Annotated in this window: 39 protein-coding genes and 1 pseudogene; 26 read left to right on the top strand and 14 right to left on the bottom strand. The window is 73.1% G+C overall.

The annotated features are described in order from the left end of the window. The first annotated feature begins 19 nt into the window (after window positions 1–19). On the top strand, window positions 20–517 hold the full coding sequence (mug, locus tag ACFCY7_RS19675) for a G/U mismatch-specific DNA glycosylase (RefSeq protein WP_376486739.1): 498 nt from the start codon (window positions 20–22) through the stop codon (window positions 515–517). 105 nt (window positions 518–622) lie between these two features. Further along, the gene (locus ACFCY7_RS19670) at window positions 623–1,105 is read left to right on the top strand and encodes a hypothetical protein (RefSeq protein ID WP_376486736.1); all 483 of its coding nucleotides are present in this window, start codon (window positions 623–625) and stop codon (window positions 1,103–1,105) included. On the opposite strand, the gene ACFCY7_RS19665 is transcribed toward ACFCY7_RS19670, so the two are convergent. Then, entirely contained in the window at window positions 1,096–1,539 is a 444-nt protein-coding gene (locus ACFCY7_RS19665) for a hypothetical protein (RefSeq protein ID WP_376486733.1), read from the bottom strand. The genes ACFCY7_RS19670 and ACFCY7_RS19665 overlap by 10 nt on opposite strands. A 139-nt stretch (window positions 1,540–1,678) precedes the next feature. Between ACFCY7_RS19665 and ACFCY7_RS19660 the strand changes: the two genes are divergently transcribed. Next, window positions 1,679–2,836, top strand: coding sequence for an ROK family transcriptional regulator (locus tag ACFCY7_RS19660; RefSeq protein ID WP_362559010.1), 1,158 nt, complete (start codon window positions 1,679–1,681; stop codon window positions 2,834–2,836). 69 nt (window positions 2,837–2,905) lie between these two features. Here the strand turns inward: ACFCY7_RS19660 and ACFCY7_RS19655 are convergent, their stop codons facing one another. Both ACFCY7_RS19655 and ACFCY7_RS19650 read right to left on the bottom strand, forming a co-directional pair. Further along, a complete protein-coding gene (locus ACFCY7_RS19655; protein WP_376486731.1) occupies window positions 2,906–3,646 on the bottom strand; it encodes a GntR family transcriptional regulator in 741 nt (246 codons plus the stop codon). Window positions 3,647–3,891: 245 nt separating this feature from the next. Then, window positions 3,892–4,788, bottom strand: a complete 897-nt coding sequence (locus ACFCY7_RS19650) for an RNA polymerase sigma-70 factor (protein WP_376486728.1) — start codon at window positions 4,786–4,788, stop codon at window positions 3,892–3,894. A gap of 139 nt (window positions 4,789–4,927) precedes the next feature. Between ACFCY7_RS19650 and ACFCY7_RS19645 the strand changes: the two genes are divergently transcribed. Continuing rightward, a complete protein-coding gene (locus ACFCY7_RS19645; RefSeq protein WP_376486725.1) occupies window positions 4,928–5,758 on the top strand; it encodes an alpha/beta fold hydrolase in 831 nt (276 codons plus the stop codon). 48 nt (window positions 5,759–5,806) lie between these two features. Here the strand turns inward: ACFCY7_RS19645 and ACFCY7_RS19640 are convergent. Further along, window positions 5,807–6,643 (bottom strand): annotated as a pseudogene (locus ACFCY7_RS19640) (EamA family transporter); the annotation flags it as partial. Window positions 6,644–6,731: 88 nt separating this feature from the next. Further along, window positions 6,732–7,793, bottom strand: coding sequence for a PucR family transcriptional regulator (locus ACFCY7_RS19635; RefSeq protein ID WP_376486723.1), 1,062 nt, complete (start codon window positions 7,791–7,793; stop codon window positions 6,732–6,734). A 234-nt stretch (window positions 7,794–8,027) separates the two neighbouring features. Here ACFCY7_RS19635 and ACFCY7_RS19630 point away from each other — a divergent pair, with 234 nt between their 5' ends. The 5 genes from ACFCY7_RS19630 (at window position 8,028) to ACFCY7_RS19610 (ending at window position 17,133) form a co-directional block, all read left to right on the top strand. Beyond that, complete coding sequence (locus ACFCY7_RS19630) at window positions 8,028–9,467, top strand: PLP-dependent aminotransferase family protein (protein WP_376486721.1); 1,440 nt, start codon at window positions 8,028–8,030, stop codon at window positions 9,465–9,467. Between the two features lie 248 nt (window positions 9,468–9,715). After that, complete coding sequence (locus ACFCY7_RS19625) at window positions 9,716–11,305, top strand: alkaline phosphatase D family protein (RefSeq protein ID WP_376486719.1); 1,590 nt, start codon at window positions 9,716–9,718, stop codon at window positions 11,303–11,305. Window positions 11,306–11,367: 62 nt separating this feature from the next. After that, entirely contained in the window at window positions 11,368–12,762 is a 1,395-nt protein-coding gene (locus ACFCY7_RS19620; RefSeq protein WP_376486717.1) for an SWIM zinc finger family protein, read from the top strand. Between the two features lie 44 nt (window positions 12,763–12,806). Continuing rightward, a complete protein-coding gene (locus ACFCY7_RS19615) occupies window positions 12,807–15,590 on the top strand; it encodes a DUF6493 family protein (protein WP_376486714.1) in 2,784 nt (927 codons plus the stop codon). Window positions 15,591–15,666: 76 nt separating this feature from the next. Next, entirely contained in the window at window positions 15,667–17,133 is a 1,467-nt protein-coding gene (locus ACFCY7_RS19610) for a GNAT family N-acetyltransferase (protein WP_376486711.1), read from the top strand. Here the strand turns inward: ACFCY7_RS19610 and ACFCY7_RS19605 are convergent. Beyond that, the gene (locus ACFCY7_RS19605; RefSeq protein WP_376486710.1) at window positions 17,051–18,277 is read right to left on the bottom strand and encodes a trans-sulfuration enzyme family protein; all 1,227 of its coding nucleotides are present in this window, start codon (window positions 18,275–18,277) and stop codon (window positions 17,051–17,053) included. The two genes, ACFCY7_RS19610 and ACFCY7_RS19605, sit on opposite strands and share 83 nt — an antisense overlap. Before the next feature lie 59 nt (window positions 18,278–18,336). Between ACFCY7_RS19605 and ACFCY7_RS19600 the strand changes: the two genes are divergently transcribed. The 3 genes from ACFCY7_RS19600 to ACFCY7_RS19590 all read left to right on the top strand — a co-directional run bounded on the left by ACFCY7_RS19600 (window position 18,337) and on the right by ACFCY7_RS19590 (window position 21,136). Further along, window positions 18,337–18,834: an Lrp/AsnC family transcriptional regulator gene (locus ACFCY7_RS19600; RefSeq protein WP_376486709.1), complete on the top strand. Its 498-nt coding sequence runs from the start codon at window positions 18,337–18,339 to the stop codon at window positions 18,832–18,834. 49 nt (window positions 18,835–18,883) lie between these two features. Next, window positions 18,884–20,587: a DUF885 domain-containing protein gene (locus ACFCY7_RS19595; protein WP_376486706.1), complete on the top strand. Its 1,704-nt coding sequence runs from the start codon at window positions 18,884–18,886 to the stop codon at window positions 20,585–20,587. Window positions 20,588–20,686: 99 nt separating this feature from the next. Further along, a complete protein-coding gene (locus tag ACFCY7_RS19590; RefSeq protein WP_376486704.1) occupies window positions 20,687–21,136 on the top strand; it encodes an Lrp/AsnC family transcriptional regulator in 450 nt (149 codons plus the stop codon). Here ACFCY7_RS19590 and ACFCY7_RS19585 read toward each other — a convergent pair. The 3 genes from ACFCY7_RS19585 to ACFCY7_RS19575 form a co-directional block, all read right to left on the bottom strand. Continuing rightward, entirely contained in the window at window positions 21,126–24,206 is a 3,081-nt protein-coding gene (locus ACFCY7_RS19585) for an AAA family ATPase (RefSeq protein ID WP_376486701.1), read from the bottom strand. The genes ACFCY7_RS19590 and ACFCY7_RS19585 overlap by 11 nt on opposite strands. Then, window positions 24,203–25,372 (bottom strand): exonuclease SbcCD subunit D, encoded by a 1,170-nt coding sequence (locus ACFCY7_RS19580; protein WP_376486699.1) that lies wholly within the window; start codon window positions 25,370–25,372, stop codon window positions 24,203–24,205. Before ACFCY7_RS19580 ends, ACFCY7_RS19585 begins: the two co-directional genes overlap by 4 nt. Window positions 25,373–25,746: 374 nt before the next feature. After that, window positions 25,747–26,595, bottom strand: coding sequence for a caspase family protein (locus tag ACFCY7_RS19575; RefSeq protein WP_376486697.1), 849 nt, complete (start codon window positions 26,593–26,595; stop codon window positions 25,747–25,749). Window positions 26,596–26,821: 226 nt separating this feature from the next. Between ACFCY7_RS19575 and ACFCY7_RS19570 the strand changes: the two genes are divergently transcribed. The 3 genes from ACFCY7_RS19570 to ACFCY7_RS19560 all read left to right on the top strand — a co-directional run bounded on the left by ACFCY7_RS19570 (window position 26,822) and on the right by ACFCY7_RS19560 (window position 33,472). Beyond that, window positions 26,822–27,685 (top strand): DNA/RNA non-specific endonuclease, encoded by an 864-nt coding sequence (locus tag ACFCY7_RS19570; RefSeq protein WP_376486694.1) that lies wholly within the window; start codon window positions 26,822–26,824, stop codon window positions 27,683–27,685. 306 nt (window positions 27,686–27,991) lie between these two features. Continuing rightward, on the top strand, window positions 27,992–32,323 hold the full coding sequence (locus tag ACFCY7_RS19565; protein ID WP_376486691.1) for an AAA family ATPase: 4,332 nt from the start codon (window positions 27,992–27,994) through the stop codon (window positions 32,321–32,323). A 6-nt stretch (window positions 32,324–32,329) separates the two neighbouring features. Continuing rightward, the gene (locus ACFCY7_RS19560) at window positions 32,330–33,472 is read left to right on the top strand and encodes a trypsin-like peptidase domain-containing protein (protein WP_376486688.1); all 1,143 of its coding nucleotides are present in this window, start codon (window positions 32,330–32,332) and stop codon (window positions 33,470–33,472) included. Between the two features lie 87 nt (window positions 33,473–33,559). On the opposite strand, the gene ACFCY7_RS19555 is transcribed toward ACFCY7_RS19560, so the two are convergent. Both ACFCY7_RS19555 and ACFCY7_RS19550 read right to left on the bottom strand, forming a co-directional pair. Beyond that, window positions 33,560–34,186: a YigZ family protein gene (locus tag ACFCY7_RS19555; RefSeq protein ID WP_376486685.1), complete on the bottom strand. Its 627-nt coding sequence runs from the start codon at window positions 34,184–34,186 to the stop codon at window positions 33,560–33,562. A 9-nt stretch (window positions 34,187–34,195) separates the two neighbouring features. After that, window positions 34,196–35,554, bottom strand: a complete 1,359-nt coding sequence (locus tag ACFCY7_RS19550) for a PucR family transcriptional regulator (RefSeq protein WP_376486683.1) — start codon at window positions 35,552–35,554, stop codon at window positions 34,196–34,198. 224 nt (window positions 35,555–35,778) lie between these two features. Here ACFCY7_RS19550 and ACFCY7_RS19545 point away from each other — a divergent pair, with 224 nt between their 5' ends. The 3 genes from ACFCY7_RS19545 (at window position 35,779) to ACFCY7_RS19535 (ending at window position 39,331) form a co-directional block, all read left to right on the top strand. Then, window positions 35,779–37,302, top strand: a complete 1,524-nt coding sequence (locus tag ACFCY7_RS19545) for a long-chain fatty acid--CoA ligase (protein ID WP_376486681.1) — start codon at window positions 35,779–35,781, stop codon at window positions 37,300–37,302. A gap of 15 nt (window positions 37,303–37,317) precedes the next feature. Then, entirely contained in the window at window positions 37,318–38,802 is a 1,485-nt protein-coding gene (locus ACFCY7_RS19540; RefSeq protein ID WP_376486679.1) for a carboxylesterase/lipase family protein, read from the top strand. Window positions 38,803–38,881: 79 nt separating this feature from the next. Beyond that, on the top strand, window positions 38,882–39,331 hold the full coding sequence (locus ACFCY7_RS19535; RefSeq protein WP_376486677.1) for a CoA-binding protein: 450 nt from the start codon (window positions 38,882–38,884) through the stop codon (window positions 39,329–39,331). A 44-nt stretch (window positions 39,332–39,375) separates the two neighbouring features. Here ACFCY7_RS19535 and ACFCY7_RS19530 read toward each other — a convergent pair whose 3' ends face one another. Next, window positions 39,376–39,939: a YbaK/EbsC family protein gene (locus tag ACFCY7_RS19530; RefSeq protein WP_376486674.1), complete on the bottom strand. Its 564-nt coding sequence runs from the start codon at window positions 39,937–39,939 to the stop codon at window positions 39,376–39,378. Window positions 39,940–39,983: 44 nt separating this feature from the next. Beyond that, window positions 39,984–40,556 carry a helix-turn-helix domain-containing protein gene (locus tag ACFCY7_RS19525; protein ID WP_376486672.1) on the bottom strand — a complete coding sequence of 191 codons (573 nt, stop codon included), beginning with the start codon at window positions 40,554–40,556 and terminating at the stop codon, window positions 39,984–39,986. Window positions 40,557–40,667: 111 nt separating this feature from the next. Here ACFCY7_RS19525 and ACFCY7_RS19520 point away from each other — a divergent pair, with 111 nt between their 5' ends. The 7 genes from ACFCY7_RS19520 (at window position 40,668) to ACFCY7_RS19490 (ending at window position 49,359) form a co-directional block, all read left to right on the top strand. After that, the gene (locus ACFCY7_RS19520) at window positions 40,668–41,531 is read left to right on the top strand and encodes an EamA family transporter (protein WP_376486670.1); all 864 of its coding nucleotides are present in this window, start codon (window positions 40,668–40,670) and stop codon (window positions 41,529–41,531) included. Between the two features lie 438 nt (window positions 41,532–41,969). Then, complete coding sequence (locus tag ACFCY7_RS19515) at window positions 41,970–44,444, top strand: glycoside hydrolase domain-containing protein (RefSeq protein ID WP_376486667.1); 2,475 nt, start codon at window positions 41,970–41,972, stop codon at window positions 44,442–44,444. 64 nt (window positions 44,445–44,508) lie between these two features. Continuing rightward, complete coding sequence (locus ACFCY7_RS19510; protein WP_376486665.1) at window positions 44,509–44,928, top strand: hypothetical protein; 420 nt, start codon at window positions 44,509–44,511, stop codon at window positions 44,926–44,928. Next, window positions 44,925–45,611 (top strand): hypothetical protein, encoded by a 687-nt coding sequence (locus tag ACFCY7_RS19505; protein ID WP_376486663.1) that lies wholly within the window; start codon window positions 44,925–44,927, stop codon window positions 45,609–45,611. The genes ACFCY7_RS19510 and ACFCY7_RS19505 overlap by 4 nt, the downstream gene beginning before the upstream one ends. A 195-nt stretch (window positions 45,612–45,806) precedes the next feature. Continuing rightward, window positions 45,807–48,230, top strand: a complete 2,424-nt coding sequence (locus ACFCY7_RS19500) for a glycoside hydrolase domain-containing protein (RefSeq protein ID WP_376486661.1) — start codon at window positions 45,807–45,809, stop codon at window positions 48,228–48,230. Window positions 48,231–48,250: 20 nt separating this feature from the next. After that, window positions 48,251–48,700 (top strand): hypothetical protein, encoded by a 450-nt coding sequence (locus ACFCY7_RS19495; RefSeq protein WP_376486659.1) that lies wholly within the window; start codon window positions 48,251–48,253, stop codon window positions 48,698–48,700. Continuing rightward, complete coding sequence (locus ACFCY7_RS19490) at window positions 48,697–49,359, top strand: hypothetical protein (protein ID WP_376486657.1); 663 nt, start codon at window positions 48,697–48,699, stop codon at window positions 49,357–49,359. The genes ACFCY7_RS19495 and ACFCY7_RS19490 overlap by 4 nt, the downstream gene beginning before the upstream one ends. A gap of 145 nt (window positions 49,360–49,504) precedes the next feature. Here ACFCY7_RS19490 and ACFCY7_RS19485 read toward each other — a convergent pair whose 3' ends face one another. Then, window positions 49,505–50,281: an acyltransferase gene (locus ACFCY7_RS19485; protein WP_376486654.1), complete on the bottom strand. Its 777-nt coding sequence runs from the start codon at window positions 50,279–50,281 to the stop codon at window positions 49,505–49,507. A gap of 132 nt (window positions 50,282–50,413) precedes the next feature. Between ACFCY7_RS19485 and ACFCY7_RS19480 the strand changes: the two genes are divergently transcribed. After that, window positions 50,414–50,941: a gamma carbonic anhydrase family protein gene (locus ACFCY7_RS19480; protein ID WP_376486652.1), complete on the top strand. Its 528-nt coding sequence runs from the start codon at window positions 50,414–50,416 to the stop codon at window positions 50,939–50,941. The last annotated feature ends 35 nt before the right edge of the window (window positions 50,942–50,976 follow it).

The raw sequence follows: 50,976 nt of genomic DNA, 5'->3' as shown, positions 1-50,976 counted from the left end.
CCACAACGTCGTTCCCGACGTGGTGGCGAGCGGCCTTTCCGTGCTGTTCTGCGGGATCAACCCGGGTCTGATGACGGCGGCGACGGGCCACCACTTCGCCCGGCCGGGCAACAGGTTCTGGCCGGTGCTGCATCTGTCCGGGTTCACGCCGAGGCAGTTGCGGCCGGACGAGCAGGAGGAGCTCCTGGCGTACGGCCTCGGGATCACGAACGTGGTGGCGCGGGCGACCGCGCGGGCCGACGAGCTGAGCCGGGAGGAGTTCGTCGAGGGCGGGCGGATCCTGACGGGGAAGGTGGAGCGGCTCGCTCCGCGCTGGCTCGCGGTGGTCGGTGTCACCGCGTACCGCACCGCGTTCGGCGAGCCGAAGGCCGCGATCGGGCCGCAGCGGCGCATGATCGGATCCACCCGGGTCTGGGCACTGCCCAATCCGAGCGGCCTGAACGCGCACTGGACCGCGGCGACGATGGCCGAGGAGTACGCCCGTCTCCGGGAGGCCTCCGAGGCACCCGGCACCTAGGGCCGGGCGTCGCGGGGCAGACGGGAATGTGACGGCAGGACCTGGGGAGGAGCCCTCGTGGAGTGGGGTGACTACCGGCCGTTCCAGCCGTTGGAAGACGGGCCGATGGGTGACTTGCCCCCGGTGGCCGCGCGCCGGGAGTACGAGCACCGGATGGCGACGAAGGACGAGCGGCTCGCGGTCCTGGCCGCGCTGGTCGGAGGGAACGGGCTGCGGCTCGGTACGTCGGACGGAGATCTCGACGCGCTGGAGGGGTGGTACCTCGCGGAGGTCGAGCCGGACGCGGAGGCGGCGGCCCGGCCGCGCCCGCTGTGGATCGCCGTCGCCTACGACCTGGGGCTCCACGTCGGGGACACGATCGTCGCACGGGCCCCGGGGCTCTCCTGGACCTTCTACCGGTCCCGGATGGGGGCGCGGGACGTCTCCCACCAGCAGCCGGTGATCATGGGGTTCACGCGGCTCCGGAACAAGCGCTACAACGTGGACCCGTTCCTGTTCACGGTCGGGACGGGCGGCAGCCGGCTCGCGGGCCGGGACGCGCACGGCAGCTTCCGCGCCTTCGTCGACTCGGCGGTCGGTTACGCCTGAGTGCGGTCGCCCGGGGCCGTCCGCACGGGCGGGTCGACGGTCGTGGCGACGGCGAGGAGCTGGAACGGCAGCTCCCTGTCCCCCTGTGAGACGCCCAGGCCGATCCGGGCGCCGTCGGCCGTCCACGGGGAGAGGTCGGGGGTGTGGCAGCTGAGCGTGGACCACGGCTGCGGTATCGGCTCGCCCTCCATGGACCGCTCCAGGACGGGCCCGAGGACGAGCCGTCCGGGCGGGCCCCAGCGCCGGGTGAGCAGGACGGCGGGCCCGTCCCGTTCCGCTTCGTACTGCTCCTCGACGGCCTCCCGGCGCGTGCCGTCGTCCTCCCGGAACTCCTCGCCGGTCGCCGGTTCGGCCAGGTGGAAGCCCGGACTCCCGTCGAAGCCGCGGGCGCGGAGCAAGTCGATCGTCGCCAGGTGGCGCGCCGTGGTGGTCATGGAGCCAGTAAAGCCCGCGGCACTGACAGTTGGTGTCGCGTCAGGTGCCCGGAGGGCCGGCGCCGGGGGCGGCGCTCGCCGCGGGCGGGCCCATTGAGTACCATCCGCCGAAGAGCTGTACGAGCTGGGAGGACACACTGTGGGGCGGCTGACCGGCGGAGATCCGTCTCTGCTGAGGCGGATCAACTCCGCGGTGGTACTCCATGCGCTGCGCGGCGCGGACGCGCCCACGCTCACGGATCTGACCCGGATCACGGGCCTGTCGCGGCCCACGGTCGAGGGGGTCGTCGAGGGGCTCATGGAGGGCGGTCTCGTCGTCGAGTCGGCGCCCGAGGAGGGCGAGGCCAGGCGGCAGGGGCGTCCGGCCCGGAGGTTCCGCTTCCGCGCGGAGGCCGGCCATCTGCTCGGCATCGAGATCGGACCGCACCGGGTGGCCGCGCTGCTCTCCGGTCTGGACGGTCGGATCATCGGCGCCGGGTCCCGCGAGGTGTCGGAGACGGCGCCGGAGGACGAGCGCCTGGACAAGGTGCGTACGGTCGTGGCCGACGTGCTGCGCAGGGCCGGGGTCGCCCGGTCCAACTTGCGGGCCGTCGGCGTGGGCACCCCGGGCATCGTGGAGGCCGACGGAACGGTGCGCCTCGGCACGGCGCTGCCGGGCTGGACGGGTCTCGCGCTCGGCGAGCGGCTGCGGCGTTCCTTCCGCTGCCCGGTGATCGTGGAGAACGACGCGAACGCGGCGGCCGTCGCCGAGCACTGGAAGGGTGCGGCGACCGACTCCGACGACATCGTCTTCGTGCTCGCCGGGTTGAGCCCGGGCGCCGGGTCGCTGATCGGCGGCCGGCTGCACCGCGGTTACGGCGGGGCGGCCGGGGAGATCGGCGCCCTGCACCTGCTGGGCCGCGGGGTGACGCCGGAGCACCTGCTCTCGACCACCGACGAGCCGTTGCACCCGTTGGACGAGCAGGCGGTCGCCGAGGTGTTCGCGCTGGCCCGCAAGGGCGACGCGCGCGCGGAGGCGGCGGTGGAGCGGTTCATCCAGCGCCTGGTGCACGACGTGGCGGCGCTGGTCCTGGCGATCGACCCCGAGCTGGTCGTGGTCGGGGGCTGGGCGGCCGGGCTCGACGGCGTGCTCCCGCCGCTCCGTGAGGAGCTGGCCCGGTTCTGTCTGCGGCCGCCGCGGGTGGTGCTGTCCCTGCTGGGCGAGGCCGCGGTGGGCACGGGTGCGCTGCGTCTCGCGCTCGACCACGTCGAGGAACAGCTCTTCGCGGTCGAGGGAACGGTGACGGCCCGCCGCTGAACCGCCGGTGGGCGGTCCCTCGGCGGGCCGGTGCGCGCTGCTGCGGGGTTCTCGCGGTGGGGCCGGTCGTTACGAGGCCATGACCAGGTCGCCGGAGTCGCCGAAGGTGAGGCGGCAGGTGTCGGCGCGGTAGGTGGCCACGGAGACGGCCGCGGTGCGTCCTCCGGAGAGGTAGCGGGTCGTCACGACGAGGACGGGGGCGCCGGGCAGCCGGTCGAGCTCCTTGGCGTCGTCGGCGCGGGCGGAACCGAGTTCCACGGCGCGGTCCTGGCCGTCGAGGGCGAGGTGCTGGAGCTCGCGGAGGACGGCGCGGGCGCGGGCCGGTCCGGCGGGCGCGTCGATGGCGCTGAGGCCGGGGACGGAGTCCGCGGGCACGTAGAGGAGTTCGGCGGCGACCGGCTGGCCCTGGGAGATGCGGAGGCGGCGGACGACGTGCACCCGGTCCTCCGCGCCGGTCTCCAGGACGCGCGCGACGGCGGCGGGGGCCACGTCGGAGGCGGAGTCCAGGGACTGCCAGGCGTCGTCGCCGACGCCGGGCCAGGTGTGCTGGGTGGTGGAGACGTCCACGCCGACGCGCGGCGGGGCGACCGTGGTGCCGACGCCGCGGCGGCGCTGGAGCCTGCCTTCGAGCTCCAGCTGCTCCAGTGCCTGGCGCAGGGTCGCGCGGGCGACGCCGAAGCGTGCCGCGAGCTCGCGCTCGTTGGGAAGGATCTCCCCGACGGCGAAGTCCGTGTCGAGCGCTTCGCCGATCACCGTCTTGAGGTGCTGGTACTTCGGTTCCGGCACCGATGCCAGCTGCGTGGTCCCCACCCTGATCCTCCGCAATTCGCCGTGTCCCGCGGCGTTTTTCCGCGCCCTTGTTTATTAAAGGTTCTTGCACTAACTCTGCGACCATAAGGCGAGCCAACCCCTTGGTCAAGACCAATCCTCCGTCGAACGCCCCCGAATGTGACCCTCTGACCTAGATCGTTCACAGGACGTTCGCGCGCGCGTGTGCCGCGCGCAGCACTGTGCCCCGCCTCCCGGGGGCGGGAGGCGGGGCACGGGCGGTGCGGTCAGAGGGCGGCGAGGCCCTGGAGCTTGTCGGGGTTGCGGAGGATGTAGACGCACTGGACGCGTCCGTCGCGCACCTCGACCTGGAAGACGGAGTCGGGACGTCCGTCGACGAGGGAGATCAGGGCGGGGCCGCCGTTGAGCTCGGCGAAGCGGAACTCGTACAGCTCCTCCGCGCCCTCGGCCACGGCGGCGAGGAAGCGGCCGACCTTGTCGGCGCCGTCCATGATCCGCAGCGGCGCCTTGGACTTGCCGCCGCTGTCGCCGACGAGGCGCACGTCCGGGGCGAGCAGGGCGAGGAGCTCGCCGAGGTCGCCGCCGGCCGCGGCGGCGAGGAAGCGTTCGGTGAGGTCGCGGCGTTCGGCGGGGTCGACGTCGTAGCGGGGCCTGCCCTCGTCGACGTGGCGGCGGGCCCGTCCGGCGAGCTGGCGCACGGCGGCCTCGGAGCGGTCGAGGGCGTCGGCGATCTCGCCGTACGGGAAGCCGAAGGCCTCGCGCAGCACGAAGACGGCCCGCTCCAGGGGCGAGAGGGATTCGAGGACGACGAGGACGGCGAAGGAGACGGTGTCGGCGAGCAGGGCGCGCTCGGCGGTGTCGGGAGCGGCCGGGCCGAAGTCGGTGACGACGGGTTCGGGCAGCCAGGGGCCGACGTAGGACTCGCGGCGGCTCTGGACGTGGCGGAGCCGGTCGATGGCGAGCCGGGTGGTGATCCGGACGAGGAAGGCGCGGGGCTCGCGGACGACCGCCCGGTCCTCGGCGACCCAGCGCAGCCAGGCCTCCTGGACGACGTCCTCGGCGTCGGCCGCGCGGCCGAGCATCCGGTAGGCGACGCCGAGGAGCGTCGGGCGGTGCTCCTCGAAGAGATCGGTCAGGGTGTCGATCGGGGTATCGGTGGGCACGCGGCCATCCCAGCCGACGTCCACCCTCCTGTCCAGTTTCGGGATCGGTCTTGAACTCCTGGCTACCGAACGGTAATGCTCTTGCTGACAAGCCGTCTAAGGGACCTCGCACGCCAGGTGTTCAGGACAGGGAGCCGGTATGCCCGCACGGATCGCGTTCACGATCGAGACCCCCACGGGTCCCCGCACGACGTCGATGGCGTACGAGCGGAGGGGCGCGGGGGAACCGCTGCTGCTGCTCCACGGCATCGGGCACCACTGGCAGGCGTGGGAGCCCGTGCTCGACGTGCTGGCCGCCGAACGGGACGTGATCGCCGTCGACCTGCCGGGATTCGGCGCGTCGGACGCGCTGCCGGGCGGTGCTCCGTACGACCTGTCCACCGTCGTCCCGGTACTGGGCGCCTTCTGCGAGGCCGTCGGCGCCGAGCGCCCGCACGTGGCGGGGAACTCGCTCGGCGGGCTGCTCGCCCTGGAACTCGGCCGGGAGAAGCGGGTGCGCTCGGTGACCGCCCTCTCCCCCGCCGGCTTCTGGTCCGAGGGCGAGCGGCGGTACGCCTTCGGAACGCTGCGGGCCATGCGCGGCGCGGCCAGGTCGCTGCCGGTGCCGGTGATCGAGCGCCTCTCCCGTACGCCCGCCGGGCGCACCGCGCTCACCAGCACCATCTACGCGCGCCCCGGCCGCCGGTCACCCGAGGCGGTCGTCGCCGAGACGCTCGCGCTGCGTGAGGCCACCGGCTTCCACCAGACCCTGGCCGCGGGCCGGACCGTGCTCTTCCGCGACGACGTGCCCGCGGTGCCCGTGACGGTCGCGTGGGGCACCCGCGACCGGCTGCTCCTGCGCCGCCAGGGCGTCCGTGCCAAGCACACCCTGCCGGGCGCCCGGCTCGTCCGGCTGCCCGGCTGCGGACACGTGCCGATGAACGACGACCCGGCGCTCGTCGCGCGCGTGATCCTGGACGGCAGCCGCTGACTCCGGCCCGGCCTTCCGCGTGAACAGGCCGGTGCCCAGGGCGGCACCGGCCCCCACGAGCAGGCCGCCGGCCGCCTGCGGGAGGCCGAAGGAGGCGTGCCCGACGAGGGCGGCGCTCAGCGCGGCGGCGACCGGGATCGCACCCGTGTAGAGAGTGGCCCTCTCCATGCCGACCCGCTGGACACCCATGTAGAAGAGGACGAACCCGACGACCGTGGCCAGCGCCGCCTGCCAGACCAGGGCGCCCACCTCCACGCCGGTCGGGATCCGGACGAATCCGGCCCCGTCCACGACGAGGCCGACCAGCGCCGCCTCCACCGCGCCCACCCCGCACACGGCCGCCGTCAGCAGCTTCGGACCGAGCAGCCGCAGGACCGGCACGGCGAGCACCGTGAAGCCGACCTCGCCGGCGAGCGCCGCCACCGACCAGCCGATCCCGCCCAGGTCCGTCCGGCCCCAGCCCTGCACGGTGAAGGCCCCCGCCGCCACGAGGAGCGCCCCGTACAGCACGGCGGGGGCGGGCCTGCGTCCCTCGGTCAGCGGGACCAGGACGGCGACGACGACGGGGGCGCAGCCCACCAGGACACCGGGGACGGCCGGTTCGGCGGTCCGCTCGGCCGCGAGGACCGCGAGGTTGAAGCCCACCATGCCGACGGCCGCGAGGGCGGCGAGGCGCAGCCAGTGACGTGCGGTGAGGAGCCGCAGCGGAGCCGCTCCGCCCCGGCCGAGCAGCGGGACCAGGAGCAGGCAGGCGGCTCCGTAGCGGAGCGCCTGCCCACCCGCGTACGGATAGGCGCCGAGCAGGCTGTTCGCGGTGAAGGAGGCACCGACGAGGGCGTAGGCGACGGTCACGAGCAGGACCCCGCGCAGGGAGTTCGCGTTCATGGTCCCGACGCTAGGAAGCCGCGCGGCCCCCGTTAAGGTCCACTTCCACCGCTCCATCGGGGACCACTTCGCCGGAGCGCCGGAGGGATCACACCTCGTGCTCGGGCCACTCGAGGAGCCGGGCGCCGATCACCGCCGTCTGCAGGGTGTAGCGGTGGACCGGATCGCCGGGGTCGGATCCGGTGAGGCGGTGGACGCGGTCGAGGCGGTACGTCACGGCGCGGACGCTCAGGTTCAGCCGCCGGGCCGCCTCGGCGGCGACGCAGCCGGTGTCGAAGTACGCCGCGAGGGTGTCGAGGAGCGGCCTGGCGCCGCCGCGTGCCTCCCTGAGCGGGCCGAGGACGCTGCGCACCAGGTCGGCCATCGCCTGGCGGTCCCGGGTGAGCACGGGGTAGACGAGGAGGTCGGCGGCGCGCAGGACCGGTTCGCCGATGTCCATCCGGTCGGCCAGGTCGAGGGCGTTGAGGGCCTCCTCGTACGAGTGGACGACTCCGCCCGCGCCCGGGTGGGCCCGGCCGATGGCGGCCCGGCCGCCGTCCGTCGCCGCGTGCGCCTGCTTCGCGAAGAACGTCAGCACGTCGGGTTCGTCGGCCGGCGCGACGCAGATCAGCCGCCCTTCCTTCGTGGTGAGCAGGATGCGGCGGTGCCCGAAGCGGGCCACGAGGGACGATTCGACGCTCCGCGTCACGGGGTCGTCGTCGTCGTACGGCCGCCGGCCCTGTGCCACGGCCACCGCGTGGGCCTGGGCGAGGAGCAGACCGAAGCGCTCGGCGCGCTCGGCGAGCCGGCCCAGGTCGCTGCGCCCGTAGAGCAGGTCGTCGATGAACTCGCGGCGGGCGGCCTCGTCCTGGCGGATCGCCAGTCGCTGCGCCTGCTCGTGGCCCTCGGCGAAGGCGTCGACGGACTGTTCCACCGAGGCGAGGAGGTGTTCGGCGGCCGCGCGGGTCAGGCCCGGACCGAGCGCCCGCGCGGCGGCGAGGTGCGCCCTGACCAGGACCCGCAGCCCGATGCCCGCCTCAGCGGCCCGTTCACCCCGCGCGCGCAGGGCGTCGAGTTCCTCGCGCGTCAGCCTCCGCCCCGTGGCGCAGGCACCCTCGAGTACCTCCGCGTACCCCTCCAGGTACGCCTCGGTCGTCCCCTGCTCGGCCATGGCCGCTCCCCCCGTCCCCTGACACGTCGACACCGCTCCCGGCCCTGCGGCGCGGCCCCCCTCGGCGCACGCCGCAGAGTGGGCGCCGTCCGCGTCGAGGGTACGTAATGATCACGTGCCGGCCGTCCTCGGGAAGGCCGCCGGATGCGGGCCGCGCGGTCCCATCACGGCATACTCGGGGCAACGGACCACAGGGGGCGACGAGATCGTGCGGCGGAAGGGCCACGGCCCCGGATGACACAGTCACGAGAAGACGCCGTTCCGGGTGCGGGCCCGCCCGGGCAGCCTGCCTGGGAGCTACTGCTCCCGGCGGTGGGCGCGCCGGCGCGCAAGCGCGGCCGGGCCCTCCAGGAGGCGCTGCGGGAGGCGGTGCGGGCCGGCCGGCTGGCGTCCGGGACCAGGCTGCCGTCGACCCGTGAGCTCGCCGCCGACCTGGGTGTCTCGCGCGGCCTGGTGACCGAGGCGTACGAGCAGCTCACCGCCGAGGGGTACCTGCGCAGTGACCGGGGTGCGGGCACCTGGGTGGGCGGGGCGGCCAGGTCGGCCGTGCGCGGCGCCCGGGACCTGGCTCGGGGCGCGCCGGGGGTGCGGGTGGACTTCCGTCCCGGGACCCCGGACCTCTCGTTGTTCCCGCGGGCCGCCTGGGCGGCTGCCCAGCGGTCCGTCCTGGCGCGGCTGCCGCATCCGGCCCTCGGCTACCCCGATCCCCGGGGGCTGCCCGAGCTGCGCGAGGCGCTGGCCGCGATGCTGGCGCGGCGGCGGGGCGTGGTGGCCGACCCGGAGCGGCTCGTGGTCTGTTCGGGGGTGGCGCAGGCGTCGACCCTGCTCGGATTCGTGCTGCGGGCCCGGGGGCTGGGCGCGATCGGCGTGGAGGATCCGGGGAGCCCCGAGCACGGGCGGCTGTTCGCCTCGACCGGTATGGACACGGTCTGGCTGCCGCTGGACGACGAGGGGCTGCGCCCGGAGGAGCTCGCCGAGTCCGGGGTCCGGGCGGTCGTGGTGACGCCCTCGCACCAGTTCCCGTCCGGGATCGGCTGGTCGGCCGAACGGCGCGCCGCCCTCCTCGACTGGGCGCGGGCGGTGGACGGTTACGTCCTGGAGGACGACTACGACGGCGACTTCCGGTACGACCGGGCACCGGTCGGGGCGCTCCAGGGGCTCGACCCGGAGCGGGTCGTGTACACGAGCTCGGTCAGCAAGTCGCTCGCCCCCGGACTGCGGCTCGGCTGGATGCTGGTCCCGGCGGAGCTGCTCGACGAGGTCGTCGAACGCAAGCGGACGATGGACCTCGGCAACCCCGTGCTCGATCAGGCGGTGCTCGCGGAGTTCGTGACCCGCGGCGGGTACGACCGGCAGCTGCGCCGCTGCCAACGCGCCTACCGGGAGCGGCGCGACGCCCTGCTCGACGCCCTCGCGGAGCACTTGCCGGGCACCCGCGTGAGCGGCATCGCCGCCGGCCTCCACGTCATCGCGCGCGTACCGGGGCGCTTCGGACCCCCCGAGCGGTTCCTGGCCCGGACGGCGGAGGCCGGAGTGGCGCTGCGGCACCTGGAGGAGTACGGCACGGCGCGGCCCGCGGACGGGGACGTGCGGCTCGTGGTCGGGTACGCCCACCTGTCGCCTTCGTCGATCGCGACCGGGGTACGGCTGGCGGCGGAGGCGGTCGGGGCGTGACGCGCGGGAGGCGACGGGCGGAATCCGGGGCCGACGTGACGGGGCGTGAGGCGGTCGGGTCGTGGCGTGGCCGGTGGCGCAGGAGTACGGGCCCGGCGAGGCGTACGCCCGGCGGATCGCGCGCGTGGCGGATCGCGCGCGCGTGGCGGGTGATCTGTTCACGCGGGGTTCGTGTGGGCGCCGTTCCCGGCCGTTAGGCATGGGGCGGCGCACCACGATCGCCCGGCAACGACCTCGGAGGCCCTCCCATGTCCCATCCCGTGACCGGTTCCCCCTCGCCCGACCGCCGCGGTCTGCTGCGGGGCTCGCTGGCCGCGTCGGCCGCGCTCGCGCTCGGCGGCACCGGCCTGGCGGCACCAGCGTTCGCGCTGTCGGGCCGGCCCCGGGCCGGATGGGGCGTGCAGACGGGCGACGTCACGGCCTCCTCGGGTCTGGTGTGGGTGCGGTCGGACCGGCCGGCGCGCATGGTCGTGGAGACCTCGGCGACCGAGTCGTTCCGGCGGGTACGGCGGCACCACGGTCCGCTGATCGGCGCAGGCACGGACTTCACCGGCACCGCGGCCCTGCGGGGCCTGCCCGCCGGCGAACGGGTCCACTACCGGGTCACGCTCGCCGACCCGGACGATCCGCGCCGCACCTCCGAGCCGGTCCTCGGCACGTTCCGTACGGCGCCGGACCGGCGGCGCGACGGAGTCCGCTTCCTCTGGTCGGGGGACATCGCGGGCCAGGGCTGGGGCATCAACCCGGACATCGGCGGCTTCCGCGCGTACGAGGAGATGCGCCGGCTCGACCCGGACTTCTTCCTGTGCAGCGGTGACTCGATCTACGCGGACGGGGTCATCCAGCCGAGCGTGACCCTGCCCGACGGCCGGATCTGGCGGAACGTCACCACCCCGGAGAAGTCGAAGGTCGCCGAGACGCTCGACGAGTACCGGGGCAACTTCCGCTACAACCTGCTCGACCACAACGTCCGGGCCTTCAACGCGCAGGTGCCGTCGGTGGTGCAGTGGGACGACCACGAGGTGCGCAACAACTGGTACCCGGGACAGATCCTGGACGACGCGCGCTACACGGAGAAGGACGTCGACGTGCTCGCCGCGCGCGCCCTGCGCGCCTTCGGCGAGTACACCCCGGTGTCCACGCTCCACGCGCGCGGTGGCGGGCGCGAGCGGCGGATGCACCGGGTGGTGCGGTACGGGCCGCTGCTCGACGTGTTCGTCCTCGACATGCGCTCGTACCGGAACGCCAACTCCCCCGGCCGGCAGGCCGACGACACCACCGGCATCCTCGGCGCCGAGCAGCTGGCCTGGCTGAAGCGGGAGCTGGCCGCGTCCACCGCCGTGTGGAAGGTGCTCGCCGCCGACATGCCGCTCGGCCTGGTGGTGCCCGACGGCGCGGCGAACTTCGAGGCGGTCGCGCAGGGCGACCCGGGCGCGCCGCTGGGCCGCGAGCTGCAGATCGCGGAGCTGCTGCGGTTCGTGAAGCACCGGCGCATCACCGGCACGCTGTGGCTGACGGCGGACGTGCACTACACCTCGGCCCAGCACTACGCGCCGGAGCGCGCGGCGTTCCAGGACTTCGCCCCCTTCTGGGAGTTCGTGTCCGGGCCGCTCGCCGCCGGCGGATTCCCCGCGAACGCCCTGGACGGCACCTTCGGGCCCGAGCGGGTGTTCGTGCGGGCGCCGCAGCGGGCGAACCTGTCGCCGATGGAGAGCCCGCAGTACTTCGGCGAGGTCGACATCGACGGCCACAGCGGCGAGCTGACGGTACGCCTGCGGGCCGAGGGCGGCACGGTGCTGTTCGCCAAGACCCTGCGGCCGGGGCTCGTGGGCCAGTAGCCGGGGCCGTACGGAGGGCCCGGCACGGGTGACTGTCAGTGCCGGGCCCTACCGTTTTTCCCATGACGCGATCCGTACAGGCGCTCGCCTACGCACGCCCTTCCGCGCTGGAGTCCTCGGGCTCCGGCCGGCGGCTCGGCCTGGAGACGGCGGGGGGCCTCACTCCCCGGGGGGCGGAGGCGCACCCCCGCTTCTTCTCCGGCTTCCTGGCCGCGCCGCAGGTCGCCGCCCGGGGGCTGCTCGCGGTCGCCGACGTGGCCGCGGCCCGCTATCACCAGCGGACGCGGGCGGGGGCGCTGGACCCGGTGGTGACGGGGAACGGGGACCGGCTGCGGTTCGAGTCCTTCTCCGGCTGCGGCGGGGTGTACGCGCGCCTGGACGTCCTCGAAGAGGGGCTCGGCGGCGCGGAGACGGGCCACGGCACCACCAACGTCGACGTCAACGACCCGCTGCGCGAGGCGCTGTCGCGGATGGCGGGTGACGAGCCGCTGCACCTGCGGGTCGGCCCGGACGAGTTGGCGGTGACCACCCTCGCGGGGGCGGTCGTGGAGAAGAAGGTCCCGCTGCCGGACCGCTGGCTGCGGGGCTTCGCCGAGGCCCAGGTGGCCTCGGCCCGCTTCGACCTGCGGGCCGGGCTGACCGGGCCGGAGGCCGTCCGCTTCCTCCGCTCGCTGCCCCGCGCTCAGGGACGGGGACGGGGTCCGCTGTGGATCCTGCCGTCGGGCGGCCACCTGCGCCCGACGACACGGCCGGGGCCGGGCGCGGTGTGCCTGCCGGGGCCGGAGCGGCTCGTCGCCCTGGAACGCGTCCTGCGGTACGCGACGGGCCTGCGCGTGTACGGGCCGGTGCCGGACGGAGCGGCCACGGCGAGCGCCTGGGAGGTGACCCTGCCGGGCATGCGGCTCACCCTGACGCTGTCGCCCGACCCGGCGCGGGGCTTCTCCGGCGAGGGCGGGGTCCTGGAGGCGCTGGCGACGGACGAGGCCGCACAGGACGCGGAGCTGGTCGCGGTGCTGCTGTCCTGGGAGCCGACGATCGACCCGGCGGACCTCACGGCGCGGGCGGGGCTCCCTGTCGACCGGGTGCGCGCGGCGCTGATCCGGCTCGGCACCGCCGGACGCGTCGGGTACGACGTGGCGGACGCCTCCTACTTCCACCGCGAGCTGCCCTACGACGCGGACCGCGCCGAACGGCACAACCCTCGCCTGGTGGACGCCCGACGGCTGGTGGCGGAGGGGGCGGTGACACTCGACGGCACCCTGGCGACGGTCGCCTCGGGGGAACGCACGTACCGCGTGCGGGAGTCGGAAGGCCTGCTGAGCTGCACGTGCCGGTGGTGGGCCGACCACCAGGGGCGCCGCGGCCCGTGCAAGCACGCACTCGCGGTACGGATGGTCCGACGCGGCACGACGGCCGTCGGGACGAACCCGGGAGCGGTGCCGGGAGCGGCGCGGTGAAGGCCCGCGGAGCGGGAGCGGCTGTACTGGGGAACGGGGAGACCATGGACACGGGGCAGGCCGAGGGGTCGGCGAGCAGCGAGGGGAGCGACAACACCGTGGAGAGCAGGAAGGCCGTGGAACGCGGACAGGCCGTGGAAGGCGGGCAGGCCGTGGGCGTCGAGGGGCTCGTCGAGGCGGTGCGGGCCGGCAGGGCCGAGGCGGTGCCCGCGCTGCTGGAACCGCTGGGAGCGGCCGAGCGGAAGGTCGCGCTCGCGCGGTTGAAGGCGCTGCGCACCGAGGTGCGGGGGTGGGACGGGCGCGAGAGGGAGGCGGCCGGTGTACGGCGCGCGCTGTACGTCGCGGGGGCCGGGTGCCATCCGGGGGTGTCGGCGGCGGCGACCTGGCTCGGTGGGCGTGACCTGCTGGCGTGGCGCTCGCAGGACGGCGGCCTGGTGCTCCAGGTGGTCGCCGCGCAGGATCCGGAGTGGCTGGCCGAGCTCGCGGTGCGGCTCGCGGCCCGGCCGGCCGTGGCGGAGGACGGCTACGGGCTGATCCGCGGTCTCGTGGAGCGGTCCGGCTGCCCCGTGCCGGCGTCCGACGGGTACGTCCGGGCCTGGGCCCGCGAGGTGACGCCCGGCAGCCGCTACCACTGGCGGCGGGCGGACGGCTCCACGCCGCTCCTGGAGCGGCTGCGGGCGGATCCGCAGACGCCGTTCCTGGTGGTCCACGCGCTGACGATGCCGGAGCCTCCCGAGCAGGTGACCTGGGTGGTCGAGGCCGACTCCCCGCGGCACTGGCCGACGACGGTCGCGACGCTCGTCGGGGAGGGACTGGTCGATCGGACCGAGGTCATGGACGCCACCGTCTCCCGGCTGCTGCGGGGCGGGCGCCTCCACGACCTGCGGTTCCCGCTGGAGGTGCTGCGACTGGTCGCGCCGACCGCGGACGAGTTCCGCGAGCGGGCGGCGGACCTGATCGGGATCGCGGCGGACGCTCCGTCGCCGGTCGCGGGGTACGCGCAGGAGGTCCTTGCGGGGCTGGCGGTGGACGGGTCGTTGTCGACCGCCGCGCTGGCGGAGATGACGAGTGCGGTGCTCTTCCGTACCGAGAAGAAGCTGGTGCAGGCGCAACTGGTCCTCGTCGGGAAGGTGCTGACGCGGGAGGCGGCCGCGGCGGACGCGCTGCTGCCCGCCGTGGCGGAGCTGTTCGGGCACGAGGACACCGCGCTCCAGGGGCGGGCGCTGAAGCTGGTGGGCCGGCACCTGTCCGCGGTGGACGCCTCCGTGCGGAGTGGACTGGCCGATCAGGCCGGTCTGCTGGGTCCTTCGCACCGGCAGGACGCCGCCGCGTTGTTCGGGGAGGCGCTGGCGGCGGAGAGCCGGGTTCCGTACGAGGAGGTGCTGCCGCCCGTACCGGGGCCCCGGCTCGTCGCGGCGCCGGCGGCGACGGTCGAGGCGCTGGTGGAGGAGCTGCTCGCGAAGGGGGTGTCCGACGATCCGGTGCGGTTCGAGCGGGCCTTCGACGGGCTGGTGCGGCACGCGCACCGGGACCGGGAGGGGGTGACACGGGCGGTGCGGGAGGCGTTCACGACCGAGGAGTGGCGGTACCCCCATCACTTCACGCACCGGGCCCACGGTCTGGACGCGGTGCTGGCGGGTCTGCTCGGGATCGCGGAGCCCCGCTGGATCGAAGAGCGGCTGGCGCGCGGGAGCAAGACGCCCGACTGCCTCCACCAGGCGCTGACGGAGATCACGGAGACCCGGCTGTGGGAGGCGGCCGCGCTGATCGGCACGGACGCGCTGCCCTTCCTGCTCGCCGCGCCGACCCTGGACGGCGGCGGCATCGACCCGCTGGTGCTCGTGGAGCGGGTGCGGGCCTATCGGGACGCGGGCGTGGAGCCCGCTCCGGCGGATCTGGCACAGGCTCTGCTGAGGGTCCTGCGGACCGGACCGGAGGCCGGGCGGGCCGCCCGGGAGGCCGAGGCGCTCGGCACCGCCGCCGGGCGGCGCCTCGCCGCATGGCTGGGGACGGACGAGCCGGTGGCGGCGACCGTGCGGTTCCTCAGGCGCGAGGAGGACCGGACGCGGTTGAGATGGGGGATCGCGGACCGGCTGGTCGTCGACATCGCCGACCGTGCGGTGCTGCGGGAGGAGTTCCCGCCGGCCTTCCGGTGGCTGGGCGGCACGCTGGAGGCGACACCGCGTCGCTGCTCGCACTGGACCGAGGGGCTGGAGCACTGGGGGTCGGTGCTGCCGGCCGACCGCGAGGTGCTCGCGGCCTGTGTGCTGCCGTCGCTGGCGCGTACCGTCAACGGTTCGCGGGAGACGACCGAGCCGCTGACCGCGATGGCCGAGGCGGAGGGCCGGGTCGGCCGCGCCGTCGCCGTCGCGCTGGCCGTCGGCCTGGGCGCCGGGGACGCGGACGACCGGCTGCGGGCGGTGGACGCGCTGCTCGTGCTCGCGGCCCGGGGCGATCTGGACGCCCCCGGGGTGGGTGCGGAGCTGGGGTGGCTGGTCGCCGAGGGCACGGTCAAGCCGAACCGGCTGGCGGACGCGGCCCGGACGGCGGCGGCCACCGGGGCGTACGGGACGGTGTGGGCGGTCCTCGCGGCTGCGCTGCCGGAGCCGCTGGCGGCGGAGAAGCCGGTCCGGGGACTCGGGGAGCTGCTCGCGGTGGCGGCCGACTGCGTCGAGCGGTGCGGGGCCGGCGGCGTGCCGTCGGGGCTGGAGGCGACGGCGGCGCGGGGTGGTGCCACGCAGCTGGCCACCCAGGCGAAGCGGCTGCTTGGCGCGCTCCGCCACCGGACCGATCAGACCCGGACAGAAACTGGCCGAATCGGTCTTTAAGGCGCCAGATCGCCGCTTAACCCGTCAGTCACAAAGCGTTCGTGATCACGCAACACCACTGGGTCACAGTGAAGTCATGACCGATGTGACGTCCTCGAAGAGCACCCGCCGCCCGCACCACTGGCGGCACGACCTGATCGAGCTGGCCGCGCTGTTCACCGCCGTGGTGGTGGCCGACACGATCGCCAAGACCATCGTCAAGGGCCCCGACGGCCCCTACCTGCTGGTGTTCTCGGCGATCGCGCTGGCCGCCACCGCCACGTTCCACACCTGGTGGGCGCGTCGGCACGGCCATGCCAGTCATGCCCCGCCCGCCGATGACACAGGTGGTGTCACCGGCGGGCACTCCACGGACTCCCCGGCGGCCGGCCGCCGCGACGGCACGGACGGGACGGGCGAGGGCGAGGCACCGGAGGGTTCGCGGACGCCCGCCGAGACGGTGCTGTGGCGGATGCGGACCACCGTCGCGGACACCCCGGGCAGCCTCGCCTCCCTGTGCACGGTCCTCGCCGGCCTGGGCGTGGACATCCTCACCCTCCAGACCCACCCGCTCGCCGACGGCACGGTCGACGAGTTCCTGCTGCGCGCCCCCGCCGGAATCTCGGCCCAGGACCTCGCCCGCGAGACCTCGGCCGCCGGCGGCCGTGACACCTGGACGGAGCGGGCCGACGCCCACGACCTGGTGGACACGCCCACCCGGGTCCTCGGCCTGGCGACCCGTACCGCTCTCGACGCGGCCGAACTGCCGCTCGCGCTGCGCCAGCTGCTGGGCCGCTGCACGCTCCACTCCGTACCCGCCGTCTCGCTGACCGGCCGGCCCATCGGCGAACAGGCACCGGTGGAAGGGGTCCTGGAGGAGACCGTGATGCGGCTGCGCGACCCGCACGGCGGGTCGATCATCGTCGAGCGGCCCTACCTCCCCTTCACGCCGACCGAGTTCGCCCGCGCCCGCGCCCTCGTCGAACTCGACGCGCGGCTCGGTCCGCGCGTCCCGCGCAGCCAGGACGTGCTGACGCTGCCCGAGGGCAACGAGATCACCGTCCGCCGCGCCGACCAGCGCGACCTGCCCGCCGCGCGCGCCATGCACGACCGCTGCTCGACGCGCACCCTCGGCCTGCGCTACCACGGCCCGGTCGGCGACGCCGACCGGTACCTGGACCACCTGCTCAGCCCCCGCTTCGGGCGCACCCTCGCCGTGCAGACGACCTCCGGCCGCCTCGTCGCCCTCGGCCACCTGCTGTGGGACGGCGACGAGACGGAGGTCGCGCTCATGGTCGAGGACGACTGGCAGCGCCGCGGCATCGGCTCCGAGCTCCTCGGCCGGCTCGTGGCGATGGCCGAGGAGGCCGGCTGCGCCAGCGTGTACGCCGTGACGCAGTCCTCCAACACGGGGATGGTGGCCGCGATGCGGGCGCTGAACCTCCCCCTCGACTACCAGATCGAGGAGGGCACCCTGGTGATCACCGCCCGACTGGCATCGGCCCCGCGTCCGGCCGCCCGGCCCCCGCAGGAGCAGCGGCACGGGGAAGTGCGGCGGGCGTAGCGCTGAGGGCCTGGGTCAGGTCGCGCCACAGGTCCTCGACGTCTTCGAGACCGACCGACATCCGCAGCAGGCGGTCACTGACGCCCGCCGAGCGCCGGTCTCCCTCGGCCACGATCCGGTGGCTGATGGAGGCCGGGTGCTGGATGAGGGTGTCGACGCTGCCGAGGCTGACCGCCGGGGTGATGAGGCGGACGCCGGCGATGACGTCGTGGGGGTCGCCGTACACCTCGAAGGCGATCATCGCGCCGCCTATCCGCGGGTAGTGGACGCGGGCGATGCGGGGGTCGGTGGCGAGCCGGCGGACGAGTTCCGCGGCCGAGGCGGATGCCGCCCTCACCCGTATCGGCAGCGTCGAGAGGCCGCGCAGCAGCAGGTAGCCGGCGAGCGGGTGCAGCACCCCGCCGGTGGCGAAGCGGATCTGACGGAGGGTCCGGGCGAACTCCTCGTCGCAGGCCACGATCCCGCCCATGACGTCCCCGTGGCCGCCGAGGTACTTGGTCGCGCTGTGCAGCACGACGCGGGCGCCCTGGGTGACGGGCCGCTGGAGGACCGGGGTGGCGAAGGTGTTGTCGACCAGGAGCGGCACGGAGCCGCAGGAGTGGGCGAGGGCCCGGATGTCCGCCTCGGCGAGGGTCGGGTTGGCGGGCGTCTCGACCATGACGAGGCCGGTGTCGGGGCGGATCGCGTCCGCGACGCCCGCCGGGTCGGTCCAGGTCACCTCGGTGCCGAGCAGGCCCGTGTCGAGGAGGTGGTCGCTGCACCCGTAGAGCGGGCGGACCGCGACCACGTGGCGCAGGCCCTGGGTGGCCCGGGCGAGGAGGACGGCGGTGAGGGCCGCCATGCCGCTGGCGAAGGCGACGGCGGCCTCGGCGCCCTCCAGTCGGGCGAGGGCCTCCTCGAAGCGGGCGACGGTGGGGTTGTCGAGCCGGGCGTAGACCGGCGGCCCGTCGAGGCGGGCGCCGGTGGTGGCGAACTCGTCGATCCGGGCGGCCTCGGCCCGGGCGTCGTACGAGGGGTAGGTGGTGGACAGGTCGAGCGGCGGGGCGTGCAGCCCGAGTCCGGCGAGGTCCTCGCGGCCGGCGTGCACGGCTTCGGTGGCAAGAGCCCTCGGGGTGGCCGAGGGTCCGCGGTCCATGGCGTCCATGGCGGCACTGTGAACGGATACCGGGAAGTAGCGGAAAATCGGCGTGCTACGTTCGGCAGATGGCCGATTCTGTCGTACTGGACGCGGTCGATCTGCACATACTTCGCCTCCTGCAGAACGACGCACGGACCACTTACCGCGAACTCGCCGCCGAAGTCGGCGTGGCGCCCTCGACCTGCCTGGACCGGGTGGCCCGACTGCGCCGCACGGGCGTGATCCTCGGACACCAGCTACGACTGGATCCGGCCAAACTCGGCCGGGGGCTCGAAGCACTGCTTCTCGTCCAGGTCCGCCCCCACCGGCGGGAATTGATCGGTCCGTTCGTCGACCGGATCCGGGCCCTCCCGGAGTCCCGGGCGCTCTTCCACCTGACCGGCCCGGACGACTATCTGGTCCATGTGGCCGTGGCGGACCCCGCCGACCTGCAACGACTCGTGCTCGACGAGTTCACCTCGCGCCGCGAGGTCGCCCGCGTCGAGACCCGGCTGATCTTCCAGCAGTGGGAGTGCGGACCCCTCCTGCCGCCGGGACCGAGCCCCTCCTTGTCAGCCGACTGAGGTCGGACGAGGGTGACGCGGGCATGCCGGAGGCATCAGGATGACCCCCATGCCAGAGACTTCCAGCAGCCCGCTGCCCCGCCAGGTCGCCGACGCCCATGTCGACGCACTCATCGCCCTCGACCCGATCACCGGAACGTACCTGGGCGTCCCCGAGAGCGCCGGACTGCTGCCGGACTTCTCGCCCGCCGGACAGCGCGCCGTCGCCGACCTCGCCCGCCGCACCCTGGCCCGGCTCGACGAGGCGGAGCGCGTACCGGGTGCGGACGACGACGCCGAGCGCCGGTGCGCCCGCCTGCTGCGCGAGCGCCTGACGGCGGAGCTCGCCGTCCACGAGGCCGACGAGGGCCTCTGCGCGGTCAGCAACATGAGGTCCCCCGCGCACAGCGTCCGCATCGTCTTCACGGTGATGCCCACCGAGACCGAGCAGGACTGGACGGCGGTCGCCACCCGGCTGCGCGCGGTCCCCGCCGCCCTGGAGGGGTACCGGTCCGCGCTCGAACTCGGCCTGGAGCGCAAGCTCTTCGGCGGTCCCCGCCCCACCGCCACCTTCATCGACCAGCTCACCGAGTGGTCGGGCGGTCCGAACGGGGGCACGGGCTGGTTCGAGGAGTTCGCCACCTCCGGCCCCGACACGCTGCCCGGCGCGCTGCGCGCCGAGCTCGCGGAGGCCGGCCGGGGGGCCACCGCTGCCGTGGGGGCGCTGCGGGACTGGATGCGGGACGTGTACGCCCCCGCCGTCGCCGGCGCGCCGGACACCGTGGGCCGCGAGCGCTACCAGCGCTGGACGCGCTTCTTCAACGGCACCGACCTGGACCTCGACCAGGCGTACGCGTACGGCTGGACCGAGTACCACCGGCTGCTCGCCGAGATGCGGACCGAGGCCGAGCGGATCCTGCCCGGCGCGGGCCCCTGGGAGGCCCTCGCCCACCTCGACGAGCACGGCACGCACATCGAGGGCACGGAAGAGGTCCGCGTCTGGCTCCAGGAGCTGATGGACGAGGCCATCGAGGCGCTGGACGGCACCCACTTCGAACTCGCCGACCGGGTGCGCCGGGTGGAGTCCCGGATCGCCCCGCCGGGCGGCGCCGCCGCGCCGTACTACACCGGTCCGTCCGAGGACTTCTCCCGCCCCGGCCGCACCTGGCTGCCGGTCGACGGCACCACCCGCTTCCCGGTGTACGACCTGGTGTCGACCTGGTACCACGAGGGCGTGCCCGGCCATCACCTCCAGATCGCGCAGTGGGCGCACGTGGCCGACCGGCTGTCCCGGTACCAGGCGACCCTCGGCAAGGTCAGCGCCAACGCGGAGGGCTGGGCGCTGTACGCGGAGCGCCTGATGGACGAACTCGGCTTCCTGCCCGACGCGGAGCGCCGCCTCGGGTACCTGGACGGCCAGATGATGCGCGCCTGCCGGGTCATCGTCGACATCGGCATGCACCTGGGCCTGGAGATCCCCGCAGAGTCGCCGTTCCACCCCGGCGAGACGTGGACCCCCGAGCTCGCCCAGGAGTTCTTCCAGCTGCACAGCAGCCGTCCGCCGGCCTTCGTGGAGAGCGAGATGACCCGCTACCTCTCGATGCCCGGCCAGGCGATCGGCTACAAGCTGGGCGAGCGCGCCTGGCTGCTCGGCCGCGCCAACGCGCGGGCGGCGCACGGCGACGCGTTCGACGCGAAGGCCTGGCACATGGCCGCCCTGTCGCAGGGCCCGCTGGGGCTCGACGACCTCGTCGACGAACTGTCCCGCCTCTGAGGGGCCGCGACGAGGACCGGCGGCGACAGCGCCTCCGCATGGTGAGAATCCCCGGCTGATCACTTGATCGGCCGGGGATTCCCCTGCACTGTCTCCTCCATGAGTACCGATTACACGCCGGACGCCACCGACTGGCGCATTCTCGAAGCACTGCAGTCAGAGGGCCGCGCCAGCTTCGCCGAACTCGCCCGCGCCGTGTCGATGTCGCCGTCCGCGGTGACCGAGCGGGTGCGGCGCCTGGAGGAGGCCGGAGTGATCGCCGGATACACCGCCATCGTCGACCAGGACCGGCTGGGCCTGCCCATCCTCGCGTTCGTACGGCTGCGCTACCCGCACGGCAACTACAAGCCGTTCCACGACCTCCTCGACACCACGCCGGAGGTCCTGGAGGCCCACCACGTCACCGGCGACGACTGCTTCGTGCTGAAGGTCGCCGCCCGTTCCATGCGGCACCTGGAGGAGATCTCCGGGAAGATCGCCACGCTCGGCTCGGTGACGACGAGCGTCGTCTACTCCTCGCCGCTGCCCCGGCGCGCCATCAGCCGCTGAGGGCTTCGCCGCCGGTGCGCAGCCTGACCGCCGAGCCGTGGCGCGCCTTGACGACCTCCAGCTGTGCCGGGATCCGGCGCCGCAGGTCGCCGACGTGGCTGACGATGCCGACGCTGCGGTCGCGTTCGCGCAGCGAGTCGAGGACGTCGAGGACCTCGTCGAGGGTCTGCTCGTCGAGGCTGCCGAAGCCCTCGTCGATGAAGAGAGTGTCGAGCCGGACGCCGCCGGCCTCGTCCGTGACGACGTCGGCGAGGCCGAGCGCGAGGGCGAGGGAGGCGAAGAACGTCTCGCCGCCGGAGAGCGTGGCGGTGTCGCGTTCGCTGCCGGTCCACGCGTCCACGACGTGCAGCCCGAGGCCGGCCCGCTTGCCGCCCGAGCGGGCGTCGGAGTGGACGAGCGTGTAGCGGCCGGAGGACATGCGCTGGAGGCGGGCGGTCGCGGCGGCGGCGACCTGTTCGAGCCGGGCCGCCAGGACGTACGACTCCAGGCGCATCCGGCGCTCGTTCTCGGCGGAGGTGCCGGCGGTGAGGGCCGCGAGCCGGGCCACCCGGTCGTACTCCTCGCGGAGCGGCCCCAGGCGGCGGACCTCGGCCGTGGCCCGTCCGGACAGCGTGGTCAGCCCGTCGGCCCGTTCCCGCGCGGCGGACAGGGCGGAGGCGGCCTCGCGCAGGGCGCGTTCCGCCGCCGTGTGGGCCGCTTCGGCCGCGCCGGGATCCGCCGGCGGGAGGGCGGCGGCGGCCGCGGTGCCGGGCTCGGCGAGCCGGTCGGCGACGGCGGCGGCCTCGGCCCGCCAGGCGTCCACGCGCTGCTGGAGGGAGCGGCGTTCGCTCTCGCCGAGCAGTGCGGCCGCGGCCTCCTCCGGGGTGGTGAACCCGGCGCGGTAGGCCGCGTCGGCGAGCCGGTCGTCGGCCTCCTTGAGCCGCTGCGCCGCGAGTTCGGCGGTGCGTACGGTGCCGGCGGCGTCGACCAGGAGGGCGATCCGCCGCTCCAGGCGGGTGGCGTGTTCGGCCACGCTGGCGAACGCGCCGCGCCCGCGCGCGAGTTCCTCGTCGAGCGAGGACTGCTCGCGGTCCAGCGCCTCCCGCCGCGAGGTCCGCGCGGCGACCCGCCGCTCGGCCTCGCGCCGGGCGCCCGCCCGCTCCTCGTACTCCCGCTCGGCCCGCGCGAGGGCCTCCCGCGCTCCGTGGATCCGCCCGGCCAGGGCGTGCGCCTCGGCGTGCAGCCGGGTCAGCTCCTCGGCTTCGCGGGCGAGTTCGCCGACGGTGGGCTCGGCGCCGCCGGGGGCGGGCGGGGAGACGGCCCCGGTGACCGGCGGGTGCGTGCCGTCGGGTCCGGCCAGGACTTCCGCGCGGGCCGCCGACCAGGCCTCCCGGGTGCCGGCCAGGTCGCGTTCGGCCGTGGTGCGGGTCTCCTCGGCGTCGGTGTAGACCGCGTAGGCGGCGTCCTCCGTGGCGCGGTCGACGTGGCCGGCGGTGGTGCGGGCGGGGGCGGGGTGCGCGGTGGAGCCGCAGACCTGGCAGGGGTCGCCGGGGGCGAGGGTGACCGCCAGTTCGGCGGCGATGCCCTCCAGGCGGCGGGACTTGACGTCGAGCCAGGTCTCGTGGGCGGTGTTCCGGCGCTCGCGGGCGTCCGCGAGTCGCGCCTCGGCGGTCCGGGTGGAGTCGGCGAGGGCGTCCCTGCGGCGGGCCGCGGCGAGCCTCCGGCGGGCGGGTTCGAGGCGGCCGGCGAGGTGTTCGGCGCGGGCGGCGGCGTCCGTCGCGGCCTCGACGCGCTCGATGAGCGCGGCGCGGCGCGGTTCCCAGCCGGCGAGCCAGCCCGCCGCGTCCTGGAGGGCGTCCTCGTCGGCGCGGGCCTCCCGGGCCAGGCCGGCGCGTTCCTCGGCGATCACGGCGGCGCGGCGCTCGGCGCGGCGGGCCGCTTCGAGGCCGCCGAGCTCGTCGCGCAGCCGGTGCTCGCGGGCCGAGAGGTGCTCGGCCCCGGCGTCGGCGAGGTCGGGGGGCAGCAGGGCGCGGGAGCGGTCGCGGGCGGCGTGCGCGGTGGCGTGCTCTCGCTCGGCGTCCCGCCGCAGCCCGAGGGCGGGTGCCACCCGGTCGGCCCTCAGGCTCCGGTCGAGCGCGGCCTGGTGCTCCTCGCACTGGGGGGCGTGGGCGGTGAGCCGCTCGCGGCGCCGGAGCGCGTCGGCGTGCCGGGCCTGGCGGGCCGCGAGGTCGTGTGCGGCGTCGAGGGCGGCGCGCGCGGCGGCCTGGCCGGTCTCGGCCGCGCCGAAGCGGACGCCGGCGATGTCGAGGGCCTCGCGGGCCTCGGTGCGGGCGACGGCGGCCCAGGCGAGCGCGGCTTCGGCGAGGCCGGGGTCGCCGGGGCGCCCCTCGACGGGGGTGCGGGCCGCGTCGAGGCCGCTCGCGGCCTGTGTCATGCGGTGGGCGAGGGTGAGCAGCCGCGCGTCCCCCTCCTCCACCTGCTGGAGCGCGGTGCGCCGCAGGTCGGCGAGCCGCTCCTCGACGGCGGCGAACCGGCGGGTGTCGAAGAGCCGCCCGAGGAGCCGGCCGCGGGCCTCGGCGTCGGCGCGGAGGAACTTCGCGAAGTCGCCCTGCGGGAGGAGGACGACCTGGCAGAACTGCTCGCGGCTCATGCCGACGAGCTGGGTGATCTCCTCGCCGATCTCCTGGTGGGACCGGCTGAGGCCGGCCCATTCCCCGGTGGCGGAGTCGTACTCGCGCAGCCAGGTCTGGGCCTTCTCCGTGGTGAAGCCGCCGCCGCGCTTCTTGGGGCGCTGCTGGGCGGGGCGCCGGGTGATCTCCAGGCGCCGCTCCCCCACGGTGAGTTCGAGGAGGACCTCGGTGGAGGTGCCGACGGGGGCGTGGTCGCTGCGCAGGGTGGTGCCGGGGGTCTGGCGGACGCCGGGCACGCTTCCGTACAGGGCGAAGCAGACGGCGTCGAGGACGGAGGTCTTGCCGGCGCCGGTGGGTCCGTGGAGGAGGAAGAGACCGGCCGACGAGAGGGCGTCGAAGTCGACGGCCTGCGTGGTGCCGAACGGGCCGAACGCGGTGATCTCCAGGCGGTGCAGCCTCATCGGCCGACCTCCCGCTCGGCCGTGTCGATCCGTACGTCGTCGAACGCGCCGTACAGGACGGTCCGTTCCGCGCCGTCGAGGGCGGCGCCGCCGCGCACGTGGGCCACGAAGTCCTCCGCGATCTGCTGGTCGCTGCGGTCCCGGAGCCGCTGGGCGTAGGAGGCTCCGGTGTCGTCGGCGGTCCGCTCGGGGTCGAAGACGAGGTGGAGGGTGTGCGGGAACCGTTCGGCGAGCCGGTTCATGGGCTCGGCGGGCCGTACCGGGTCGGTGAGGGTGGCCTCCACCCACGCCTGTTCGTGGGGCGTGAGCGCGGGGTCGGCGAGGAGGTCGTCGAGCCGCCCCCGGATCCGGGCGAGGGGGCGCGGGACGGGGCAGTCGAGGCGTACGGCGTCGGTGACGGCCCCGTCCGCGCCGAGGTCGATCAGCCACATCGTCTTGCGGTGGTCGGTCTCGGAGAAGGAGTACGCGAGGGGGGAGCCCGAGTACCGCACGCGCGGGGTGAGGGTCTGGCTGCCGTGGAGGTGGCCGAGGGCGACGTAGTCGACGCCGTCGAAGATCCCGGCGGGTACGGCGGCGACGCCGCCGACGGTGATGTCCCGCTCGCTGTCGCTGGGCTCGCCGCCCGCGACGAAGGCGTGGGCGAGGACGATCGAGCGGGTGCCGGCGGGCCGGGTCGCGAGGTCGGCGCGGACCCGGTCCATGGCCGCCGCGAGCACGGCCTCGTGGCCGGCCTTGGCGGCGCCGAGCCGTTCGCGCACGAGGGCGGGTTCGAGGTAGGGCAGGCCGTAGACGGCGACGTCGCCGTGTCCGTCGGAGAGGACGACGGGGGTGCCGATGCCGGCCGGGTCGGTACGGAGGTGGATGCCGGCCCGCCCGATGAGTCCGGCGCCGACGCCGAGGCGGCGGGCGGAGTCGTGGTTGCCGGAGATCATGACGGTGGGGACGCCGGCCTCGGCGAGGCGGTGCAGCGCGGTGTCGAAGAGCTCGACGGCGGGCAGCGGGGGCACGGCCCGGTCGTACACGTCCCCGGCGACGAGGACGGCGTCGACCTCGTGCGTCCGGGCGGTCGCCACGAGGTGGTCGAGGAAGGCGGCCTGTGCGTCGAGGAGGCCGACCCGGTGGAAGGACCGGCCGAGATGCCAGTCCGAGGTGTGCAGAAGCTTCACTCGACCCGCCCCGAAGCTCCGACCTGCACTTTCCCGCTCCTCCACCTCCGAAACCAGCACGGAACCAGTACGGGCCCCGTGGTCGGCACCCACCACGCTAACGCCAGTCGGCACCTGATCCGTCACAGACCTTCAGTCTGCCACCGGGTCCGGGGGCGGGTGACCACGGATGTCAGCGGTGATCCGGATCGTGGCGTGTCCCCGTTCGAGTCCCGTGCCTCACCGCCGTGAAGAGCGTTGCATGAGACAGCCGTCACACCGAGGCCGTACCCGGATCCCCTGCGGCGTTGCCGTACCCATGACCTCGATGTCTCGGGCTCACTGGGTACGGCCTCGCGCCGGACGACCTGGGCCGGTCCCGGGTCTCCGCCCGCTCAGACCGTGAAGGGCTTCTGATCGAGGAAACTCGCCGCCGGCTCCCCTGTCACGTAGAAGTTGGGGCTCTGGATGGCGGGCATGCGGCGCTGGATCGCGCGGTGGAAGGAGCGGTAGCCGCCCTCGAACGCTCCGTCGTTCCAGACCTTGAGCAGGCGCGCGGTGAACAGGCCGTTGACGTCTCCGTCCGAGGCGAGCTGATTGTCCTGACAGGCCGAGATGAGGAGGGCGTCGGGCTCACCCGCCCCGTTCTGCGCGTTCTTCAGCTCGCGCTGCAGCCCGGCGTAGAACTCCCGGTCACGGGCGAAGACCTGCTGCTGCTTGAAGACCGGCATCAGCCGGGAGGCGGCCTCCACCTTGGCCGGGTCCCTGGTCTGGAACTGCGATTCGAGCGCCTCCGGGGTGAGCAGGCCCTGGACGGACTCGATACCGCTGCCGCTGTTGCAGCAATCGAGCAGCGCGACGATGCGCACCCCCTCGGGCATCCGGCGGAACTCCGAGTAGAGCTCGTCGTCGAGGAACATGCGGTCGTAGAACACCAGGGTCTCGTCGAGCATGTCCGGTTCGTCCCCGGTGGTGTCGTCCACCTGGGCGCCGTGGCCCGAGTACGTGAAGAGCAGGATGTCTCCCGCGGTCAGCCGGCCGGCCGCGTCGCGCAGGGCGGTGGTGATGTTCTCGACGGTTCCTTCGGGGGTCAGGATCACCGTCTCGCCGAAACCGTTGGCGCGGGCGATGGCCGCCATGTCTCGCGCGTCGTTCTCGCAGGCGTTCAGCTGGCCGTCCCAGCCGTCGTACTTGGCGGGGTCGACCGAGTTGAGTCCGATGTGGATGGACAGGCCAGTGGGCATGACGGGTCTCCTTGGGCGCGGCGGCGCAGGGCGCCGGGTCACGGATGTCACGGGGAGTCACCTCAAGCGTTCCGTGGCCGGACCCCGGCTGAACCGTGAGTCCGCCTGCGCCCCCCGTTCGGGCGCCCTCCGGCAGCCTTGAGGGGCTCCCCCGAGCACAGCCTCTGTTCGAGTGGCTTGGCGGCCGACACCGTGAGTGATCGCCGCAGCGCGGTACTTCCATCCTATGAACACTTCACCTGAGACCGCGGGTTCGCGCGGTCCGCTGGACGATCGCACCGGCTACGACGAGGCCTTCCTCGGCGAGATCGTGCCCTTGCCCGTGCCCGCCAACGGCGTCCCGACGGTCGTTCTGCCGTACACCCACTTCACGGTGGTCCACCGCCCCGACCGCCGGTTCGCGGCCTCCACCGCCGTCTGCATCGACGGCGCGAAGCTGGTGGAGAACGTGGACCGGCAGGACGACTGGAACCTCGACCCGCGAATCCCGGCGAACCAGCAGGCCGGGCAGGCGATCTACGCCGACAACGACCTGGACAGGGGACATCTGGTACGCCGGCTGGACCCTGTGTGGGGCACGGTCGACAAGGCCAACAAGGCCAACGCCGACACCTTCCACTTCACCAACGCGGCCCCGCAGCAGAACACGTTCAACCAGGGCAAGAAGCTGTGGCTGGGGCTGGAGAACTTCCTCCTCGACCACGCGGCCAAGTTCGACCGGAAGCTGAGCGTGTTCACCGGCCCGGTGCTGCACGACTCCGACCCGCCCTACCGCGGTATCCAGGTACCGCTGCGGTTCTGGAAGGTGGCGGCCTTCGTGCAGGACGGCAACCTCGCGTCCACGGCGTACATCCTCGACCAGAGCCCCGACCTCAGCCGGGCCCGCGAGCAGGCCATGGCGGGGGCCAAGGCCGGCCCGCCGCCGCTGGGCGCCTTCCGCACCTTCCAGGTGCCGGTGGCGGACGTCGCCGAGGTGACCGGCCTCGACCTCGGCCCGCTCCCCGACGTGGACCTGATGCCTCCGGTCCGCGCCCCCGGCGACCGCTGGCACCGTCTGGAGAGCTACGACGACATCATGATGCGGAACTGACGTCGGAGCCCGCGGTCGTCCACGGTCGCGTCCACGTCCGCGCGCGACCCCGCGGAGCGCCCGACGGAGGGCGGGCCGGGCCGCATCGAAGGCCGCCCGGCCCCGGGCACAGGCCCCTTCGGGGGACTTCCCCACCACATCCGGCGTACCGAGGTGCTGCGCGAGGAGCAGCGCCCGGTGCCGGTCCGGCAGGGGACCGGTTCGAGCCCTGTTCAGCCGCCTTGCGACGGAACAGGCCGAGTGATTCCATGAAATGTGTCAGCCGGTCCTCTCCCCGCCCTCGACGGGCGGTCGGGTAGGTGCGGAATGCCGCTCACCGAACCCCAGTGGGACATCGTCATCGAATGGGTGGGGTCGTATCTCCTCGACAACATCGACCCGCACGCTGCCCTCCGCGCCATCGGATTTGATGAAGCATTCATCAAATCCGTCTCGCTCACAGGAAAATCGGGCGAGAACGCGGTCGGGGTCGTCACAGCGATCACCCGGGGGAAACCGAAGGTCCGTCATCAGTTCCGGCTGGTCGACGGCCTGATCCGCCAGACCGAGGTAGGCGTGCTGGCTGACACCGCGTCCCTGGCCATCGAGTTCCGGGACGTCCTGCAGAAGGACCTGGAGCACACCAGCTCCGAGGACAGCCACTACCGCAGCACCGTCCTCGAAGGAGGTGCCGAGGTCTTCATGGACCGCACGGAACTCCGCCAGAGCGCGCGGAGACTCGTCGACGATCCGAGAACGATGGTGCTGCTGGTCGACGGTGCACCGAACAGCGGACGCTCGTACACCTTTTCCTACATCCGGCACCTCTCGCGCCACTGCGAATTCACCCCGGTGCGCGTGGTGCTCTCACGAACGTCCACGGCCGCCGAGGTGCTCCAGCAGCTGGCCACCTGGGTCGCCCCGGAAACGAGCGACCACCGCACCGGGCTCGCGACGTTGAACACCACACAGTTGAACGATCCACAGGCCAGGCTCCAGAACGACGTGAACAGCGTGGTGCGCTGGGCGACCACCTCGGAAGAGCGGTTCTGGCTGGTCTTCGACGAATGCGACCAGCTGGACGTGAACTCCGACGTCTGGGACTGCATCGGAAAGATCGCGCGTGCCATCTACGGCAATGCCCGCCCGGAGTCCGCACCCCGTCTGGTGCTGCTCGGCCACTCCCCGTCGATGCCCCACCTCCCGCACGAAATACGCAACTACCAGTGCTGGGACACCGCGCGGGTGCTGGAGGAGAAGGATCTGCGGAGATTCTTCAACGAGTTGTTCACCGGGTCCCCGGACCCGCCCGGCCCGTCCCCGGACTTCGAGGGTGTGCCCGCGCTCGTGGACGCGGTCGTGTCCGAGGTCCTGCGGGCCGCCCAGGGCCCGGGGGAGGACAGTTACATGCGGCGGATCTGCACGGCGGCGGAGGCTGCCGTGCGTGTCCATGAATCCGTTGACGCCGACGAGGAGTTCATCCCGCGGCTACGCGCGGAACTGCAGGCAGGTCAAACTCAACAGACCCCACGCATATCGGAGTTGCGACAGGCCTATCGCGAGGCTGCCTGTCTGCTGACCCACTTCGACCCCGGACGGCTGCTACTGCCGGGCGAGACCGCACCCAGCGGGAACGCCGAGCCGGAACTGTTCGACGACTGCCTGAGGGGCGGCACGGGCGAGCATCCCCTCTGGGTGCTCAAGCCCGAGGTGCGCGAGGCAACGCTGCGCGGGCTCTCAGGCCCCGAGGCCGCTCTCCGCGCACTGGCCGCGAACCTCTCCCCCGACGTCGTACAGGCCCTCGTCCTGGGCACGACGGAAAGGGAACTCCGGCTTCGTCGAAACCACTTCAGTCCACCACCGGCCGGGCCGGCTGCCCGGCCGGGCAGCCGCGACACGGAGGCCCGGTCCCTCGCCTACCTCGCGGGCAGCCCGCCGCCCCTGGAGGGCCAGAACACCACCCAGCTCACCGACACCCTGCAGGCCGTGCTGTGGCTCTCCCAGGTGCCCGGAACGACCGGCCTCCCCGATCCCGATGACGTGCAGCGGCTGATGGAGCGGGCCCGGCTGCTCCAGCCCCTGGAGCGGCTTCTCCGCGACCCCGTCCACGGGCGGACCGCGGAACTGAACGAGCTGCGCGCCTACGTCGGACTACCCGTCGAGGAACCGCACCGCGGGCCGGTGGATCCGGGCCGGGTGGAACCGGACGGACCGGTGGCGGCCGGAAGGCCGCCCGCGAGGCCGGAGGGGCCCACCGCACCGCGGGACGTCGTCCACGCACGCGCCCCGGCCCAGGAGCCCCCGCTGCTGGTCCACGGCCCCGCCGGCATCGGCAAGAGCACCCTGCTCGCGAAGTTCCTGTTGGACAGCCTGCGCGACCACCGGCCCGGTTTCCCCTTCGCGTACGTCGACTTCGACCGCCCGACCATCTCCATCAGCGAGCCGGCCACCCTGATCGCGGAGATCGCCCGGCAGTTCGGCATCCAGTTCCCGCAGTTCCGGGACGCCTTCGACGCGCTCGCCCGGGAGTGCGAGGAGACGGTCGGTGCCCTGCGCGAGGAGGAGGAAGAGATGCAGGAGCTGTACGGGCTGTCCGCCACCCGCTCGACCCTCGGACGGTCCTCGTCCGCCGAGTTCCACGCGCAGTCGAGTGCCCGGGAGACGGAACTCGTACGGCGGGTCGCCGCCCTGGTCGCCGAGGCGGCGGCCGTCCCCGCGGGCGAACCCGGCCCACCGCTGGTGATCTCGGTGGACTCCTTCGAGGAGGCCCAGTACCGCGGTTCCCCGATGGTCGGCCGGATGTGGGCCGTCTGGGCCGCGCTGCAGGAGGTGTACCCGCGGCTGCGGTTCATCGTCTCCGGGAGTGCGGCGGTCCCGCACCCGGGCCGCCTGGCCGAGCTGAGGACCATGGAGCTGCGCGAGCTGGAGCCGGAGGCGGCCGTGGAGCTCCTCGTCTTCAACGGGGTCGAGGACGAGACCGTGGCCCGGGCTCTCGTGGAGCGGGTGGGCGGCCATCCGCTCAGCCTGAAGCTGGCCGCGCGGGCCGCCGTGCTCGCGGGCGACGAAGCCGGGGCGATCGGCGGGCTGATCGAGGACCTCCCCGACCGGCGCCGCGGCCTCCACCGCGCGGTCGACCAGATGCTGGTCCAGGGAATCCTGTACGACCGCATCCTGCGCCACGTCGTCGACGACGAGGTGCGCCGGCTGGCCGAGGCGGCGCTGGCCCTGCGGACCATCACCCCGGAGCTGGTCCAGGGCGTGCTCGCCGAGGCCTGCGGGATCGAGGTCGCGGGCCCGGAGCAGGCTCGCCACCTGTTCCGCCTGCTGTCCCGGCTCGACCTCGTGGAGCCGGCCGGGCCGGGGGCCGTCCGCCACCGCGCGGACCTGCGCGCCATCATGCTGCGCCTCGCCGACCGGAACGAGATCCAGCTGATGAAGGCGGTCGACCGGTGTGCGGTGACGTACTACCGGCAGCTTGTGGGGCTGGAGGCCCGCGCCGAGGAGATCTACCACCGGCTGCGACGCGGCGAGAGCCCGCGGGAGGTCGAGCAGCGCTGGCTGCCCGGAGTCGAACGGTTCCTGACCGGGGCGAGCAAGGACATGGCGCCCCGGGCGGCCGCCTTCCTCGCCGCGCGCCTGGGCGGGCACATCCCGGAGGCGGATCTGGCCGAGGCCGATCAGGAGGACTGGGAGAAGCTCGCGGCCCGCGAGGTCGAGGACCTGCTGGCCCAGGGCTTCGTCGACGCCGCCGCGGTCCGGCTGTCCGAGCGTCGTCCGTGGACGCCGGGCAGCCGGCTGCACCCACTGCTGGTGGAGACCCTTGCCCGGCAAGGGCGCCGTAAGGAGGCCCGCGCCGAGGCGGAGGCCGCCGTGGACCGGGCCGAGGACGGAAGCCAGCCCGAGCTGCAGTTGGAGCTGCTGCCGCTGGCCGCACGTCTGGCCGCGGAGGAGGGCGACGTCCACGAGGCCGAGTTCGCCCTTGAGGAGGCCGAGGACGTGGCCACCCGGACCGGCCGCGATGTCGAGGCGATGGGCGCGCTGCTCGCCCGTGCCAGGCTCACCGCCGCATCGCCCGAGGAGAACACGGAGGCCGGCGCGAAGCTGGCCCGGCAGCTGCGTTCCATGCCCGCCGAACAGCTGAACCGGAACTCCACGCTCGTTCGCCTGGCCGCCGCCCAGGTGTACAAGCAGGACCCGAAGGCACTGGAGCACACCCTGGAGGTGGTGGGTCTGCCCACGTCCGAGGACGACGTACCCGACACCCTCGCCGAGGCCATCCGGCGAGCGGCCGACGGCCAGCCGCAGCTGCACCAGCCCTTGCGGACGATCCTGGAGAGCGCGGCCGGTCCGCCGGAACCCGGGGAGGCGGCTGCCACGCCGCCGGCGGATGCGCCGCCCACCGTGACGGCCGGAATCCTGCGCGAGGCCCAGCGGCACGGCACCCTCGACCAGCTGGCCCGGCGGCTGCTGCGGCTCAAGGACCAGAGCGGGGAGCTGCTCTCCGGGGTGGCCGCCGCGATGGGCGCGAAGACGCCCGTGCCCGAACCGGCGGAGAGACGCCCCGTCCGTCCCGTCGAGACCCCGGGCGGTGGCGCCGGACCGGACACCGGGCCGACGTGCCCTCCACCTCTCGAAGGGAACGGCCCGCAAGCGGCCTGATCATCCATGACCGCGACACCGTATCTGCCGACCGAACAGATCTTCGAGATCGCGGACGCCGCCATGGAGGCCGATCTGGCCGAACAGCGGCGGCTACTCTTCATCGGCATCACGCCGCAGTACAAGAACTTTCTGCCCGGTGCCACCGGCCCCTACCAGCAGATGCTCTCCGACCTGAGCGCGATGAACCAGGTGGAACGGCTGATCGACACCAGCGTCCCCCTGCAGCAGTGGCTGGAGAACGCCCGCAGGCTGACCCAGGCGGCGACCGCGCTCGCCGTCTTCGACCACGCCCTGGACATGGTGATCCGAAAGGCGACGGGTGAGCCGGATGTCGTCCCCGTGGTCTTCACCGGAGAGACCAAGGAGGAGATCATCTTCCGGGACGACACGGTTCCGTTCCTCTTCATGCAGGGCGGCGCGGCGGCCGGCCGCGCCGTGGCCCGGATCAAGGTCCCCCCGTACCAGGGAGGCACCCCGCAACCCCAGGCCTATCCACACGCGGGCACCGGCTGGCTGATCGCCCCGGGACTGCTCGTCACCAACCACCACGTGGTGACCGCCCGGTCCCGCACCGGCCCGGAGCGGATCGTGGTGGACCCCGCCGACCTGCAGCTGCAGGCACAGAACTCCACGTGCCGCTTCGACTACCTGGACGACGAATCCGGGGCCGAGGAGGTGTCCGGCGGGGCCCTGCTCGCCTCGGACGAGGCGCTCGACTACGCGATCCTGCGGCTGGCGGACGGCCGGGCCTCTCCCGAGACCGTCCTGCGGGTGGCCACCGATCCCCTGAAGGTGGCCAAGGACCAGCCGGTGGCGGTCAACGTCATCCAGCACCCGGGCGGCGCGCCCAAACGCATCGCCCTGCGCAACAACCTCGTCTACGAAGCGGACGACCGGGACCTGCGCTACTTCACCGACACCCGCGCCGGTTCCTCGGGCTCCCCCGTCCTCACCGACGACTGGACCGTGGTCGCGCTGCACCGCGGCGCCCGCCGGGTCGAGGACGTCAGCTTCCAGGGCAAGAACACGGCGTTCGTGAACGTCGGCACCCAGGTGAGCAGCATCCTGCGCCATCTGCAGCAGAACAGCCCCGAGGTGCACGCGGAGATCACGGCGGCACAGGCGGCGCTCGCCGGACAGGGATGACCGACCCGTCACCCGCGGCGAACGACCCGGCGCGGGTCTTCGCCGTCAGGGGGGTCCGATCAGGCCTCGCCCGTCACGCTCCACGCGTCACGCGTCGCCGTACGCCTCTCCGCCGAGCTCGAAGGCGGCCGTGCCCGCCGTGGTGTCGGCGAGCCAGGCGCGGAAGGCGGGGACGTCCGAGTCGGGCAGGCCGATCTCGATGGTGACGGCGTCGGCGTAACGGACGGCGCGGACGGCGCGCCCGGTGGCGCGGAGGTCGTTCTCCAGCTTGCCCGCCCGCTGGTGGTCGACGGTGACGGTGGCGAGCCGGAAGCGCTGCCGGGTGACCGTGCCGAGGGCGTCGAGCGCCTCGCCGACGACGCCGCCGTAGGCGCGGATGAGGCCGCCGGCGCCCAGTTTCACGCCGCCGTAGTAGCGGGTGACGACGGCGGCGACGTACCGCATCTCGCGGCGCAGCAGCATCTGGAGCATGGGGACGCCGGCCGTGCCGCCGGGCTCGCCGTCGTCGCTGGCCTTCTGGACGGAGGCGTCGGCGCCGAGGACGTAGGCGAAGCAGTTGTGGGTGGCGGTCGGGTGCTCCTTGCGGATGCGGGCGACGAACTCCTGGGCCTCCCGCTCGTCGGCGACGGGCGCCAGCGCGCAGAGGAAGCGCGAGCGGTTGATCTCGGTCTCGTGCACGCCCTCGTGGGCCAGCGTGCGGTACTGCTCCTGCATCCGGCCAGCCTACGTTCCGTCGGCGTCGCGTTCTCCGGCGGCCGGTGCGGGGGCGGCCGCGAGGCCCGCGTACGGCAGGGCGCGCAGGGCCAGCGCCCAGCCGAGCCTGGCCTCGCCCGACTCGCTGGAGCGGCCGGTGAGCTCGGCGATGCGGCCGATGCGGTTGAGCACCGTGTTGCGGTGGCAGTAGAGCTGCTCGGCGGCCCGGGACGCCGAGCAGCCGTGGTCGAGCCAGGCCCTGAGGGTGGTGAGGAGCGCGGCCCGCTCACCGCCGGTGGCGAGGACGGGGCCGAGGTGGACGGTGACGATCCGCTCGGCGATGTCGGTGCGGCCGCTCAGGAGGACCTCGGCGAGCCGGGCGTCGAAGCCCGCGACCTCGCCGCTGCCCGCCCGGAGGGTACGGAGGGTCTGCTCGGCGAGCCGCAGGGCGCGGCCGGCCTGGGAGAGCCGCTCGAACTCCGGGGAGACGCCGGCGGTCGCGCCGGTCCGCTCGCGCAGGGCCGCGAGGAGCGTCCGGACCGCCGGGTCGGCGGCGCCGGGTCCGGTCGGGGTCCGGTCGGCGGGCGTGACGCGGCGGGGCAGCCGGACGATGCCGGCGTACCGCCCCGAGCGGGGCCGCCAGAAGGACCACAGGCCCTGGGCCTCCAGGGCGGGCGCCAGGTGCGGCGGTGCGGCCGGGTCCTGGGCGGCGACCACGGCGACGTACCGGTCGACCGCGGGGACGCCGAGCGCGGCCGCGGCGGCCGAGGCCACGGCCGGGTCGTCGGCGCGGCCGTCGAGCAGCGCCTCGAAGAGGGCGACGCGCCGGGTGTCCTGGCGGCTCTGCAGCTCCAGCTGGGCCACCCGGTAGGCGTCGGCCATGGCGACCGAGTAGCGGTCGATGGTCTCCCAGACGCCGCCCGCCATGTCGAGCTCGATGTCGCGGCTGTCGGAGGCCCGTCCGGCCCGGACCCGCAGGTGCTCGGCCATGACCTGCCAGAGGACCCGGCCGCCGCGCCGGTAGGCCTGGAGCACGGTGTCGAGCGGCACGCCCTGCTCGGCGCGGCGGCGGCCGGTCTCGCGCGCCGCCCACTCGAAGTCGCCGCCGGTCGCGTCGAGGCCGCCGAAGTCCTCCAGGGCGCGCAGCAGGTTGTCCCGGCAGATCTCCCAGAGGTCCTCCCGGGTGACGGGGGCACCCGAGGCGTACGTACCGGAGTGGGCGCGGATGTCGGCGACGGCGCGGTCGGTGAGCCGGTCGACGTCGGCGAGCATCGTCGTGGCGAGGGCGCGGCGGAGCGCTCCGGAGCCTCCGGCGCTGCCCAGGGGCGTGTGGCTTCCGCCGGAGCGCGCCCCCGCGGGTTCGCCGGGCGCGGCCGAGCTGTGCGTCATGCGAGGCACCGTAGCTGCGGGATTTGGCGAATGCCACGGGTCGGGTCCGACGGTGGGGCCGTTGCCCAGCTCGCCCCGTCACATGGTGGGCGTCTGCACATGGTGTGCGGGCGGGATCGCGGCGGATTCTGTGCGGTGTCAGCCGATGGTCGACGGCGCCGTCGCCTCCGCGTCCTCCGAGCGGTGCGGGAGGCGTCGTCCACTCCGTGCCCCTGGAGCGTGTCATGTCACTGAGCGTCGCCGGTGTGCTGGGCGAGTCCGCCCGCCACTTCCCCGACCGGATCGCGGTGGTCGAGGGAGCGACCCGGCTCACCTACGGGGAGCTGTGGACGGAGGCGCTGCGCTGCGCCGCGGGGCTGCGGGAGGCCGGTGTGAAGCCGGGCGACCGGCTGGCCGTGCTGCTGCCGAACACGACCGAGTTCCTGCGCGTCTACTACGGGGCCCTCGCCGCCGGCGCGACGGTGGTGCCGGTGCACGCGCTGCTCGTCGCCGACGAGGTGCGGTACGTCCTCGAACACAGCGGCGCGGCCGGCATCGTCAGCGGCGGGCCGCTCTGGGCGGTGGCCGACGAGGCGGCGCGGGCCGCCGGGGTGCGCGCCTTCCAGGGGGCGCCGTCGGCCGCGGAGCCACTGGCCGCGCCGGAGCCGGCCGAGCCGTCCGACACCGCCGTGATCCTCTACACCAGCGGCACGACCGGCCGCCCCAAGGGCGCCCTGCTCACGCATCTCAACATCGTCATGAACGCCTCCGTGACCTCGCAGGACCTGCTCGGTCTGGGCGCCGGCGACGTGGTCCTCGGCTGTCTGCCCCTGTTCCACAGCTACGGCCAGACCTGTGCGATGAACGGCACCCTCCGCCAGGGCGCGACCCTGGTGCTCATGCCCCGGTTCAGCGGTCCCACGGCGCTCCGGGTGCTCGCCGACGAGGGCGTGACGGTCTTCATGGGCGTGCCCACGATGTACCACGCCCTGGTGGAGGCCGCGGCTGCCTCGGAGCTGCGGCCCGCGGCCCTGCGGGCCGCCGTGTCGGGCGGTGCGGCGCTTCCGGTCGCCGTCCTGGAGCGCTTCGAGGAGGCCTTCCGCACCCAGGTCCTGGAGGGGTACGGCCTGACGGAGACCTCGCCGGTCGCCACCTTCAACCAGCCGCACCTGGGCCGCCGGCCGGGGACGGTCGGGCATCCGGTGTGGGGCGTCGAGGTGGGCGTCGCGGACGCGGCCGTCGACGGGGAGGTCCGGCTGCTCGCGGACGGCGAGGTCGGCGAGGTCGTGGTGCGCGGGCACAACGTGTTCGCCGGGTACCTCGACGACCCGGAGGCGACGGCCGCGGCGGTCGTCGACGGCTGGTTCCGCACGGGCGACCTCGGCGCCCGCGACGAGGACGGCTTCCTGCGGATCGTGGACCGCAAGAAGGACCTGGTGATCCGCGGCGGCTTCAACGTCTACCCGCGGGAGGTCGAGGAGGTGCTCGTCCGCCATCCGTCGGTCGCGGAGGTCGCGGTGATCGGCGTCCCCGACGAGGCGAAGGGCGAGGAGGTGTGCGCGGTGGTGGTGCGCCGGGAGAACGCCGCTCCGCTCTCCGAGGACGAGCTCGTCGACTGGTCCCGCGAGCGGCTCGGCCGCCACAAGTACCCCCGGATCGTGCGCTTCGTCGACGAGCTGCCGCTCGGCCCGACCGGCAAGGTCCTCAAGCGCGCACTGGTGGCGCGAGGCGAGGTCGTGTCCGTACCGTCTTGTCACCATCGCCCTTAGGGAAGGCCTCAGTTGATGTCAGAGCACAGCCCCGAGACCCGCATAAGGAACGGCGCTCTGCGCGGCGCCCTGAAGGACGGCGTGGCCGCCTTCCTCGGCGTCCCCTACGCGCAGGCCCCCGTCGGGGCGCTCCGGTTCCGCGCGCCGGAGCCGGCCGAGCCCTGGGAGGGGGTGCGGGAGGCCACGGCCTTCGGGCCGACGGCACCGAAGCGCCCGTACGCCCCGCCTCTGGACGCGCTGCTCCCCGATCCCGAGGTCGCGGGCGACGACTGCCTCAACCTCAACGTGTGGGCGCCGTGGCCGACCACGGGCGGCGGATCCGACGCCGGCGATCCCGGCGAAGGCGGGCGCCCGGTGATGGTCTGGATCCACGGCGGGTCGCTGATCCACGGCTCCTCGGCGGTCCCCGTCTACGACGGCACCGCCTTCGCCCGGGACGGCGTCGTCCTCGTCTCGATCAACTACCGGCTCGGCGTCGAGGGGTTCGGGGTCTTCCCCGACGCACCCGCCAATCTCGGTCTGCGCGACCAGATCGCCGCGCTGACCTGGGTACGGGAGAACATCGCGGCCTTCGGCGGGGACCCGGACCGGGTGACCGTGTTCGGCGAGTCGGCCGGCGCGATATCGATCGCCGCCCTGATGGCCTCGCCGCTCGCGAAGGGCCTGTTCCGGCGGGCCGTGATCCAGAGCGGGGCGCCGAGCGCCCGGTCGGTCGACGTCGCCCGGAGGACCACGGAGGCGATCGCCGCGCGGCTCAGGGTGCCGGCGACGGCGGAGGCGTTCGCCGCCGTCGACCCGGAGCGGCTGCTCGCGGCGCAGACCGCGGTGACGGGCAAGGGCAATCCGATCCTCAGCAGGCACACCTTCCACATCACCGTGGACGGCGAGGTCCTGCCGGACCATCCGGGGGACCTGCTCGCGGACGGCGCCTCGGCGGACGTGGAGCTGCTGATGGGCACGAACACGGACGAGTACCGGCTGTGGTTCGTGCCGGGCGGGCACACCGAGAAGGTGGGGTCACTGGCGCAGCGGTTCCTGCTCCGGAAGGGGCGGATACCGCCCCGGGTGGCGAAGGTGTACCGGGAGGGCCGGACGCGGGAGAAGCCGGGCGAGGTCCTGGGCGTGCTCGCGGCGGACAAGCTGCTGCGGATCCCGCAGAACATGTACGCGGACTTCCGGCTGAACGGCAGGGCCGCCGCGACGTATCTGTACGAGTTCGGCTGGCCCTCCCCCGTCCAGGACCTCCGCGCCTGCCACGCGCTCGAACTCGGCTTCGTCTTCGACACGCTCGACCGGCCGGAGACGCGCGCGCTGACGGGCCCGGACGCTCCCCAGGACCTGGCGACCGCGATGCACACCGCCTGGGTGGCCTTCGCCACGACGGGCGACCCGGGCTGGCGCGCCTGGGACCCGGCCCGCCCGGTCATGACCTTCGGCCCGGGCACTCCGTCCCTGGTCGAGGCCCCGCGCGAGGCCGAACGGCTCGCCTGGGAGGGCTGAGCGGGCCGGCGGGAATCACCGTGCGGCGCGGCTCGTTTACGTGGAGGACGGGCCGCGCCGAGGAAAGGCAGCACAGACGATGAGCGTCGACACCACCACCACGGGACCGACCGAGCCGACGGCGTACTCCGCGTCCGAGTCGGTGCGGCGGATCCTGACGTCCACCGGCGACACCTGGGCGGTGGTCGGGCTCTCCTCGAACCAGGCGCGGGCCGCGTACGGCGTGGCGGCGGTTCTCCAGCGCTTCGGCAAGCGGATCGTCCCGGTCCATCCGAAGGCGGAGACGGTGCACGGCGAGCAGGGGTACGCCTCCCTCGCCGACATCCCGTTCCCGGTGGACGTCGTCGACGTGTTCGTGAACAGCGACCAGGCGGGCGGGATCGCCGACGAGGCGGTGGCGATCGGCGCCAAGGCGGTCTGGTTCCAGCTGGACGTGATCGACGAGGACGCCTTCGCCAGGACCCGCGCGGCGGGCCTGGACATGGTCATGGACCGCTGCCCCGCGATCGAGATCCCGCGCCTCGGCTGACCCGGGTGCCCGGGGCGCCCGAAGGCGTCCCGGGCCGTGTCCGGTCAGCCGACGGCGACGCCGAGGCCCTCCAAGACGACCACGCCGGGCAGTTGGGCGAAGGCCTTGCCCGGCAGGATGAGCTTGCCGCGGCGGCTGCCGCTGCCGATCAGGACCCACTCGGTGTCGACGACGGCGGCGTCCACGAGCAGGGGCCAGGCGGCCGGGAGGCCGACGGGGGTGATGCCGCCGTACTCCATGCCGGTCTCGCCGGTCGCCGTGTCCATCGGCGCGAAGGAGGCCTTGCGGGCGCCGAGGTGCTTGCGTACGGCCCCGTTGACGTCGACCCGGGTCGCCGACTTCACCACGCACGCGGCGAGGGTCGTGGTCTCGCCCCGCTTGCCCGCGACGACCACGCAGTTGGCGGACGCGTCGAGCAGGTCGGCACCGTGGTGCTCGACGAAGACGGCGGTGTCGGCGATGGCCGGGTCGGTGTCCACGTAGAGCAGCTGATCGACGGTGACGGGCCCCGTCCAGGCGCGGACGGCGACGGCGACGGGTGCGGTGAGCAGGTCGAGTCGGTCGGCGGCGGGCCGGGCGTCGGTGAAGTCTCCGATGGGTGCGCGCATGCGCCTCACGCTAACAACCGTCGCCCCGGGGGCGGATGGCCGTCTCAGCGTACGGGCGGGATGGAGACCGCCATCGTCATCTCGGCCGGCTCGTCGCCGTCGTTGCGGTAGACGTGCGCGAGGTTGGCCTCGAAGGCGGCGGAGGTGCCGGCGGGCAGGACGTGCTCCTCGCCGTCGACGACGAGGGTGAGGACTCCGGCGGTGACGTGCAGGAGCTCGGTCGTGCCGTCCGGGTGCGGGTCGGAGGCGCTGCCGTCGCCGGGCATGAGGGTCCAGGACCAGAGCTCCAGCGGGCCGCGGGCCTCGGTGCCGACCAGGAGGGTGGTGTGGCTGCCGGTGGGGGTGGACCACATGCGGACGGCCTGGCCGGGCGGGACGAGCCGGACCTGGGGGCCCTGCTCGTAGTCGAGGAGGGTCGTGATGGAGACGCCGAGCGCGTCGGCCAGTTTCACCGTGGTGCCGACGCTGGGGTTCGTCCGGGCCTGCTCGATCTGGATGATCATGCCGCGGCTGACCCCCGCCCGCGCGGCGAGCGCGTCCAGGGTGAAGCCGCGCTCCTTGCGCCAGCGCTTCAGGTTCCGGGCGAGCGACTGCGTGAGCTGATCGAGGTCCGACACATTCCGTCCAATATTTTGGATGACAGAGTTCAATGAACTGAACTACGGTGGGATGCACCCGATTGTTCACTGCACTGTACTGCGTCCTGCCGTACGCGACTGCGAGGATCCATGACCGCCCTGTTCGCCCTGGCCACCAGCCTGCTCTGGGGCCTCGCCGACTTCGGCGGCGGACTGCTCACCCGCCGGATCCCCGCCCTCACGGTCGTGGTGGTCTCCCAGGTCCTCGCGGTCCTCGTCCTCGGCGCGATCGTCCTCGCCACCGGCGCCTGGACCGAGGCGGGACCCCAGCTCTGGTACGCGGTGGGGGCCGGCGTCGTCGGCCCGGCGGCGATGCTCGCCTTCTACAAGGCGCTCGCGCTCGGCCCGATGGGCGTCGTCTCCCCGCTCGGCTCGCTCGGCGTGATCGTCCCCGTCTCCGTCGGCCTGATCGTCGGAGACCGGCCGGGCCTGCTCCAGTTCGCCGGCATCGGCGTGGCCGTCCTCGGCATCGTGCTCGCGGGCGGCCCCGAACTGCGCGGCGCACCCGTCCAGCGCCAGACGGTCCTGCTCACCCTGGTCGCGGCCTTCGGCTTCGGCTCGGTGATGGCACTGATCGCCGAGGCCTCCACCACGGTCACCGGCCTCTCCCTCGCCCTCTTCGTCCAGCGCGTCACCAACGTCCTGGTGGGCGGCGGCGCCCTGTACGCCTCCGTACGGCGCGGCGCCCGCGCGCTCCCCGAGGGCGGGACTCCGGTCATCCGCGCCGCGCTCCCGGCCCTCGCCTTCGTCGGCCTCGCCGACGTCGCCGCCAACGGCACCTACGCGATCGCGGCCCAGCAGGGCCCGGTCAGCCTCGCCGCGGTCCTCGCGAGCCTCTACCCCGTCGTCACCGCGGTCGCGGCGTTCGCGGTCCTCAAGGAGCGCCTCCGCGCGATTCAGGCCGCCGGCGCGCTCCTCGCCCTGGGCGGCACGGTCCTCCTCGTCGCGACCTGAGGAACGTCCCACCCGGAGCCTCACGAGTGACCAACGTCACATCGTGGGACTCTGGCGCTCTCGCCCTCTTCTCTGCCTCTTCCGCCACTCTTCGCGCCTCACTCCGCCATGGCCTGAATCACCCCCCGCCCACGGCGTCGCGCCATCGCCCGACGTCCGCTCCCCGCCCCCTCCCCAGGGGCATCGGCCGCCCCTGAGGCACCCGCGACCGGCCGCTGGACCCGCCTCCGAGGCATGGCCGAGTAACGCCCCTTCCTGCCTCAACCTGTCCTCAACTCCATGGAGAGAAAGAGAAGTTCACGGCCGGTGGCCGCATCGGAAACCCCTTTTCAGCGGTACGGGAACCGGCTTAGGTTCACCTGGCTCTTTCCAGAACTGCCGACCGGCGTCGCGGGGCTTCGCGACCCGGCGCGAGCAGCGGACCGTTGGGGGAATCCCGTGGCTGACGAGAAGGTGCTCGACGCGCAGAAATGGGTCAACGCGACCTACGGCGCCGTGGCCGGCTATGTACGGTGCCCGGAGGACGGCCGAACCGGCTGGTCGACCATGAACTCCCTGATCATGGGCCTCCAGCACGAACTGGGCATCACGCCGGTGGTGGCGAGCTTCGGCCCGACCACGATGGCCAAGGTCCAGGCGCTCGGCGACATCGGCTTCGGTTGGAACCAGAACTCCAACATCGTGCGGATCATCCAGCACGGCTTGTTCTGCAAGGGCTACTGGGGCGCCAACGGCTTCGGCGAGTTCGGCGCGGTCACGACCGAGGCGGTCAAGTCCCTCCGGGTCAACATGGGCCTGCCGGACGGCGGCACCGGCACCGCGGGCGGCCAGGTGACGCCGAAGATCTTCAAGTGCATCCTCAACATGGACGCGTACGTCGTCGTGGCCGGCGGCACCGACAAGATCCGCAACATCCAGCAGTGGCTCAACGGCCGTTACTGGCAGAAGGACGCCTACTCGATCGGTCCTTGCGACGGCATCTACTCCCGGGACGTGCAGAAGTCCCTGGTCATCGCCATCCAGTACGAGCTGGGCCTCACCCCCAGCGGCAACTTCGGCCCCGGCACCCAGGCCGGCCTGCGGTCCCACCCCGTGCGCGAGGGCGACTCCGGCATCTTCGTGCAGCTCTTCACCGCCGCCTGCGTCTTCAACGAGCCGGTGATCCTGCGCGGCCTGGACGACCAGGAGGTCCGGACGACCTTCAAGAGCACCTACGACTCGAAGACCAAGGAATTCGTCCAGATCTTCCAGGAGTTCGCGCAGCTCTACAAGAAGAACGACGCCTCCTACGGCGTCGGCGAGTTCGACACCTGGGCGCAGCTCCTGGTCTCCATGGGCAACGCGGACCGTGCCGCCACCGCCTCGGACACGCGGTTCGAGATCACGCCCTCCCGGGCCCGCTGGCTGTACGACAACGGCTACCGGATGGTCGGCCGCTACCTGTACGACCCGCCGGGGTCCACCCTCGACAAGGAGATCAAGCCGGGCGAGCTGCAGACCATCTTCGGCGCCGGCCTGCGGGTCTTCCCGATCTACCAGGACAACGCCCGCCAGCTCTCCGACTTCACCTACAGCCAGGGCTTCCAGCACGCCCTCAACGCGCACGAGCTGGCCACCGGCTACGGCTTCAACCGGGGCACCACGATCTACTTCGCCGTCGACTACGACGCCCAGCAGTGGGAGATCGACGGCCAGCCGCAGGGCGTCGTCGCGTACTTCAACGGCGTGGTCGCCGGCCTGGCGAGCAAGGGCAAGAAGTACCTCCACGGCGTCTACGGCTCCCGCAACGTCTGTATCAACGTCACCGCCAAGACCGGTGCGCGCTTCTCCTTCGTCTCCGGCATGTCCTGGGGCTTCTCCGGCAACCTCGGCTACCCGCTGCCCTCCAACTGGGCCATCAACCAGATCAAGGAGTTCAAGGTCACCAACGGCTCCGACGTCTTCGACCTGGACCGGGACGTCTGGCGGGAGAACGGCGAGCCCGGCGTGGGCTCCGTCAACGAGACGGGCGGCCCCGCCGACGGCTACATCGCCTACGTGCAGCGGCTCCTCGACCACGCCAACGCCTACAAGACGGCGAACAACGTCGGCACCAACGCCAGCCGCCTCGTGATGGAGTTCATCCGCCACGAGAAGTACCAGGGCGTGAAGTGGTGGTGGCTCGCGGACAGCTACGACGACGGCTTCGTCGCCTACTGCAAGGCCCGTGGCGAGACGGTCTTCAACACCTTCACGGACCCCATCACGGGCTACCAGCTCGACGCCACCCACCTGATGGCCACGGCCAACGGCTTCCTGGTCAACTCGGACCCGTCCGACAAGAAGGAGGCCGTGGGCGGCGACATCGCCGGCTGGGGCGGCGACATCATGACCTTCTGGGCGGACTGGCGGAACCACGTCGACGAGTACGCCTCGCCGCTCACCTTCACCCAGGCGAAACTGGCCATCCCCGGCCAGGTCTCCAGCTTCGGCTACACGGACATGATCGAGGACGTCGACGGCTACCTGCTGGCCAAGCACGTCGACGGCGGCGGGAACATCCTCGACTGGATGAACGCGCACTACAACAACGGCGGCGGCCTGCGCCGCTTCCGCAGCCACTTCGACCGGCGCTGGGGCAACGGCACCGACTGCCGCGCCTGCTGCTGGGACGTCCTCGCCGGGCCCGCCGACACCACCGTGAATCTGGCCCGCCTCGCGCTCATCACGGGCGCCGGCGCCGCGCTCCCCGCGGACTACGTCCTGCTGCCGGGCAACACCGAGAAGCTCGCCCTGTTCTGTCAGGGGTTCACCGACCGCCAGCTCTCCCTGATCGGCCTGGAGAACAGCCTGGCCGCCCAGTTCAAGCAGAACCTCGCCACCTACCGCAAGCAGGCGGACCAGCGTGCGGCCCAGCGAGGGGCCGGCCGATAGGCGCGACAGCGGCGAGGTGGCGCGATAGGGCCGGTGCGGCACGAGGCACGTGCAGGCTTGGCCCATGGTGATCCTCCTCCCCCTCCTCATACCCCTCCTGGCCGGGGTCTTCTTCTGGAGCCGTCCGTTGTTCTCCGGGACATGGCGCCGCAGCCCCGGCTGGTTCGTCTGGAGCGCGTTACTGCTCCTGGCGGCCACGGGGGTCACGTACCTCGTCGGCTCGCTTGCCGGCGCGTCGCTCGACCCGGAGGAGGCCTGCCACCGGGCGGGCGAGACCTACGACGCGCTCTACCGGAGCGCGAACTTCGAGGAGTACACCCGGTGGTACCCGCTGCACGACAAGTGCAACGCGGGATACGACCTCGTCCCGGCCTGGGTCAACCCGACCCTGGCCGTGCTGCCCGCACTGGCGGTCCTCTGCCTGGCCTATGCCGTACGACTGGCCGTCACCCGACGCCGTACCGAGAAGAAGGGCACGTCATGAACGATCTGAGCAGGCGCCGTGTGCTCGGCGCCGCCGGCGGTCTGGCCGGGGCCACCGCCCTCGGCCTGCTTGACCTCACCCCGGCGGCGGCCGCCGTCCCGGGCGCCGCGGCCGGCACGGTCCCGAGGCCGGCCAACTGGCGCGGCACCCGTTCGGCCAACGGCTGGAAGATCCTCGACGCGGCCCCCGCGCACCCCATCGAGGGCAGCGGCCGCTCCGTCCAGCTGGCCGAGGGCGACGCGGCGACGCTGCTGCTCCATGTCGCCCGCCGCTTCCACTACGAGATCGACGAGCTGCGCGTGGGGGACGTGACGGGCCACTCCACGACCCGCAGGATCCGCCTGCCGCACGAGTCGAACTACCTGTCCGGCACGGCGATATCCATCCGCCGGGACGCCTACCCGCTCGGCGTGGGCGGCGGGCTCTACCCGCACGAGCAGGTCGTGGTGCGGGACATCCTGGCGGAGCTCGACGGTGTCGTCGCCTGGGGCGGCGACCTGGCGACCCCGCAGGAGTCGCACTTCGAGCTGGCTCTCGGGCCGACCCACCCGAAGGTGCGGGGCGTGGCCCGCAAGCTGCGCGAGTGGCGGGACGCTCCCGGTCAGGGGGCCGGCTCGATCGACGCGTTCGCACCGGAGCGCCTGGCGACGGTCGCGTCGTTCAGAGCCCGAGGCGCTTCGTAACCGGCACCGTGTGGCCGGAAGATCACTCGTCCAGACCACCGGGGCATGGACAGATTCGGAATCCGGGAAATCCAACACGGGGGCGGAACACGGATTTCTTTTGTGCGGGATCGACCAACCCGCATCGACCTGGGGAAGCGTTACCGCGCCGACACCACGTCACGTCCGCTCCCGTACGTACGAAAGGAATGAACTGTGGCGGACGAGCAAGTTCTCCGGGCCCAGAAGTGGGTGAACTCCACTTATGCGGGTGTCGCCGGATACGTGCCATGCCCCGAGGACGGCCGCACGGGCTGGGGGACCATGAACTCCTTGGTCATGGGCCTGCAGAAGGAACTCGGAATCAGCCCGGTCGTGGCCTCGTTCGGCCCTACCACCTACTCCAAGATGGCCGCGCTCGGCGACATCGGCTTCGAGTGGGACAAGAACCGGAACATCGTCGCTATCCTCCAGTTCGCCATGTGGTGCAAGGGATACTGGGCCGTCGAGCCCAAGAGCGAAGGCTGGTTTACCGGCGTCACCCGTGAGGCCGTGTCGAAGCTCCGCGGCGACATGGGAATCGGCGGCGCGGGCGTCATCAACGCCAAGGTCGCCAAGGCCCTTCTCAACATGGACGCCTATGTCGTCGTGGCCGGCGGAAGCGACGGAGTCCGGACGGTCCAGCAGTGGCTGAACAGCCGTTACTGGGCCAAGGACGCCTACAACATCGGGCCCTGCGACGGGATCTACTCCCGCGACGTCCAGAAGTCGCTGATGATCGCCCTCCAGTACGAGCTGGGCATCGCCGCGCCGAACGGCAGTTTCGGCCCCGCGACGCAGGCGGGACTGCGGTCCCACACCCTCTCCGAGGGCGCGTCCGGAGTCTTCGTCCAGCTGTTCTCCGCCGCGTGCCTCTTCAACTCCCCGACCTTCGACCCCACCGGCGACCCCGTCGTCACGACGTGGCGCTCCACGTTCGACTCCAAGCTCGGCGACTGGGTCAGCGTTTTCCAGAAGTTCAACAAGCTCACCGACAACCGCACCGGCGATTACGAGACATGGGCGCAGCTCCTGGTGTCCATGGGCGACCCCAACCGCACGGCGACCGCGTCGGACACCCGGTACGAGATCACCGCGTCACGCGCCAAGTGGCTGTTCGACAACGGATACCGGTTCGTCGGACGCTACATATTCGACCCGCCGGGTTCCACCCTCGACAAGGAGATCAAGCCGGGGGAGCTGGACACCATCTTCCGCGCGGGGCTCAGGGTCTTCCCGATCTACCAGGACAACGCCCGCCAGGTTTCGGACTTCTCCTACACCACCGGTTACCAGCACGGGCTGAACGCCCAGAAATGTGCCGACGGATACGGCTTCAACCGGGGCACCACGATCTACTTCGCCGTCGACTACGACGCGACCAGCGAAGAGATCGCGAGCGCCATCGTGCCGTACTTCCAGGGCGTGCAGGCGGCCCTCGCCGGCCAGGGCAAGAAATACACGCACGGCGTCTACGGATCGCGGAATGTCTGCAGCACCGTCAGCAACAAGACGTTCGCCCGGTTCTCCTTCGTCTCCGGCATGTCCTGGGGATTCTCCGGGAACCTCGGTTTCCCCATTCCGCGGAACTGGGCGTTCAACCAGATCAAGGAGTTCAAGGTCACCAACGGCACCGACTCGTTCGACCTGGACAACGACGTCGCCTCCGGGCTCGACGCCGGCGTCTCCTCGGTGAACCAGACAGGCGGCCCGGCGGACGGTTTCATCGCCTACGTCCAGAAGCTGTACGACCTGGCGGGCCAGTACGGCGCCACCGGCCAGAAGCAGAGCCAGCTGGTCATGGAGTACATCCGTCACTCCGCGTACGGCAACAAGGACACGGCCAACAAGCTCGGCTGGTGGTACCTCATCGGCGGCTACGACGGCGGATTCGTCGACTTCTGCAACTCCAAGGGCATGAGCATCACCCAGTTCTTCACCGACCCCTTCACCGGGTACCAGCTCGGCTCCGAGCACATGATGGCCACGGCCAACGCCCACCTGCTGACCGCCCAGCCGGACAACAAGAAGTCCGCCAACGGCGGCGACGTCGGCGGCTGGGCCGGTGACCTGATGACGTTCTGGGCCGACTGGCGCAACTCCGAACAGGAGTACGCCGATCCGCTGGCGTTCGCCCACGCCAGGCTCGGTGTCCCGGGCGTCTCCTCCTCGTTCGGCTTCAACGACCTCATCGAGGACGCCGACGGGTACCTGCTCGCCCAGGCCGTGCGGGGCGGCGGGAACATCGTCGACGCCATGAAGGCCCACTACAACGGTGGTGGCGGTCTGCGCCGCTTCAACAACTACTTCACCGGGCGGTGGGGCAACGCCACGGACTGCAAGACCTCCGCCCATAATGCCCTGACCGCTCTGGACGGAACGCTCTCGGTCGCCCAGGCGTACCTCATCGGTTATGCCGGCGCGGCGTTCCCGGCCGATTACCAGAACCTCCCGGGTGGCTTCGACAAGCTCCAGAGGTTCGAGCAGGGCTTCGTCGACGCGCTGCTCGCCCGCATGGGAATGGAGACGAGCAGCGTGGCGACGCTCCGGGCGAACCACTCGAACTATCTCAAGGCCGCACGAGCACGGTCCGCCCGGTAACGATCAGCGAGAACAGCGGCATGAAACACATCCTCGTACCCCTCGGCGCCCTCCTCCTCCTCGGATGGACGCTGTGGAATCTCTGGAACCTCTTCCGCATCGCCGGCGGGCTGCGGGACGGAAAATGGCGGCGCCCCGTGTGGTGGGTGCGCGTGTTCTCCGTCTCGCTCTGCGCCGGCCTGATGTCGTGGCTCTGGGGACTTTTCGCGGGAGGTCTCGACACCCGCAAGACCTGCCTCTACATGCGCCACGAGAACTACGACGAGGCCTACCGGAAGGCCCGTGCGGAGGAGTTCGGGAAGCTCTTCCCCCTGCACGACAAGTGCAACGCGGACTACGACCTGGTGCCCGCGTGGGTCAACCCGGCCATCGTGATCTTCACTGTCATCGCCCTGGCCGCACTCGTCGTCCTGCTGCGATTCGGGGTCGCTCGTCTTCTCAGCCCGTCCAGAAAGGAGCACCAGTCATGAACCTGATCGGGCTCTCACGGCGCCGGTTCATCGGCGCCACCTCCGGTGTCGCGATCGCCGCGACGCTGGTCGAGTTCGGCGGGGCCGCCCCGGCCCTGGCCGACAGCCGCACGTGGCAGTCGACGGCGTCCAGGAGCGGCTGGCCCGTCCTCGCCCACGCGAACACCTTCGCCATCGAGGGCAGCGGCCTGCACGTCTCGCTCGCCGACGGCGACGCCGCCACCGTCCTGCTGCACGTGGCCCGGCGGTTCCACTACGAGATCGACGCGCTGCGCACCGGCGACGTGCACGGCTGGACCCGCGACCGGGCGGTGGCGGAGCCGTACGAGTCCAACTACCTGTCCGGGAGCGCACTGGCGATCCGCCCCACGTGGTACCCCGCCGGCTCCAAGGGCAATCTGTACCCGAACGAGCTGATCGTCGTCCGGGACATCCTCGCCGAGCTCGACGGCGTCGTCGCCTGGGGCGGCGACTTCACGACGCCGAAGGAGTCCCACTTCGAGATCGCGGTCAAGCCCGGCCACCCGCGTCTGAAGGGCGTCGCCCGCAAGATCGGCGGCTGGAACAGCGGCCCGGGCGACGAGGGCGCGGGCGCGGTCGACGCGTTCGACCCCGAGCGCCGGCGCGCGTCCCGCGCGTTCGCACGGCGTGCCGCGTGACCGACGCGCTCCTGAGCACGTGACGGTGGGTGTGCCGCGCCGCGGCACACCCACCGGTCTTCGCTCAGCCCCACCCGTGCGTGTCGTCCGGGTAGCTCGTCACTCAACGCTCCTGGACGTCCCGCCCGCTTCCCCGACCACGTCCTCAGCGTTCGGAATGACTCGTCCAGGAGGACGTGGTCGCCTGTTCGGCTTCCCAGGCCGCCAGCGCGGCGAGCTGTTCCGCCGTCACGTCCTCCGGAATCGGCTTGGGGGCCGGGGTCCGCAGCGGGGGCTGCCAGCCCCGCTCGGGGTCCCAGCTGCGGACGACCCGCGCGGGCGCGCCCGCGACCACCGAGTGGTCGGGCACCTCGCCGCGGACGACCGCGCCCGCCGCGACGACCACGTTCCGGCCGAGCTTCGCGCCGGGCAGGATCACGGAGCCGGTGCCGAGCCAGCAGCCGGGGCCGATGGAGACGGGCTCCGAGCGGGGCCACTGGCGGCCGACGGGCTCGTCCGGGTCGTCGTAGCTGTGGTTGGTCGAGGTGATGTAGACGTACGGCCCGCAGTAGGTGTCGGAACCGATGGTCACCCGCGCGTCGGCGATGACGTGACTGCCCCGGCCGAGGACGACCCCGTCACCGAGGGTCAGGACGGTGTCCGCGCCGAGGTCGAGGCCCGGCAGCATGCCCGCCGTCAGCGTGACCTGCTCGGCGATGATGCAGCACTCGCCGATCTCGATCCAGCGCTCGCCGAAGACCGTGCCCTGCGGGAAGGCCAGCCGGGTGCCCGCGCCGAGCCGGCGGAAGCGCAGCCGCCCGGGGTGCTCGGCGGTGACGGAGCCGGCCTGCTGCGCCCAGCGCCAGCCGCCCTGCACGGCACGGGCGACGACCCGGCGCCGCCAGGCGGCGAGGGATGAGAACGTGTTTCTGTTCCTGGGCACCCGGCCACCGTAGTCGGCGCCGTCGTACCTGATCACCGCGGTGCGCTGTGATGTCCGTCATGAGCACCGCATAGGCTGCGGCCGGGGGTCTCCCCCGGGCGCGACACGACGGCTGACGATCAGGAGCGAACCATGACAGAGGCGTTGATCAAGGGTGTGGGCGGCAAGGAGCCGCTGATCGACCCGACCGCGTTCACCGCCCCGACCTCCGTGGTGCTCGGCGAGGTCACGCTCGGCGCCCGCGCCAGCATCTGGTACCACGCCGTGCTGCGCGCGGACTGCGGTCCCATCGCGATCGGCGAGGACTCCAACATCCAGGACAACAGCACCGTGCACGTCGACCCGGGCTTCCCCGTCTCCATCGGCGACCGGGTGACCGTCGGCCACAACGCCACCGTGCACGGCTGCGTCATCGAGGACGACGTGCTCGTCGGCATGGGCGCGACGGTCCTCAACGGCGCCCGGATCGGTGCCGGCTCCCTGATCGCCGCCCAGGCGCTGGTCCCGCAGGGGATGGAGATCCCGCCGGGCTCGCTGGTGGCGGGCGTACCGGCGAAGGTGCGCCGCCCGCTCACCGACGAGGAGAAGGAGGGCATCAAGCTGAACGCCGAGATGTACCTGCTGCTCGCCAAGGGCCACGCCGAGGCCTTCGACGCCTGAGCCCCGGTACGGCGGAGGGCGGCACCCGCACCGGG

This window comes from Streptomyces sp. NPDC056361 (assembly GCF_042262805.1).
Taxonomy (GTDB): Bacteria; Actinomycetota; Actinomycetes; order Streptomycetales; family Streptomycetaceae; genus Streptomyces.
The sequence above is the reverse complement of the archived record's forward strand: the minus strand, read 5'-3'. Positions and strand labels throughout refer to the sequence as shown.

Excerpts from the sequence above, each read along its gene's own strand:
- ACFCY7_RS19625 (WP_376486719.1), top strand. The coding sequence starts at position 9,716 with ATGTCCCATCCCGTGACCGGTTCCCCCTCGCCCGACCGCCGCGGTCTG.
- ACFCY7_RS19630 (WP_376486721.1), top strand. The coding sequence starts at position 8,028 with ATGACACAGTCACGAGAAGACGCCGTTCCGGGTGCGGGCCCGCCCGGG.
- ACFCY7_RS19605 (WP_376486710.1), bottom strand. The coding sequence starts at position 18,277 with ATGGACGCCATGGACCGCGGACCCTCGGCCACCCCGAGGGCTCTTGCC.
- ACFCY7_RS19535 (WP_376486677.1), top strand. The coding sequence starts at position 38,882 with ATGAGCGTCGACACCACCACCACGGGACCGACCGAGCCGACGGCGTAC.
- ACFCY7_RS19670 (WP_376486736.1), top strand. The coding sequence starts at position 623 with ATGGGTGACTTGCCCCCGGTGGCCGCGCGCCGGGAGTACGAGCACCGG.
- ACFCY7_RS19570 (WP_376486694.1), top strand. The coding sequence starts at position 26,822 with ATGAACACTTCACCTGAGACCGCGGGTTCGCGCGGTCCGCTGGACGAT.
- ACFCY7_RS19545 (WP_376486681.1), top strand. The coding sequence starts at position 35,779 with ATGTCACTGAGCGTCGCCGGTGTGCTGGGCGAGTCCGCCCGCCACTTC.
- ACFCY7_RS19505 (WP_376486663.1), top strand. The coding sequence starts at position 44,925 with ATGAACGATCTGAGCAGGCGCCGTGTGCTCGGCGCCGCCGGCGGTCTG.
- ACFCY7_RS19565 (WP_376486691.1), top strand. The coding sequence starts at position 27,992 with ATGCCGCTCACCGAACCCCAGTGGGACATCGTCATCGAATGGGTGGGG.
- ACFCY7_RS19615 (WP_376486714.1), top strand. The coding sequence starts at position 12,807 with ATGGACACGGGGCAGGCCGAGGGGTCGGCGAGCAGCGAGGGGAGCGAC.
- ACFCY7_RS19540 (WP_376486679.1), top strand. The coding sequence starts at position 37,318 with ATGTCAGAGCACAGCCCCGAGACCCGCATAAGGAACGGCGCTCTGCGC.
- ACFCY7_RS19665 (WP_376486733.1), bottom strand. The coding sequence starts at position 1,539 with ATGACCACCACGGCGCGCCACCTGGCGACGATCGACTTGCTCCGCGCC.
- ACFCY7_RS19575 (WP_376486697.1), bottom strand. The coding sequence starts at position 26,595 with ATGCCCACTGGCCTGTCCATCCACATCGGACTCAACTCGGTCGACCCC.
- ACFCY7_RS19595 (WP_376486706.1), top strand. The coding sequence starts at position 18,884 with ATGCCAGAGACTTCCAGCAGCCCGCTGCCCCGCCAGGTCGCCGACGCC.
- ACFCY7_RS19585 (WP_376486701.1), bottom strand. The coding sequence starts at position 24,206 with ATGAGGCTGCACCGCCTGGAGATCACCGCGTTCGGCCCGTTCGGCACC.
- ACFCY7_RS19610 (WP_376486711.1), top strand. The coding sequence starts at position 15,667 with ATGACCGATGTGACGTCCTCGAAGAGCACCCGCCGCCCGCACCACTGG.
- ACFCY7_RS19635 (WP_376486723.1), bottom strand. The coding sequence starts at position 7,793 with ATGGCCGAGCAGGGGACGACCGAGGCGTACCTGGAGGGGTACGCGGAG.
- ACFCY7_RS19645 (WP_376486725.1), top strand. The coding sequence starts at position 4,928 with ATGCCCGCACGGATCGCGTTCACGATCGAGACCCCCACGGGTCCCCGC.
- ACFCY7_RS19560 (WP_376486688.1), top strand. The coding sequence starts at position 32,330 with ATGACCGCGACACCGTATCTGCCGACCGAACAGATCTTCGAGATCGCG.
- ACFCY7_RS19520 (WP_376486670.1), top strand. The coding sequence starts at position 40,668 with ATGACCGCCCTGTTCGCCCTGGCCACCAGCCTGCTCTGGGGCCTCGCC.
- ACFCY7_RS19590 (WP_376486704.1), top strand. The coding sequence starts at position 20,687 with ATGAGTACCGATTACACGCCGGACGCCACCGACTGGCGCATTCTCGAA.
- ACFCY7_RS19530 (WP_376486674.1), bottom strand. The coding sequence starts at position 39,939 with ATGCGCGCACCCATCGGAGACTTCACCGACGCCCGGCCCGCCGCCGAC.
- ACFCY7_RS19490 (WP_376486657.1), top strand. The coding sequence starts at position 48,697 with ATGAACCTGATCGGGCTCTCACGGCGCCGGTTCATCGGCGCCACCTCC.
- ACFCY7_RS19555 (WP_376486685.1), bottom strand. The coding sequence starts at position 34,186 with ATGCAGGAGCAGTACCGCACGCTGGCCCACGAGGGCGTGCACGAGACC.
- ACFCY7_RS19480 (WP_376486652.1), top strand. The coding sequence starts at position 50,414 with ATGACAGAGGCGTTGATCAAGGGTGTGGGCGGCAAGGAGCCGCTGATC.
- ACFCY7_RS19550 (WP_376486683.1), bottom strand. The coding sequence starts at position 35,554 with ATGACGCACAGCTCGGCCGCGCCCGGCGAACCCGCGGGGGCGCGCTCC.
- ACFCY7_RS19495 (WP_376486659.1), top strand. The coding sequence starts at position 48,251 with ATGAAACACATCCTCGTACCCCTCGGCGCCCTCCTCCTCCTCGGATGG.
- ACFCY7_RS19510 (WP_376486665.1), top strand. The coding sequence starts at position 44,509 with ATGGTGATCCTCCTCCCCCTCCTCATACCCCTCCTGGCCGGGGTCTTC.
- ACFCY7_RS19600 (WP_376486709.1), top strand. The coding sequence starts at position 18,337 with ATGGCCGATTCTGTCGTACTGGACGCGGTCGATCTGCACATACTTCGC.
- ACFCY7_RS19620 (WP_376486717.1), top strand. The coding sequence starts at position 11,368 with ATGACGCGATCCGTACAGGCGCTCGCCTACGCACGCCCTTCCGCGCTG.